Raw genomic sequence first — 57,671 nt, forward strand, 5'->3', positions numbered from 1 at the left:
GAGGCCGGTAATGCTGTCCAGTACCGACAACCAAGGGGTTCATAACGCTCGTCCGGCACCCTTATGAATGAGGCGGGATAATGGTGAAGCAAACTGTGTTCACGATAACGCTTGAGTCCGATCTGAATGATGAGTTCATGTATGAAGCCGAGGCGGCGCACCGCTCGGCCTCTGAGATTGTGCGCGAGCTGATGCGTGAGTATGTCCAGCAGCAGCGGGAAGCGCGGGAGTACGAAGCTTTCCTGCAAGGCAAGGTACACAGCGCCCGTCGCTCAAAGCAGGCTGGTGAGGGGCTGAGAAATGCTGAGGTAGAGGCAAGGTTCGCTGCTCGTCGGGCACGGGTTGAGGATTAAGCATGAGGGTGTTCTGGACATCCGAGGCGTTCGCTGACCGTATCGTTATCTGGGACTGCTTGGAAGAGTGCCACCCGCAAGCCGCCGTGAGGAGGGATGAGTTGCTCAGTGCTGCTGCTGACCGACTGGCAGATTTCCCTGAACAGGGTGGGGTAGGGTATGCCTCGCCTTATCCTTGTGGAGAGTATGGCGTGATGATTAATCTGGAGAATCCATAGGTGGTCACGCTTAAGAAATCTAACAAACGGGTTTGGAGGCATACCTCGACTTTCAGTTCGGTATTGCACGACGGGGGAAAGAGCTTCTGTAGGAGCTGACCAAACCATGCCTCTCCCAAACAGGCTGCGCAGGAGTGTGACGACCTAACATTTTCCATTCGACCCGTTGTTGGGTAACAGATCACACGCTGATAATAGCGTCCTCGACTTCTTCTGAGTCAGGCGCGATGCTGGGGAGGATCGGCCAAAACTCAAAAACTTACTCATTGAGGAACTGCTTTTCGCGATCAGCCATCGTGTCCGGAACGATACCGGCGAAGACGCAAGTGCAGCGGTTCCAGTATCCAACCCATTGTTCCTCATCACGGCCTACCTGAAGCCCTAATTTAGCCGCCACTGTGGCTCTCTGCAAGAGATCCTGGCAATGGTATCCCACATTTTTCAGGAGTTCAGAAACGCTGTAAACGCATCAATGGATCTGAGGTCAACAAGACCAACCTCCGCTATGTCGCGGCTGTCAACGCCCAGTCATCGGTGGCCATACGCGAGTCCAGGCATATACATACTAAGACACTAGCAACCTGGATAAATAGGTGAATAATTTGTAAGCGAGCGCTGCATGTCTTTGCTACAGTGAATCAGTGATGAGCTTCATTGCAGTGAAAAAACCGTTTATCTAAAAGACAAAAATAAGGGGAATTTTGAATGTCTATCATGCCACGAAGATTTTTTGGCGGCTTGGCGGTGGTTGCGATTCTCGCAGTAAACGTCGCGTATGCTGCCGATGAGAACGTGAAGCGCATAATGATTTACGGCGACTCCAATACTTGGGGGTATATGCCTGTCGAGAGTGGCCCGACCACCCGTTATCCAGCTGACGTTCGCTGGCCGGGCGTTCTAAAAGAAAGGTTAGGGTCTGACTATGAAGTGGTTGTAGAGGGTTTGAGCGCACGTACAACTGATATACCTGACCCCACGCTACCTCACATTTCAGGTGCCGGACTCGATGGATCCGCCTACCTCTCACCGGCACTTGCATCCCATCTGCCGCTTGACTTGGTTGTGATCATGCTGGGTACCAACGATGTGAAAGCGATGTTCGATCGCTCACCGTTTCGGATTTCGCTTGGCATCGGTAAGCTGATCGATATTGTGGATCAGACTGGAGGCGGTGTTGGAACATCTTATTCTGCACCAGAAGTCTTGGTTCTTTCTCCACCGCCACTTGGAGATCTCGCGCCTGAAGGACGTGCTGAAAGGTTTGCCGGTGGCGTCGAAAAAACAGAGGCACTTCCCGCACTCTATGAAGCTGTGGCGAAGGCTGCCGGAGCGGAGTTTTTCGATGTCGGCACCCTGACGACAACGGACGGGGTAGATGGCGTCCACTTCAGTGCAGAGGCGCACAAGGAAATTGGCGTCGGGGTTGCCGACAAAGTCAAGGAAGTCTTGGAGTAATGTGCGCTGTGTCCTCGGGACCACGCGGTTGGCTGATCCTCAGGTTAGCCAGCCGGCTACTGACGCCTGATTCTGCCATGACTTAAGCGCTTATCAAATAAAGGAGACGATACCAATGCAAGCACGTACAGTCAGCTTTATTGCTCTCACCAGCTTTGCTCTACTTCCTATCTGTGCGGCCGCCCAAACTCCGCCCCAGGTCGATACGCTCGAAACCCCCAACCCTGAGCAGTTGCTCTACATCTTTAATTAAAAGTCAATTTCGCCGCCGTGTCGTCAGCCTCACCGAACATCAGAAGATCTGGAAGGATTACAATGAATAATTGTAGAAACTGCCTCGCAACAATTGCCACTGCTTCCGCCGTCGTGATGGTATCTCTGACCCCTGCCGAGGCGAAGGTCACTCGTCTCGAGGTCCTGTCGTCCGAGTCCGTCTACGACGGTAAGACCTTCGGTGAAGCCGGAACCTACGAGCGCATCAATGCGGTCGCGCATTTCGCCTTGGATACTGCATCGGAGCGCGCAGCAGCGATCGTCGATATCGACGAGGCGCCCGTCAACGACAGAGGAGAAGTCGAGTTCAGCGCCGAAGTCGTGGTCCTGCGCCCCACGGGTGAAGGATCGGGGACGCTATTCTACGAGGTACCCAACAGAGGCCGAAACCTGAGTTTTCCACTGCTAAACCTATCCGTCGGCAGCGGCAGCTTCACCGTCGACGACCCCGGCGATGGCTTCATAATGGAGCAGGGCCATACGATGGTCTGGGGCGGTTGGCAGACCGGGCTTGCCGACGACCTGCTGACGGTGAGCCTGCCGGTTCTCGAAAACGTTACGGGCCCATCGCGCGAGGAGTTCATCTTCGACGACACTGAGTCCGTCAGCACCGAGGCACTGAGCTATCCGGCCGCCGACCTTGACCCGGCATCGGCGACGCTTACGGTACGCTCTACGCCGGAAGCGCCGCGCGAGACACCAGAAGGGCTGTCCTTCCAGTACATCGACGAGCGCACTGTCGAAATCACCCGGCCCGAGGGTTTCGACGCGGGCGCCATTTACGAGTTCATTTACCCGGCCAAGGACGCGCTGCCGACCGGGCTTGCCTTTGTCGCGACGAGCGACCTTGTCTCCTTCCTTCGTGGGAATTCGGGCCACGACGTCGAGAGCCCCATCACGGCTATCGAGCGCACCGTGGGGATGGGTATCTCGCAGTCCGGGCGGTTTCTGCGCGACCTTATCTACCAGGGGTTCAATGCGGATGAGGGCGGGGCGCGAGTGTTCGACGGCGCCATGCCGCACATCGCCGGGTCGCGGAAGACCTACACGAACTACCGGTTCGCACAGCCTGGCCGCTATTCGCGCCAGCATGAGGATCACGACTTCCCCGGGGACCAGTTTCCGTTCACCTATGTCGAGCTGACGGACCCGCTGACCGGGGAGACGGACAGTATCCTAGCCGCATGCGAGGCTACCAACACCTGTCCGTTGCTGATGCACAGCGATACCTCGACAGAGTTCTGGCAGGCGCGGGCGTCGCTGGTATCGACGACACCTGACGGCGAGGCACTGGAGATGCCTGATGGCGTCCGACTCTATTTCCTCGCCGGGGCGCCGCACTTCAACGGCTGGGACGGCGAATCGAGTGAAAGCCCAGTCTGTGTCTACCCGACCAATCCGGTCAGCGTGGCGCCGACAATGCGTGCTCTCGTCGTCGCTATGGAAGCGTGGGTGAAAGACGGAACCGAGCCACCCGCCAGCGTCTACCCCGGCCTCGAACCTGGCACTCTGGTCGAGCTGGATGCGCTGAAGCTGCCGCGCATCGACGGAACCGTTCCGGAGCCAGTGCCCAATGTTCTGCGGGTGATGGATCACGGCACGACGCCACCGACCGCCGGCGAGGCGTACCCGGTCCGCGTGCCGACGGTGGACGACGACGGCATTCCACAGGGCGGCGTGCACGAGCCCTTCATCGCGGCGCCGCTCGGGACATACTGGGGTTGGAATCTGCGGGACGAGGGGTTTGGTGAGGGGGGCCTCTGCGGCCTGACCGGCAGCTTCGTCGCGTTTCCAGCATCACAGACTGACGCGGATAGCCGTCGTCCGGTCAGCGTCCGCTATAACAGTCAGGAGGGCTACGTTGAGGCAGTGCGAGCTGCGGCAGAGGATCTTGTTGACGAAAACCTGATGTTAGCCGAGGACGTCGAGCTTGTTATCGACGGAGCACCTACATTCCCGACGGAGACCCCGACGGAGAAACAGTAGAGGCGTACGGGTCCGCTTCAACTGGTCGAGCATCGGTTGGGCGGTACGTGCGTTGGATTTGATTTCCCTGGGCGGCCGAGGCGTGCGCCCTATGATCTACTGCACTACTGGAAGTAAGCGAATAGGAGCTTCGACCCGAAACGAGATGGCGCTCTACGCAGCATGTGCCAATGGTCGTCTCCTGCGTCCAGCGGGGAGCATATATTTCCTTTTTTTGGGTCTGCTCGCTTACATAGCGGTTGGTCTATTGGAATCGCGTTCTTGCCGGAACTGATTGATTTTTTTAAAGATTGCCATCCGCTATCTTTTTTTCAGTCCTTTTTCATGACTATCCCGGGTTGATGTCGATGTGCACGTACCCCGGCTCATACGCCTTGAAGGGCTTGTGTCGGGACTTATCGTCATCGCCGGCATCCTGCCGAGCCAGCGCCGCCAGCGTCGGCACCTCACGCCGCTTGAGCATGCGATGCAGGCCGGAGCGTGACAACCGAGCGTCAGGAACTCGCGTGCCACGACGAGCAGGTCATCGAGGCCGAGGCGCAGGAAAGCCCGGGAGCGATCAGCACCTCCTCCTGCTCTGGCGTCAGCGTGGCCAGCAGGTTGTGTCGCGTGTGTGAGCGGTCATGAGCATCATCACGGTACCGCCAACGGCGAATGTTCGAATCTCCGACACCGTACTGGCGGGCCAGCGCGCTATCGCTGATGCCGGCGGATGCTGCCTGGATCTCGGCACGGATCTTCGGTGTCGCGGTGGTTTGTTTACGCAGCTGGATGGGAACGAACATGTACCCGAATTAATTGCTGAAGAAGCACTCTGCCTTCCATCAGTAAATAACTCCTATGGGTCATCTGATCATCCGGGACCCTACACTTAGCAAAGTCAATTTGTGACACAGTAGAACTAGGCAAGGCTTCACCAATGAAGAAGTGGAGGCGTATTTTGCCGCACAGCGCGCCCGAACTAAGGGACAGGCGTAAGGGTAGGTCGTTTATGAATGAGTATTTAGAAAGGATTTTGGTGGCGTCGACGCTGCTTATCATGGCAGTCGGCGTTGCTTTTGCAGAATACTGGATTACAGGGAAGAAGTGACGAGACCAGAAAGGAGGGGTGATGATTGAACTGGATGAAGTTTAGGTGGCGGCTCTTGAGAAATTCACAAAATGGGTTTCTGAAACGCACCCTGATGCCGAGTGCAGCGCTGCTCGACGCGGGAAGGGGCATTCCCTGGAGCTGGACGTTCTGATTGACCAGCTACGCATACCGGGCGCTGAGGCGATACAGTCGGCGGCAAATGATGTGCTCGTGACGGATGGAGTCTATATCGTGCCGCACGTATCGCCACGTGGTCCTGACCCGACCCAGACACCACTGAATCGGCTACGTGGGAGCGTAAAGTCATTTCACCGGCCGTTCGATCCAGCTGATGATTAGCGGTCTCACGCTGATGATGGGCTTTCCGACAACATCCTCATTTTCGGGGTCGACAGATGGCAGGATAGGCCCGAATTCAAAAATCAGTTCATTGATGAAGTGATTTTCGCGATCAACCATCGTATCCAGATCAATATCGTACCAATGCTCTGTGTACCATAGAAATGCATCGTTCCGCGTCATCTCTGTGTCGCTTAAATTATGGCGGAGTGCGCTTTTGTGTAATTGCGGGTAGTCTTCCACGGTTATTACAATGGAAGTGGTGAGCGGGGAGAGTTGAGTGATCGGGCGACCTGAGGTATAGGGCCGCTCATTGCTATAGCTTTGAAATGTGCGATACTGAGGAATGATCGGTCCAAATTCCTCTATCAAGCTATTTATGAAATGAATTTCGTGATCTTCAAGCGAGCGGATAAAGACATATTCCCACGTCGACGCGTAGCGCATATGTGCGTCTTCCCGAGAAATTTCTTTAACCCCTGGGAAGCTCCACATTATAAAGCGGAGTGAGTTATAGTTATCAACACGTATCATCTTTTCCATCTCGAAAGGGTAGTCCACTATGCCTCACTGGTCGATGCGCATGCGGCGTCAAATGGAGAAGCGACTTCTGCGCATCCTGGAGTCCCGCAGAAGTGATTTTGCGGGAGAGGGCGTCGACCTAGATCTCTGGAGCCGCGAGGCTTTTCTCTGGACATCAGATGCACAGGGGAACCGCTACAACATCACTATCTCGACAGCATTTTCAGACGCAGGGTTCTACATCAGCGTCGAGGGAATCGATCACCCATCAGGCCACCCCGAGATGCATCAGCTCCGCGATCCTGAGGAGATCCTGTCTTTCCTGCATTATCGAATCGATCAGATACACGGCAAGGATCCAGCGGAGAAAGTCATTTTGCCTCGTGTCGAGGTATGGGCGGGCTCTAGAGCAGAAGCGCTGCGCTGGTATAGGGAGACGCCAATTCCCGCACTGGAAGACCTCACGGTCCAGCAATTGGTCGCCCGGGGGAGGATGGCTGAGGTGCTGAGCTACATTGAGCACATCGACCAGGGCGGCTATGCCTGAGGACTACTCGGTGCGACCCTGGATGGTGCCGATATTGCGCTCGACCGTTCTGAATATGTGTAGCGACTTCAGCCTTCCCACCATTTTGTTGAACTCGACCTAAGTGCTTATTTGGACCTTGAGGGCCTCTAGGCGATCTTTTTCACCGTCGGCGTTTGACATCATGTTCGTGTACCCTGGCTCAGGCTGATACCTTAATGATCGAGAAGCAAGCTGATCAAGGGTCTCATTCATCGGACGGCCTGAAGGAAGCATCCGGGCCTAGCTGACCTTCTACATTCCTCAGCACATGCAGGGACTGTCCCAGCGTGCGCACGTTGTAGGCTTCTCGCAGCGTTGCATTAACCTCCTCGCCATTGCCAGACAAGCAGTAAAGTGAGTTTGCGGTCTTCACCAAGCCAGTGTCTTCATCAAAATGACTGATTTTGCTGGTAGACACGTACTCCCCTGGCATGAAACGGGCTTTGTAATCTGACACAACGTAGTCGGAAAACAGTATCTGCATAAATTCGCCAGCATCTACGACATTTATGATTTCCCAGTCTCTTACTATGCAAGCCTTTTTTTCGATTCCTTCTTCTGCCACAGCCCAAGTCGGATTGGCATGGACAACTCGGTACTCGCAAAGCTGTTTTATGAAAGCTTCCACCACATCAGGATGGAATTTATTCCTGTATCGCTCACGCAGGGCCTCTTCTTCATTTTTTCTGTCTTCTTCGCTGAGTATCATGTTTATCTCCTGTCTGGATTTGTTAATAATAGCTGCATTTACGAGGGGCGCAAGACGGATTGATCATTAATTGAAACGTCGAGTGTTGTTACTGTTATAAATTGACATAAAGCCTTATTTGTTGGGAATGGGACCCTATAGGTGTCATAAAGCCGTTTTGGACAAGGTGATTTCACTTCTTGTTTCGTGAGCCGCATTTTTACCAACAATAACAAACTGCCAATGATAAGGGCTTGATAAAGCATCAAGCGATGGACTGATACTATGAATAATACGCCCAATGTCTTGCCGCCTAGAGAATACTCCGACACAGCAAGTCAACGAAGGATAGTATTTTATCAGGCTCCGGGTCCCGGCATTGTCCACTAGTGGACAGTGTGATTGATGCCGAGCTGCCGCGCCAGACGCTGATACTGTCCATTAATGGACAAGGGCGTCGACCGTCGAGCGGTCGAGATAGCGCCCCACATGACATTGCCGATAGTAGGCATCTCTTTCGGTTCCGAGATCTGGCACTGTCCACTATTGGACAAAGTTCATGTTTTGTAAAAGAACGTTAAAGTTACTCTTTATTTTCTTGGCTGATGTGATACTATATTCACACAATCACATCAGAATATGTCTACAAGAAAAAAGTCTAAAGCCAACCAGGCGCTCACCAGTTTTTTCCATTTCCGACCTGAATCCTGGGATGCCTCTCTACATCAAGATTCTTATTTTTCATCACTCATGGAAAAAGAGCAACGTGGGTTAGCCTCATTTATGTGGGCAATGTTCGCAAACGCTATTCCCCACAAATCGCATCGTCCTGACCTGACACCTATCCACTGGAGAGCGAAGCAAGACATCTTCGTTTCGGCGGCACGGTTCGATGAAATAAATGACAAACTGGGATGGTTCGACAAGGAACTAGAAGGGGTGAAAGGACGGTACGCATCTGGCTGGGAGTTGACCAGTCATGGCCGGGAGGTTGCATCCGGATTCTTCTCAGAATTTATGTCTAACCTCGCAACCAAAAATAATAAATTAATAACTGGCATGATCGATGCCGCTGGTGCTCCGTATCGCACACCATCCGATGCATTTCGCAGTATCACAGCAACAGGATCGAAATGCCGATTTCCTCGCAGTGTGATGTCGTCACTAGTGGAAATCAATACTCAGAACCTCCAGCACCTAATTGAAGCGGCGGAGTGTTGGTTGAATGGTGATTTATTTTCAGCACGTTTAGGATGGCTAAAAAAGCATTGGGATGAGTATGAACGATGTTACGGTCATCATAAGGCAGATGGACGTGTCAGAATGGCTCGAGATCAAGCAAAAGTAATGTTGGTAATATCTCTTCAGTGCAAGGGAGAGGGTATGTTCGTTCCCACAATCTATTCTGAGAGCAAGGCGGGGCGACTGTACGCTATGGGGCATGTTAACCTCCAGCGCTGCGTAGGCGAGGTGCGTAGGTTAGCATTACAGGGATGTTATGACGTTGATATTGAGAACTGCCATTGGTCGCTACTTTCTCAGATGGCTATGCGGATCGGTATTGATACCCCAAATATTTCCTACTATCTGGATAACAAGAAACTGCTTAGAAATCAGATTGCAGGCTTTGCAGGTATCACGATCGATGATGCCAAATTTGTATTGATTTCATTGATTTATGGCGCTGTTTTGCGGTGTCGAGGCTCCCGTGAGTCTTTTGATGACAAAAAGAATGCGATTGAGGCCGAGCTTGGTAGGGATGTGGTGGAGAGGTTGGCTACTCATCCGATGTTGCAAGGATTACTTGAGGATCTGAGAAAGGCGAGCTGTGTAGTTGTTGAGTATTACACAAAACAGACCAAGAAAAAGGGAGGTGTCGTAGTGAATGATGCCGGTAGGGAAATTAGTATATCAAAGTCGGAGCCTAAGATTTTGTCTCATATTTTGCAGGGCGCTGAATCTGAAGCTTTGCGTGTGATGATTGAGGAGTTGAAGGGAAATCTTGTGTTGTTGCAGCATGATGGAGTGACCGTAAAATTTATGCCTGATCTTGTTGAGTTGGAGAAAAGGGTAAAAGAGAAGACTGGGTTTTCTTTGAGTTTGGAAGCTGATCTTCTTTAAATATATCATGTCCTGTGCCATTTAGCATTATTGTCACGACGTTAGCCTTGGTGCAGGGCTTCAGGGTTTGATCTTTCTGTTTTTCTTGGCTAATAGTATGAATAGGTGTGGCCCTTTGGTAGTGATGTGTATAGCATCTCTTTAATATGCCTTATATTGACCTGGTATATATTATATTCATTAGTATATCTATACTATGGTTTATTAATTAAATGATAATACCTGAGTAGTATGTATGTTAAACTATAAATACCTGACAGGTCTATTATATATTTCCATCCAGAGATATTGAATATAGAGTGTGTATGTCAGATATTTCTTTTGTTAGCTTGGTTTGTATTATACCTGATGGTGCCAGGTGGTGGTAGATTAAGAGAAATCCAGTTGCACTCCACTATATCTAGCCTGAGCTTGAAATACAGTGATTTAATGGATTTGGCCTAGGGAGAAGAGGGTAGGGCAGGGGTAAGGTAAGGAAACCAATTATTCCCCTTGTTTTGAGCTATTGTGAAGGCTTTTAAGATTTAATGGGAGGTCGGATAGGTGGAGAGCGCATACGTATAGCTAGTAAGGGCTGGACGCAAAGGTGCTGGCCCTTGCTGAGTCTGATTCGGCGTGCATTTCACCGTTTCCAGGGAACTGAATACGCAGCAGTCGCCGGTGGGGGCACAGCATCACCTTGCAGTTGTAACACTGGTAAAATAATTAGTATGTTTTCGATCGGCATGATGGCGTCCAGCTGTGTCAATTCAAATTTGGGGCGGGTCAACACGGACTCCAGGACAATGGGACTCACGGCTCACCTTTCTCGATGGCGCGAATATTCAGGCTTACCTTGCCCTTGCTGGCAAGCTTCGCAACTAGGTAGATTGCGGTTTCTTCCCTGATCTCCAGCTTCGTCGCCAAGGTCGCTGCATCTACCTCGCCCTGTTGGTTCAGAGCCGCGAGCGCCTCGTTTTCCAAGCCTTCCATCCATTTGGCGAATAGGGTGTGAAGCTTGGACGTAGCAATGGCCGCCATCAAGGATGTTCTGTGAATGGCGATCAACATCTCCGAACACATGCACATCCCCATCATCTGGGGCATCGGGTTTGCAGCCTCACTGCCGGGCTGGTTCCCCATCTGCCCCATCATCTTCTGCATCCTAGCCATGGGGCCTTGGCCTTCCTAGTCCATCTCAGCCATCATCTTCTTCATCATGTCGATCCCCATCATCGGGCTGGCAGCTCCCCCATCTTCGTGCTGCGATCCGTTTCCTGCATTGGCGTCTTCATTTTTGGATACCATGTTGAACCTCTTGGTGAGTATTTCTATCGGTAGGGCGGACGAGGGTCACTTCCGAATCAGTGTGTACGGATGAAAACTGCCCCGTAGTGGTAGGGAGGAAGCTCGACCTGCGTCTCCAGTTTAAAGCCGGCAGGCTCGACCACCTTGCGGGTTTGTTCCGTCGACATGCGCATTGCGGTCTTCGGGCCTCGTGGGTGCCCGAACACAGTCGTCTGTTCTCGTGGCAGGGGATGCCAATTGACGATAGCCAACCGGCCGTTGGGTTTCAGGGCCTTGGCGATTTCCTGTGCCATAGCTGTCTTGTCTGGCACTCCGTGAAAGGTGTTGGCGATCAGCACATAGTCTGCCGATGCATCTAGAAGACGGCTAAGCGCCATGGCGTCCCCCAGTAGCCAGCTGCAATTCGACATTCCTTCGTATGCCGCTTGCGCTTGCTCCAGCATGACTGGATCGAGGTCGACACCGACGACGTGTCCCGCGCCGACCTGCCGGGCGATAGCGGCGGTAAAATAACCATCCCCACAACCCAGGTCGACAACCATTATCCCTTGCCCTATGCGTAAAGCACTGACGACCTTGTCAGGGTCAGGCCACAGAGCATGCCACCATTCCCTGTCCGGCATGGCAGTGGCAGGAAACATACGGTCCTGAGTCGACATCATCGATCCCTTCGAAATCGGCCAGGCTATAGCTTAAACCCGTGTCTTGATTTCAGGGTCCACTATAGTGGAGTTGTGTATTCCGGCGATCGAAACCGATTTGCTTATCGGCCTCTCGCTGGCTCTGGTTTTGTAAGCCGACCTGTCCAGGATGTCGTCGGCCACCGTCACCGCGCCGATGGTGTCTTGCCAGTACTCGATGGACAACTGGCTGGCCATCAACGTCGAGCCCTGGCCATAGCGGGCCTCGGTCACTCCATTAGGTCCTGCTGCTACTCAGCCGGGTAGGGTGGATAGTGTTTGGTAGGCATAGGAGCAGATTCCCCGTCGGTGAGTGACGAGATCAGCGTAGGGCGTCAGGCCGCTTCGATAAATGACGCGCCGGAATGGCCGATACCGATCGCGAGGAAATGTAAAGGACACAGTCGCCGTCGCAGATGCCACGGCGTCTGGGTCTGGCTGAGGGATGCGTCAGCGAAGGATGTCGGTCAACATTCGGTAGATGATCTCGTTGGTGGCGTCCACGAGGATGGCATCCGACCCCGCATGGCGCCATTCATAGCCTGGGTAGCGTGGCAGCTCATGTACCAGGCGGTCGTCGAAGCGCTTGGCGATGCCAGGAGGCAATGGCTTGCCACGAACCAGGTTCTTGCGGATACCCGGCGGAAGACGCTCGATCTCTTTACGGGATAGCCGATCGGGCCTCTGCTCGAAGATCCGGCGGATTTCGCGCTCCTCGATGACAGGCCCGTCGCGGCGATCCCGATAGTCGCGCCGCTCGCGATCCGCCCGGTAATCATAGTCGCGGTTATCCTCGCGATAGCGGCGGTCGTCTTCCACCGGGCGAGACTGCCGCTGGTGCTGGCTATTGCCCTTCCCTTGCCCCTTGCCAGGCGAGACTGCATCGCCACGTTCATGCCCGTGTCGCTGAGCAGCCCCGTGGCCACGGCCGGGGTTATCCGGCGGCTGTGCCAGCGCGGCGCCGCCAAGGGTCAGCAAAACCGTCAGTGGGACCAGCACCAGGGGACGCAAGAACCTTGTCCTGAACATCGTAAGCCCCTTTCCACAATGGTTTTCATGATTAAGTACCATGAGTATAGAGGCGAACGTGTCGATTCGAGTGCAAGAATCAGGGAGTTATCGTGATTCGGAATAAATCGGAAATTCTGCTGCATTGCAGCAGACAAGGGGCTGAAGTAGGTGTGAGGCTCCAAGCAGGAGACCCGTCTAGAAGCAATCACCCGCCCATATCCACCCGCTGGATACCGACGTTCTGACGTTCTAACAACTGGAGTATTGGCACCTTTACGCTATGGCGATACCGGCGGTTATGCAGGCCGGCCGGCTGATTACGAGCTATGGTGACTTCTGGTATACGGGAGGAGGTAGGAAAGGTGGCGTGCCCTGTTGATTGATCTCGCCAGCTCACAATCAACACGGAATGGATACGCCATGACCGATTCTACCCTCCGGGCTCTTTCACAACCAGAATACCAGGTCACTGACCCGCTGCACGAGCTGCTGCGCCAGGGCCCGTGACCTGATCACCAATGCCGTCGAGGCTGAGCTATCCAGCTTCCTGTCGCAGACTGCCGACCAGCGACTCGACGATGGCCGCCAGGCCGTGGTTCGCAACGGCTACATGCCCGAGCGCACGGTACAGACCGGGCGGGATCGGGGACGTCAGCGTGCAGGTGCCCAAGGTGCGTGACCGCATTGGCGGTGGCGCTCGCTTCAACAGCAGCCTGCTACCGCCCTACCTGAAGCGGGCCCGCAGCATCGAGGCGCTGATCCCCTGGCTCTACTTGAAGGGGATCTCAACCGGCGACTACCAGGAGGCCCTGGCGGCGCTGATGGGCGACCAGGCCAAAGGGCTGTCGGCCAACACGGTGTCACGGCTCAAGAAGCAGTGGGAAGACGAGCATACCGAGTGGCGGCAGCGGGACCTGGCAGATCGACGCTACTTTTACTGTTGGGCCGACGGTGCGTACAGCAACGTGCGCATGGATGACCGCCTGTGCCTGCTAGTAATCATCGGAGTTAACGAGCCGGGCCGCAAAGAACTGTTGGCCGTCGAAGACGGCTTCCGCGAGTCGGCAGACAGCTGGGAGACCTTGCTGACAGGCCTGCGAGAGCGCGGCCTGACCCAGGCGGCCCCAAGCTGGCGGTGGGCGACGGTGCCATGGGGTTCTGGTTAGCTCTGTGCAAGATTTACCCGGAGACTAACCATCAGCGTTGATGGGTTTACAAGACGGCTAACGAGCTGAACAAGCTGCCGAAGTCCGTGCAGCCCAAGGCCAAGGCCGACCTCCATGACATCTGGATGGCCGAGACCCGCGACAGGGTGCACAAGGCTTTCGATCGCACCCTGAAACGCTTCGAGGCCAAGTACCCCAAGGCGATGGCGTGCATGGCCAAGGATCGGGAGGAGCTGCTGGCGTTCTACGACTACCCGGCAGAGTACTGGACGCGTATCCGCACCACCAACGCGGTCGTGTCGATCGAGGCGGCCATCCGCTTCGTCACGGTTCGCCTGTGGAGCAAGCGCAGTAAGAACTGCGAGTCCCGTGCGACGGCCATGGCAATGGTCTTCACGCTGTTTCAGAGCGCCGAGGCACATAGGAGAGGAATCAGGCATTTCCAGAAGCTGGTTCTGGTCTTCAGCAACATCAAGTTCAAGGACGGGGAGCAGGTAACCGAACAGTCAAACAGGGATGCTGCCTGACTGATGGATACCAGATTTGTCATTAACTCAGTTCTGACAGATAACAGCGTGCGTTGACTTGATAGTCAATCCACTCATCAATCTCTGATTCAAGCCATGCTACGGCTCTGCCTGTCAGTGGTACAGGGGGAGGGAATTTGCCTGCCTTGATCAGACGATACAAGCTAGATTTGCTTAAAGAAGTCTTATCGAGAACAATTTCTTTCTTTATAAGTCGCTTTGACATTTTGCACCAAGGGCGCCTTGCGAGGCTTTGCCTGCAAAGCTTTCTTGCGGCTGATGATATGTACAGTTCCTCTGTTTGTCAATACCCTTTTGTCATTTATGCAGGCGCTACTGATCTTGCCCAGCTACTGCGGATATCTTGACCAGCTAAGTACACCTAGCCAATGGGAGGGTCTCTTCCTCAACCACTCTGGCGTGGAGGTGACACACTAATAGGATTGGGTTTCATAGTCTGAGGATGAGGGGCACCAGATGAGCATTACCCTGGGCGGCGTCTAAATAGAATTTCGGTGCCTCCAGTGTATGGGTGAATCGAGCACGCCCTAGCGACCAGTTGCCCTGCCTCACGCTGCCCCACGTGCATGGGTTGATTCGCCATGAACAGGTCAAATAGAAAGAAGGGTACTCCCGTGCCAAATGCCTGATGCTTCGGTAAAGTATATGTAGGACGTGGGATAGTCGAGGCCCTGGACGAACCAATCGTTTCAGGGGGTTCCGACGATGCGGTGGGAAAGCAGGACGTCGGCATCGAGACGCGGGCAAGAAAATTCAGTCTTCAGCTTCGCCGCCTTCTTGTCTGTGTGGCGTTGATCCCCTGACAGCAGGTGGCTATGGACATCAAATTTGTTCAAGGACCCATGATCTGGTGATATCATCTGCTCAGCTTGTAAGCAGGAGTGTTGCCAAGGTAGAGGTTATACTTTGGTCTTATGTGGCGCGTTGGCGTGTTGAGTAACTGTAATTTCCCTAGATGTCCCACATAGATCCCTGGCATCCCAGGTGTGTGGGGGTACATATGGGGGTATTAATAAAGTTCTGATAAAAAAACATGTTACAAAACAATCTTATATACTGCCAATCCGATGGGTACACGACCCACCAGTCATGCAAGCGCCCTCGCTTCTCAGGAAGCGAGGGCGTTTTTGTTTGGCCGTCCAATGGTGGGCCGCCTAGTGGTGGATCGGGACGATGGGTGGAAATGTTGGTTTCTACTCGGCGGGCGTGCGCGGCGAACCAGGGGCCTGGCCATTCGCCACTTGATGATGCTGCCAAGTTGGCCAAGCGGGGTCGAGTAACGCCCGGATGTCTGTTGCCGATAGTGGCTCACTGAACAGGAAGCCCTGGGCGCCATCGCAACCTAGTGACATAAGGAGTTCAAACTGGGCTTGGGTCTCGACGCCCTTGGCGACGACGCGCAGTGCCAGATTCTGGCCAAGATTGATGATGCTTTTGATGAAACTGGCATCGTCCGGGTTGTCGATCATGTCGTGAACGAAGCAGGGGGCGATATTGAGAGTGTCGATAGGAAGGCGTTTCAAGTGCTTCAGGCTGGCACTCCCGGCCCCGAAGTCGTCGATGGCAATACGTATCCCCAAGCCGCTCAACTCAAACAGCGTCGATGCCGAGGCGTCGGTGAGATGCATGAGGTCGGTTTCGGTCACTTCCAGTTCGAGAAACCGTGCTTCCAGCTCCGTCTCGGTCAGGATGTCGGTAATACGGGCAGGCAGTGTCTTGTCGCGCAATTCAAAGGCCGACATATTCACCGCCATGGGCACGATCTTGACGCCTTCCTCGTACCATGCCTGTAATTGTCGGCAGGCTTCACGCAGGACCCAGTGGCCGATCGGAACGATCAGTCCACAGGTCTCAGCAATGGGTAGGAACGACGAGGGCGTCATGAGACCCAGATTCGGGTCGCGCCAGCGGACCAAGGCCTCGACGCTACCCAGATAGCCGGTAGCGATGTCTATCTTGGGTTGGAAATCGAGGAAGATGGCGTCTTCCTTGAGCGCCCTATGCAATTGGGTTTCGACATAGCTACGTTGCATCATCAAGGCATTCATCTCGGCCTTGAAGAACTGGTAGTGGTTGCGACCGCATTTCTTCGCGTGATACATGGCTGTGTCGGCATTATGTAGCAAGGTATGGTCATCGGTTCCGTCATCGGGGTAGAGGCTGATGCCGATACTCGTGGTAATGCGCAACTCATGGCTGCCTATTCGATACGGCTCCGCTAATGCGGCAAGTATTTTCTCTGCAATCTTGGCGGCATCCTGGGGTTTTTCGATTTCACTCAGCAGCACCACGAACTCATCGCCCCCCTGACGGCATACCGTGTCCGTGTCGCGGACGCACTCGCTCAGCCGGCCTGCGACCGACTGCAGCAAACTGTCACCCAAGGCGTGGCCAAGCGAGTCGTTGATGGGCTTGAAGGCATCGAGATCCATGTATATCAGGGCGACCTGATGCTGGTGTCGGTGTGCCAGTCCGATGGCGCGGGTGAGGCGTTCTGCCAGCAGGATGCGATTGGGCAGCCCAGTGAGGGCATCATGTTGTGCCTGATAAGCCAGCTTCGCCGATTGGGTGGGTGACTGGCGGGCATCATGAAACACGATCACTGCGCCGATGACGCGACCATTACGATCATGGATGGGCGCCGCCGAGTCTTCGATCTCCAGTTGGCTACCATCCTGGCGAATCAGCACGCGGTCCATCGCGAGCCCGACGGTGCGGTTATCTTGCATGGCTCGCCGTGCCGGACTGGTCGCCGTCTCATGCGTCTGGCAATTAATGAGCGGAAAGACCTGAGCTAGAGGCTTGCCGATCGCTTCGGTACTCGACCAGCCGGTCAGCGTTTCAGCCACCCGGTTCAGATAGGTGACCCGACAATCCAGGTCAGTGGTCATCACGGCATCGCCGATCGAATTCAATGTCACCTGAGCCCAATTCGTCGCGGCATGCAAGGCGTCTTCGGCGTCACGCAACCGCGCGTCAATGTTTTTCTGCTCGGTAATAACCTCGATCGTCTGAACGTCACCTTCGTGGCTCGTGCTGCCTTGAATGGCGTCTTTGGTGATGCGCACCCAGACTGTGGTCTGATCAGGCCGCACAATGCGCGCTTCAGCGTGGAAAGGCTGCTGATGACATCGTGCCTGTGCCCATGCTTGCTGTAGCCGAGGCCGGTCGTCAGGATGGATTGGCAGACTCCAGTGAGTTCCCGGGCCATGCAGCACTGATGGCCCGACTATTCTGCGGTAAGCGGCGTTGCTGTAAGTGCATGAGCCCTTGCTGTCAGTAATCATGGTCCCGTGGGGTAACGCATCGATCATTCGGCGAAAGCGTTCCTCGCCTCGACGCAGCGCTGCCAGGGTGGCTTGGTGGCTAAAGGGAGCTTTCAAGACGCGAGGCAGCCAGTAGCCATCCAGATGGCACTTGAAGAAGACGTCGTGCATGCCGCGCTGCATGATCTCATGCTGGATTGGCGGGTCCTGAGTATCACTCAGGCCGATGATCATGGCGTGAGGCACCGCTGTGACCAGCCGATCAAGGGCGTGCGCCCAGAATGTATCGGGCAGCGTCAGATCGAGCAGGATAATGTCGGGCGCATGTTGGTGAAGTGCCGCCTCGGCGTCATCCAGGGCCTGTCGCCATACGAGACGGAAGCGCCCCAGGGGGGACGCGAGGGCTGATATGACATGGCGTGCCTGTTGAGGTTCGTCCTCAATGAGCAATACTTGCAGCGTTGCGTCTTTCCTCTCGACATTGTTCCAGATATCAAAAGGCATTGATCTGGTTTGAAAGATCGTTTCCAATGCCATGGGTCCGCTCCTTGTTCCTCTACTCCTTAAGCATCCGAGAGGAGTTCGTCCTTTGTGCATAAAGACGCTACATTAGAGTTAATTGATTCTAAGGTCGCCCTTGCCCGCTTCTGTGCGCTACCGAACGCATAGTTTATTTCCCGATGTTTTGCATAACAATAATGAATAAAACCATAAAAAAGCATGGCGGGAATTTCCTTAATTATAATTGTTCATTGAAAAATTGATTTATTGAGCATTGGTCAGCTAAATACGGCTAGTCATGCGGATGTCTTAACGGATCATCAAGCGCCACGATCCAGTGTCGTATTGAGAGACAAGTGACAGGAGGACTCATGCGTAGTTTTTCTAAATTAGAATTATTTTACAATTAGTGAACTGATTGCAAGGGAGGAATTCACCATGTCGATAAAGGCCTTCAGGGATGATGACTTTTTACTCCATGCGTCGAAGAACGATATGCTCGATGGGTTGCCGATCCAAGAGATTGAAAGACTGCTGCCCCATCTTGAGCAGGTCGAGTTGGCGTTGGGCGATTCATTGGGTGAACCGGGTGAATCAATGTCCCATGCGTATTTTCCCATGGATGCTGTCGTGTCGCTACTCTGCACGACGGATGACGGGGTTTCTACCGAAGTTGCCATGGTGGGGAGCGAGGGAATGGTAGGCATATCGCTTGTCCTGAATGAGGCGGGGATGCCGGGTCGTGCCGTCGTGCAGCGTGCGGGTAGCGCCTATCGCCTCAAGCGCAAATGGTTGAAGGAGGCATTTGAGCAAGTGGGAGATTTTCAGAAGCGCTTGCTCGGCTACCTGCAGGTATTGATGATCCAGATGTCACAAATAGCGGTTTGCAATCGTCATCACACCCTCGATCAGCAACTGTGCCGCTGGTTGTTATCGAACCTTGACCGCTTGCCTACCCATGAATTGGTAGTCACCCAGGAGTTCATGGCCAACATGCTTGGCGTGCGTCGAGAGGGGGTCACGGAAGCAGCGGGTAAACTTCAAGGGGCAGGGCTGATTTCCTACCATCGTGGGCGTATTAGTATTCTCGACAGGAGCGGACTCGAGGCACGTGCCTGCGAATGCTATCGCGTCATCAAGAGAGTGTGTGGTCATTCCTTATAGTCAAGCTGGGAATAAAGCCTGAGACTTCGATAAGCTATCCCTTGAAAAAAAGCTGAGAGTCGTCGTTATCGGTCATTGTTAACGATGGTATCTATAGGAAAAAATACTATCTTAATGAAATGATGTTAAAGAGCCTGATCTCATAACCTGGTGATGTCATCAGCAGGCTTTGTCAACAGTAAGATACCCCCCCAACGGTAGTGTGTCGCATTGAGGTGTGTAAGCGCTTTGCCGTGTCAACGCTCTCGTTACGGATGCCGTCCGCTATCGAGAACATCGATATAAGGGCGGCGCTGCGTTCCTTGCAGCGCATAGTGCAACATCCTGTTTAAGCATTTCCCTTGCCACACTCGGGGCCGATAATGGCCGGAATGGCTCGCGCGCTCTGTGCGGTGACGAACATAGCATCACGAAATTACGGCGTTTTTTGGTTCCAGTAGTCAGCGTCGGCGTTGCGAATCACTCGCTTGGCATACGGTTGGCCCAGCCTTCGCAGCATCTGTGCGGTAGCGTACAGATATTGCCGTAAAGCACCTTATACTTCAAGAAAGTGTATTTGATGTTTAAAAGGACCCCCGCAGGCGCGGTGGAAATCAGCGCTCCTGCGGGGGGAGGGGTTTGGTGCTGGGTAAGAGACAGCGCAACAGCGAGTGTTAGGAGGAAAGCTCAATGCATGAACCGCATGACTTCCAGAAAAATTCCTTGCTTGGTTCGCTTGAGGAAGACGAGCTATCGCGGATATTGCCTGATCTGGAAAAAGTGAACTTGACGCTGGGTGAAGCGCTCAGCGAATCAGGCGGAGTCATGAGCCACGTTTATTTTCCGCTTGATAGCATCGTCTCACTGCTTTGTGTGATGGAGGATGGGGCGTCGACAGAAATCGCCGTGGTAGGCCATGAAGGCGTCGTCGGCGTGTCGCTGTTCATGGGCGGGGAGACTACGCCCAGTCGAGCGATCGTCCAGAGCGCCGGGGAGGCCTACCGTCTCAAGGGCCGGCTGATGAAGAACGAATTCTATCGTGCCGGCGCGATGCAACGAATGCTGCTGCGCTATACCCAAGCTTTGTTGACACAGATGGCGCAGACGGCCGTCTGCAATCGTCATCACAGCGTCGACCAGCAGCTATGCCGTTGGCTGTTGCTCAGCCTCGACCGCATCCCGGGTGACGAGCTGAAAATGACTCAAGAGTTGATCGCCAACATGCTGGGCGTGCGTCGCGAGGGCGTGACGGAGTCGGCGGGGAAGCTTCAGAAGGCCGGGTTGATCGACTATCGGCGTGGCCGTATCACCGTGACCGATAGACAGGGCCTGGAAGCGCGCGTCTGTGAGTGTTACGAGGTGGTCAAGCGCGAGTACGATCGCCTGTTGGAGCATGACGCCGTCATGTAAATGAACCAGGCCGATGCAGTGATATTCCCGAGTTATGTACGCTAGCGTGCCGACGGGCGTTGTGTCTGATGGTAATTTATTGATATGCCATCGAAAGATCAACGATGGCGTCTCAATCTGCAGCCGACATCGAAATGAGTTTGACTTTCATTGTGCCGTTTGCCAGGTTCCTTCAACCGGAGCGAAACATGACGGCTCTCACTAAGATTTCCGTTAACAATCAACTGCTTGACAAGCTACCGGCCAGCGAGCGGTACGCCTTCATGACGGCTTGTGAAACCGTTGAGCTCACCTTCGACGAGGTGTTGGTCGAGCCCGCCGAGCGGATCACCCACGTCTATTTTCCCCTCGAAGGTTTCATTTCATTGATCGTCATTCTCGATGATGGCAATCGGCTGGAAGTGGCGATGGCGGGACGCGAGGGCATGATGGGGATCTCGCTGGTGCTCGATCTCGAAATAGAGGAAGCGCCGCTGTCAGCGTTGGTTCAAGGCGCGGGATCGGCGCTGCGCATGGAAGCTGCCAGCTTCCAGCAACTGCTGCTGAACAGCCCCGTATTACACCACCGCATGAAACGTTATCTCTATGTGATGATGAACCAATTTGCGCGGTCGGCCGCCTGTAACCATTTCCATCAGGTTGAGGCACGCCTGTCCCGCTGGCTGCTGATGACCCAGGACCGCGCCAATTCCGACCGATTGCAGCTGACCCATGAATTTCTTGCCATGATGCTGGGGGTTAGGCGTGCGGGAATTACCCTGGCGGCGATCGCCTTGCAGACGCGCGGTCTGATCCGCTATTCCCGTGGCGAGATTATGGTGCTTGACCGCCCGGGCCTGATCGAGGCGTCTTGTGGATGCTATGCCGCCGATCGTGCGCTCTACGCCAAGATGCTGACGGCATCCTGAGGGAGCAATTGCAGACGATTGTGGTCTAGAATAGATGATGGGTTGGCCGTCGCGAGAGACGCAAGGGCCGGCCCTATGGTGTATCGCCTCGCACGGAGCGTGCATGCGCGATACCTGGTGAAACGCAGGGGGAGCCCCTGCCAGTCACGGTGATAGACACATGACAATCATGACTTCCCGCCTTGAGGTGCGCGAGCACCTGGCACGCGCCTACTGCCCCGCTCGGATTCCCGCTGAGGATGAGGCGCGCATCGATGAAATCAAACGCCTTCTAAAAGTGCACAATGCCGTACTGGTGGCGCACTACTATACCGATGACGCCATCCAGCAACTGGCCGAGGAAACCGGCGGCTGTGTCGCCGATTCCCTCGAGATGGCGCGCTTTGGCGCGCGCCATGAGGCCGACACCCTGGTCGTTGCCGGCGTTCGTTTCATGGGCGAGACTGCCAAGATCCTCTCCCCGGAAAAACGTGTGCTCATGCCCACCCTGGAAGCGACATGTTCGCTGGATATCGGCTGTCCGGCAGACGAGTTCTCGGCTTTCTGCGATGCACATCCCGACCGTACCGTGGTCGTCTATGCCAACACGTCCGCCGCCGTCAAGGCGCGCGCCGATTGGGTCGTGACCTCGTCTATCGCGGTGGAGGTCATCGAGCACCTTCAGGCGCGTGGCGAGAAGATCCTCTGGGCTCCCGACAAGCACCTGGGCGGCTACATCCAGCAAAAGACCGGCGCCGACATGGTCCTGTGGGATGGTGCCTGCATCGTCCACGAGGAGTTCAAGGCCAAGGGTCTCGAGGATCTCATGGCGCTCTACCCGGAAGCAGCAGTGCTGGTACATCCCGAGTCGCCGGCGTCGGTAGTAGCGCTCGCCGATGTGGTGGGTTCCACCTCCCAGCTGATCAAGTCGGCCAAGGAACTGGCGAGCAACAAGCTGATCGTGGCCACCGACCGAGGGATCTTTTTCAAGATGCAGCAGGCGGTGCCGGAGAAGACGCTGTTCGAGGCACCCACTGCCGGCACCGGCGCGACCTGCAAGAGCTGCGCTCACTGTCCGTGGATGGCAATGAACGCGCTGGATAACCTGGCGGGGGCACTGCGCGATGGCAGCGGCGAGATCTTCGTCGACGACGCGCTGCGCATGAAGGCACTCAAGCCGCTGGAGCGGATGCTCAACTTCCAGCGTTGAGTCCGATGGGCTCCTAGAACCTCTCCAGCGCTTCTCGGTAGCCCAGGAACGCCTCACGACGCTGCGCAATGCGAGTGGTGGCACGCGTGTTGCCTTCTCGCTCGGCGACTCGTTTCGCCACGCCCAACTGGCGGATGGCAGCGTCGATGTGCCCGGTGAGCTGGAGCTGTTCGGCACGTGCCAGATGCCCCAATGCCTCGCGGCCGCTGCGCCCGGCGGCCTCCGCCAGTAACGTGAACACCTGCGGATCTTCAGGGCGGCGGTTGGCTAATTCGTCGAGGACTCGCCAGGCCTCGTCAGGGTCGCGCTGCAGCAGCGCTTCGCCAAGCAGCCGCGTGGCGGGGACATAGCCCGGCATGAACCGCAACTGACGTCGGCTGCGCTCGATGGCCTCGTCGATGCGCCCGGCGTCGAACGCCAAATAGGCGGCGGAGACGGGTAGCATGGCAAGATCGGGATGTTCGCGGGCGAGCGCATCGAGCTCGCGCAGGGCACTATCGGCCTTGCCCGCGTCGGCGTCGATCAATGCCGCCAGGTAACGCTGTGACGCTTGCGGGGCGCCATCCTCAGTGAGGCGCGTGGCAGCCTGGCCCGGATCACGATCGTGGATTGCCAAAAGAGCTCGAGCGCGGATCAGGTGATACGCGAGGGCATCCCTGGGGCTCGCCTCGACGCTCAACCGCCTGGCACGATCTAGCGTGTCACTGAGACGCGATTCCGTGACGGGATGGGAAAGCAGAAATTCCGGTGGATTGCCGCCTTGTAGACTGGCCATGCGTTGCATGGCGCGAAACATCTCGACCATGGCCATGGGATCGAAGCCGGCCTCGGTCATGGCTTGCAGCCCGATGCGATCCGCCTCTTGCTCGAATCGCCGCGAGTAGGCGAGCTGGTCCTGCAAGAGGGCCGCTTGGGACCCCATGGCGACCCCGATGCCGGCGTCGCCCCCGCCGCCCGCGGCGATCAGCATGCCGGCGAGCATGGCCGCCATAGCGGGAATCTGAGTCTGTTCGGCGCGTGCCACGCCGCGGGCATAATGACGCTGGGAAAGGTGACCAAGCTCGTGGGCAAGTACGGAGGCCAGCGCCGCTTCGCCCTCGGCGAAGGCAAAGAGGCCGGCATTGACGCCGACCACGCCGCCGGGGACGGCGAAGGCGTTGAGCGTGGGGCTCTCGACCAGAGTGACGAGGATCTTGGCGTTTCCGAGGCCACTGTGAGGCAACAACCTGGCGATCAGGGATTCCAGATAGTCCTGGGTGACAGGGTCGTCCCATAGCGGCGCATGGGCGCGGAACTGGCGCAACCAGGCGCGCCCCAGCTGGACTTCCTCGTTGCTTGCCGCCTGACCAACGCTGCTGGTAAGGCTCGGCAACGCCGGTCCGCTAGAATCCTCGGCACCGATGTCATGGCCGGCGGAATCTCGCACACTGAAATCGAGAGGCCTGTTGTTCCACTGGGGCTGGCCTGAAACGGGCGAGGCGAGCGCCAGGCTCAGCGTGCAGACGATGAGGCAGCGGGTGATTCGGCGCGGCATGGTCATCCTTGGTTGTCGGGTGGGCGGCGGAGTTCTCTTCCGACATTGATTCGACCCGCAAAGTGCCTTTAAATCAGAAAGTGCCTTTAAATCTCAAGGGGTTTCATGCCGGCCGAGACCAAGACGGTCATGTGGCATGTCCTTCACTACATTCTCATGGGAGACAACATGGCGCTGCAACCTGACGATGTGCTCGATGCCCGAGGTCTTCCCTGTCCGTTGCCGTTGCTCAAGGCCAAGCAGGCGCTGTCTCGACTGGCGCCAGGCCAGGTGCTGGAGGTCATCGCGACCGATGCCGGCTCCTGGCGCGATCTTGAAACCTTCATCGAACAGAGCGACCACCAGATGCCGGAACGGGAGGAGCGCGGCGACGTCTATTATTACTGGATCCGCAAGGCCTTGGAGCCGTCGCCATGACCTTGCGATCGGTTTTCCGGGGCTGGGTAGACCATTACTTTTCGGATGAAGAGGCGGTGATCCTGCTGGTGGTGCTGATTCTCGGCTTCGCCACCGTGATTTGGCTGGGGCGGATGCTGGCGCCGTTTTTCACGGCGCTAGTGCTGGCGTTTCTGCTGCAGGGCGCCGTGAGCTGGCTGGAGCGGCGTAGTGTGCCCCACTTCCTGGCGGTGATCCTGGTGTTTCTGGGGTTTATCGGCATATTGATGTCGATGGCGTTCATTCTGATGCCCTTGATCTGGAATCAGCTGGTGGGGCTCGTCCAGGAAACGCCGCGCATGTTCGCCAGCGGCCAACAACTGCTGGATGACTTGCAGGAACACTACCCCAACTTGATCACCCCCGACCAGATCCAGAACTGGATCGATGTGGCCGGGCGCGAAATGACGCAGTTCGGCCAGCGGGCGCTCACCATGTCGTTGGCGTCGCTGGGTAATGTGATGGGGCTGATCATCTATCTGGTGCTGGTGCCGATTTTGGTGTTCTTCATGCTCAAGGATCGCGACAAGCTGGTGGGTTTCACCCTGTCGCTGCTGCCTCAGAATCGCGACCTGATGAACCGCATCTGGCAGGAAATGGACGTCCAGATCGCCAACTACGTGCGCGGCAAGTTCATCGAGATCACCATCGTGGGCAGCGTGGCCTTCGTGACCTTCGCCTATTTCGGTCTGCCCTATTCGGCACTGCTGGCGGTGCTGGTGGGGTTCTCGGTGCTGGTGCCCTACATCGGGGCCGCGGTGGCGACCCTGCCGGTCGCGGCGGTGGCGGGGTTTCATTTCGGCCTTACCGATGAGTTCGTCTATGTGCTCATCGCCTATGGTGTCATCCAGGCACTGGATGGCAATGTCCTGGTCCCGGTGTTGTTTTCCGAAGCCGTCAATCTTCATCCGGTATCGATCATCCTGGCGGTGCTGTTCTTCGGTGGTATCTGGGGGTTCTGGGGGATCTTCTTCGCCATTCCACTGGCGACCCTGCTCAAGGCGCTCGTCTATGCCTGGCCGCGCGGCATCAAGCGCCGCCGGAAGAACGGGATGACCGCGACGGCGTTGATCGAGGAATGAGCCATCAGCGCATTGAGGAATAAGCCTTTAGCGTTTCGGCGAATGCAACTTCAGCGTTTCGAGAATTGGGCTTTCGACACGTCGAAATGCCGGGACGTATGGGAAGACGTCCTTCTTCTCGCGAAAACGAGGGTCGATGACACCTAGGCACTAGGCTGCTGTCAAAGTCGCGCCCACCCGTGCTGTACAGGCTCTGATCGGCTGAGTACCATCTACCCCCTGATTATTACGTGCCATCGCTTGCGATGTCTTCCGGCGAGCGATGAATCGGCAGATGTCGCCGAGGAAGCGAGCAGCAGTTGTATCGAGAGGAATGTGAGGATGATCACTGGCAGCATTGTCGCTCTGGCGACGCCGATGAAGGTCAATGGCGACATCGATTGGGAGGCGCTGCGCCGCCTGGTGAACTTTCACCTCGAAAGCGGCACCGATGCCATCGTGGCGGCCGGCACCACCGGAGAGCCCACGACCATGTCCTTTGCCGAGCACTTCGACGTGATTCGGACGGTGGTGGAAGAGGTCGCCGGTCGCATTCCGGTCATCGCCGGCACCGGCGCCAACGCCACCTCCGAGGCGGTAGAGCTAGCCCGTTACGCCGGCGAAGTGGGGGCCGATTATTGCCTGTCGGTGTGTCCCTACTACAACAAGCCCACCCAGGACGGCCTTTATCTGCACTTCAAGGCCGTGGCCGAAGGCAGCAAGCTGCCGGTCATTCTTTACAATGTGCCGGGGCGGACCTGCTCGGATCTCTATAATGAGACGGTGCTGCGCCTCGCCGAGATCGACAACATCATTGGCCTCAAGGATGCCACCGGCAACCTTGAGCGCGCCGAGGACCTGATCGCACGCCTCGAGGGCAGCGGCTTCATGCTTTACTCCGGCGACGACGGCACCGCCTGTGACTTCATGCTGATGGGTGGCCACGGCGATATCTCGGTTACCGCCAACGTCGCCCCGCAGGCGATGCACGAGCTCTGTGCCGCTGCCGTGGCCGGCGACAGCGACCACGCCCACCAGATCAACACCCGCTTGATGCCGCTGCATACCAACCTCGGGATCGAGGCCAACCCGATCCCCGTGAAATGGTCGTTGCATCGCATGGGCCTGATCGAGCCCGGTATCCGCCTGCCGATGACCTGGCTCTCCGAGAAGTATCACTCCACCATCAATGAAGCCCTGCAGCTGGCCGGCGTGATCGATGACTGACCGGCGCTTGGCGCCGGAACCTCAACAAGATGCAAGGTGGACGCATGAACTCTGCGCTGAAATGGATGCCGCTGGTGGCGGCCCTCGCCCTGGTCACGGCTGGCTGTGCCCGCGAAGGTTACTATGACGATCGCAACATCGATTACGTCGAGGCTCGCGAAGGCACGCCCCTGACGCTTCCCGAGACGCGCAATCCCGATCGTTACCGCGACGCCATGCCGATACCCGAGGCGAATCGCGAGTTTCGTGCCGGCGAGGAGGGTTTCGAGGCGCCGAGTCCCCAGGCACTGGGAGGCGGCCGCTCTGTCGAGCGTGAATTCGTCGAGCGGCGTAGTGTGGGGCGCGATAGCTGGCTGATCGTTGCCGCCGACCCCGGCACCGTCTGGCCGCAGCTCGAGAGTTTCGCCAACACGCGCGGCCTCGGCGTAACCTCTGCCGATTCCGCCAATGGCGTGATCGAGACCCGCCAGGCACGTCTCAGCTTGCGTCAGGGCCTGCGCGCTGGCGACAGCGAGATCCGTTGTGACCAGGGCGGCACGACGGTGGTCGAGTGTCTCGACGCATTGGAGCAGTACTTCAGTGCGCGCAGTGCAACCGCCAGTGCCTCGTCGCTGGCCGCTCAGCGCCTGGCCGGTGAGGAGCGCGTGAGCCTCGAGCAGCAGGGCGACGAGTGGGTGGTAGCGATTCCGCTGGATATCGACCGCACCTGGGCCGAACTCAGCCACCAGCTCGAGCAGGAGTTCACCGTTGAGGAGCGTCGTGAACTGCTGGAAAGCGATCCCCAGGCGCATGATTTCCTGATCAGCTATATGACGCTTACCGAGCGTAACCGCAACCCGCTTCAGATCGTCTTCAGTCCTGACGTTCGGCAGATGTCTCAGCAGATCCGCCTGGTGCTGGAATCGACCGGCCCCGAGCAGACCGTCCTGCGCGCCGTGAACGCCAGCGAGCGGGACTTCAGCCCCGGCGACCAGCGCGAGTTGCTGGAGCGGGTGGCGGGTCTGCTGCGCTGATGGCGAGTCGGGTGGGTGACGACGCCCGGCTGCGGTTCGGATCGCTCGGCAGCGGCAGCAAGGGCAACGCCACCCTGGTCAGCGATGGCGACACCCATGTGTTGGTCGATTGTGGTTTCGGCTTGCGCCAGACGGAGCGCCGGCTGGCCGGCTTCGGCTTGCATCCACGCCAGCTCGATGCACTGCTGGTCAGCCATGAGCACGGCGATCACATCCGCGGCGTCGGTGCGCTGGCGCGGCGTTACAACCTGCCGGTCTATCTGACGCCCGGTACCTGGCGTTCTGGCCGGCTCAATGACCTGCCGGTGCGTCACTGGATCACGCCCCAGGCGCGTTTCGCCATCAAGGGGCTGGTGATCGATCCGGTGACGGTGCCCCACGATGCGCGTGAGCCGGTGCAGTTTCGCATCCATGCCCGGGGCAGGAGCCTGGGCGTGTTGACCGACCTGGGCTACCCCAGCGATCACGTGGTGGAGGCCTTCGCCGGTTGTGACGCCCTGGTGCTGGAGTGCAATCACGATGTCCGCATGCTCGCCGAGGGCCCCTATCCGCCGCGGCTCAAGCGTCGCGTCGGCGGTAACTGGGGGCACCTGGCCAATATCCAGGCGAGCGCGCTGCTGCGCGGCCTGGGGCTGGATGGCCTGCAACGCATCGTCTGCTCGCACTTGTCTGAACACAACAATCGCCCCGAACTGGTGGTCGAAACCCTGACCCCGCTGCTCGATGGCGATGCGTCACGGTTGATGGTGGCCGCCCAGGACGACAGCCTGGCGTGGCAGGCCATCGCCTGATGCCTGTCCGCTTTCCCTTATCTGCGCCTGCGGAGGCTGCCATGGAAAAACGCCACGAACTTTATGCCGGCAAGGCCAAGTCGGTCCATGCCACCGACGACCCCGACCTGCTGGTCCTGACGTTCCGCGACGACACCAGCGCCTTCGACGGCGAGCGCATGGAGTCGCTGGCCCGCAAGGGCATGGTCAACAACACCTTCAACGCCTACATCATGGAGAAGCTGCAGGCGGCCGGCATTCCCACGCATTTCGAGAAGCGACTCTCCGGCACCGAGAGCCTGGTCAAGAAGCTCGAGATGATCCCGGTGGAGTGCGTGGTGCGCAACATCGCCGCCGGTGGCCTGGTCAAGCGCCTGGGGGTCGAGGAAGGCAAGGCGCTCTCGCCTCCGACCTTCGAGCTGTTTCTCAAGGATGATGCCAAGCACGACCCGATGATCAACGAATCGCTGGCCGAGACCTTCGGTTGGGCGACGCCCGGGCAGCTAGCCGAGATGAAGTCGCTGACCTTCCAGGTCAACGAGGTGCTCAAGGCGTTGTTCGAAGAAGGCGACCTGCTGCTGGTCGACTACAAGCTGGAATTCGGGCTATTCAAGGGCCAGATCGTCCTCGGCGACGAGTTCTCCCCGGACGGCTGCCGTCTCTGGGATGCCAAGACCCGCGAGAAACTCGACAAGGATCGTTTCCGCCAGGGCCTCGGCGGTGTAATCGAGGCCTATGAGGAAGTGGGGCGGCGCATCGGGGTGCGCTTCGATTGAGCGGCGATCACCAATGAAGGACGAGCCAAAGAAAGACTACAGGGGCCCTGCGGGGCCTCTGTTGTTTGTGGAAGCGAGTGGCGGACGTGGAAGCGAGGGATCATTGTGATGGTGAGCGGGCGTGAAAAGCGTCAAGCGGGCACGATCGCGATGACTCGCAGGATCGTCGGCTCGCCGGGGGCTTGCTCGGCACGAAAGCGCACGTCCAGATCGCGAAGCCTTACCCCGTAGCGCCTGTCCTCGTTGCCATGGCGGCGGTGCTGGTGGTAGCCCGGACGCGGGTCCTGAGCCAGCACCTGGCAAATCAGCTCGCGCAAGGTGCCGCCATCGGTGCGACTTGCTAGTGTGGCCTCGGCTTCCGGCGAGAAGCTCACGGGCAGGATCGCCGGGGCCTCGGGCGCGAAGCCGGCGCGCGCCTCTGGCAGCGCTTCCGCCCAGGGCAGGTAGGGCTTGATGTCGAGCACCGGGGTGCCGCTGACCAGATCGCCGCCGACGAGATGCAACGTGACGCCACCGCCGGTGTCGATGCCCGTGAGCTCGACGAGCGACAGCCCCAGGCGGTTGGGTCGATGCGTGCTGCGCGTGGCGAAGACACCCAGCTTGGCGTTGCCGCCGAGGCGTGGCGGGCGCACCAGGGGCGACCAGCGCTCGGAATCGCGCGTTTCGGGGCTGAGGTGAAAGACAAAGGTCAACCACAGGTGGCTGAAGGCCTCCAGGCCACGAACCGCCAGCGGATCGTCGAAAGGCGCGGTGAGAATCAGGCGGGCCCGCGCGGCCGGGGCGAGCCCTGGCTGGCGGGGGACGCCGAACTTGTCGGGGTAGTCGCTTTCGATGCGGCCGATCGGCGTCATCGAAAAGTCAGCGGTGGCGGTCACAGGAGGTGTAGAGTTCATGGAGGCAGTATGCCGACTCCTCAACGCTGGGGCGAGGGATTGGCCGGTGGCAATGGCTTGTGTAGGCTGCAACCAGAGGCGCCGCAAGAGGCCTCACGTCTTTTTCCGTCCCCATCGCAGGGCATACCATATGAAACACCATCCCTCCGAGCAGGGGGCGGCGGGCAGGATGCCGAGGCCGCCGCGCATCGTTTACCGGTCGGTCCTGGCACGCGATGCCGTCGAACAGGCGGAAGTCTTCCATCATGCAGTCATGCAGGGGGCCATGGCGCATTATAGCGTGGCCGAGCGGGAGGCCTGGGCGTCAGCGCTGCCACGCAATGCGAGTGCCTGGGCCGCTCGCCACGTGCTATTCACTACCCTGGTGGCGTCTTGCGACGGCCGCTGTATCGGCTTTCTCGAATTGTCGCTGGATAGCGGAGACATCGAAACCCTGTACGTCTGGCCGTCGCTCGCCAGGCGCGGCATCGGCGCGACGCTACTGGTCCATGCCGAGCGGATGCTGCTGGAGCATGGCGTGTCTCGGGCCCGCATCAACGCCAGCCTGGTACTGGCCGATAGCCTGGTGCGCCGGGGCTGGCGTGAACTCGGCGAGGAGTGGGTCGAGCGCGGCGGGCAACGCCTGAAGCGCAAGCGCCTGGAGAAGGCGCTGCGCCTCGTGGAAACCTGATGCCCCGCTCGCGGAAGCGCCGCTTCAGTACTGGATCAGGCGCATGGAGAGGTCGATGGCCTTGACGTCCTTGGTCAGGGCACCGCTGGAGATGCAGTCGACGCCGGTCTCGGCGATGGTGCGCAGCGTGGTTTCATCGACGTTGCCCGAGGCTTCCAGCGTTGCTCGGCTGGCGTTACGCCTTACCGCCTCGCGCATGTCGTCGAGGCTGAAATTGTCCAGCATCACCACATCGGCCCCGGCGCTGAGCGCCTGATCGAGCTCGTCGAAGGTTTCCACTTCCACCTCCACCGACAGTTCGCGGGCGATATCGCGCGCTTCCTTCACGGCAGCCTCGATGCTCCCGCAGGCGGCAATATGATTTTCCTTGATCAGAAAGGCGTCATAGAGGCCAATGCGGTGATTATGGCCGCCGCCGCAGGTCACGGCGTATTTTTGTGCGAGGCGCAACCCGGGCAGCGTCTTGCGGGTGTCGAGGAGGCGAACGCCGGTACCGTCGAGCAGATCCACGTAATGGCGGGTGCGGGTCGCGGTGCCGGAGAGCGTCTGGAGCAGGTTGAGGGCGGCCCGCTCACCGGTCAGCAGGCTGCGCGCCGGCCCTTCCAGTTCGAGGAAGGCCTGGCCGGCATCGAGCCTGTCGCCGTCGGCTGAATGCCAGCGCAGGCTGACGCTGGCATCGAGACGCCGGAACAGTTCATCGACCCAGGCCACGCCGCAGAGGACGGCGGCTTCCCGCGTGATGACGCGAGCCGTTGCCATGGTGGAAGCGTCAATCAGCTGGGCGGTGATGTCACCGGGGCCAACATCTTCAGCCAGCAACCGGGCGGCGCTGTCGCGGATTTCTTCAGCAAGGGCGTCCTGATAATGCATGGTGGGCGGGTCACTCTCAAAAATGGACAAAGCGCTGGGCGATCGCCAACAGGATAGCCATTATAGGGGCTCAGCGGCGAGGCGTCAGGGGAACTCGAATGTCGATCAATCAGGGGTGGTGGAAAGCGGCACGCTGCGTGCCGTCACCCAATCGGGACGACCGTCCCGACCGCGAAGTCTCGCTACTGGTGCTGCATGCGATCTGCCTGCCACCGGGCCAGTTTGGTGGGCCGGATATCGAAAAGCTGTTCACCAACCGGCTTGATCCCGACGCCCATCCTTATTTCAACGCCATCGCCACGCTGAAGGTATCGGCCCACCTGTTGATCCGGCGCGACGGAGAAAGCGTGCAGTTCGTGCCCTTCGAGGCTCGTGCCTGGCACGCCGGCCGTTCGCGCTGGTGCGACGATGGTTGGCCGCGCTCGGCCCTCAATGACTTTTCTATCGGTATCGAGCTCGAAGGTGACGAGAATACGCCGTTCACCGATGCCCAGTATCGCGCGCTGGCCGAGGTGACCCTGCGGCTGATGGAGCACTACCCGGCAATCAACGAGCGGCGCATCACCAGTCATGCGCGCGTCGCCCCGCTGCGCAAGATCGACCCCGGTCCGACTTTCGACTGGGCCTACTTTCGCCAGCGGCTGCGCAGGCCGTCCCATTAGGCAAGTCGTCAGGCGTGATAAGTCCGGTAGTGCCCTGCTCGGTTACACGTTCGATTCATATGCTAGTTGGCCTACAACCCCTTGTCCTGGTCGGCTGGGTCATAGCGATGCCTACGTAAGGCCTTGTGTTGCATTGCAATATTTTATTTACAGAAAATATTTCCAAATCCAATCGAATTGGCAGGGGCGCCGGTTTGAGGTATCTTCGGAAACATTAATAGCCGCCATGCTGGACGACCTGTAAATCACTACATGACGCGACGTAAGGCGATAACAATAATCCTCATCCCCGAGAGAGCGTCTGGCGCCCTGGCAGTGACGGGGTGACCGACACCCATCGTTATTCGGAGACACGTCTATGAGTCTGGAATCAAGAGAAGATATCGATCCGATCGAAACCACGGAATGGTTGGATTCCCTGGAATCGGTGCTGGATCGTGAGGGAGAGGACCGTGCCCGGTATCTGATGACCCGCCTGGTGGATCGCGTACGTCGTGACGGCATGCAGGTGCCTTTCTCGGTGACCACGCCGCATCGCAATTCCATCCCAGTGCACCGCGAGGCCCCTCTACCCGGCGATATCTTTATGGAACGGCGGATTCGGTCGCTGGTCCGTTACAACGCCATCGCCCAGGTGATTCGCAACAATCGCGCCAACCCGGGGCTTGGCGGGCACATCGCCAGCTTCATGTCGGCGGCGACTCTTTATGATGTGGGCTTCAACCACTTCTTCCGCGCCCCCAATGGCGACTTCGAAGGCGATCTGGTCTACATACAAGGGCATGTGGCGCCTGGCGTCTACGCACGCTCCTACTTGCTTGGCCGTCTCACCGAAGATCAGATGGACAAGTTCCGTCAGGAGGTCGATGGCGATGGCCTGTCATCCTATCCCCACCCCTGGCTGATGCCGGAGTTCTGGCAGTTCCCCACCGTCTCCATGGGTCTCGGGCCGATCCAGGCCATCTACCAGGCCCACGTGATGAAGTACCTGGATTCCCGCGAGCTCAAGGCGATGTACGATCGCAAGATCTGGTGTTTCTTGGGCGACGGCGAGTGCGATGAGCCGGAATCACTGGGTGCCATCCACCTGGCCAGTCGCGAGAAGCTCGATAACCTGATTTTCGTCGTCAACTGCAACCTGCAACGTCTGGATGGTCCGGTGCGCGGCAATGGCCGCATCATGGACGAGCTTGAGGGCGTCTTCCGCGGTGCCGGCTGGAACGTGCTCAAGGTGGTCTGGGGCCGCCTGTGGGACCCGCTGTTCGAGAAGGACAAGAAGGGCATCCTGCAGAAACGCATGGACGAGGCGGTCGACGGCGAGTACCAGAACTACAAGGCCAATGGCGGGGCCTATACCCGTGAGCATTTCTTCGGCAAGTACCCCGAAACCGAGGAGATGGTCAAGGACCTCTCGGACGAGGATATCTGGAAGCTCAACCGTGGCGGCCACGATCCCTTCAAGGTGTATGCGGCCTACCATCAGGCCGTGAACAATGCCAACGGCCGGCCCACCGTGATCCTGGCGCACACCGTCAAGGGCTATGGCATGGGTAGCGGCGACGGTGAGGCCGCCAACGAGGCCCACCAGGTCAAGACCATGGAATACGAGGCGCTCAAGACGTTCCGCGACCGTTTTGGTATTCCGTTGAACGACGAACAGCTCAAGGAAGTGCCGTACTACAAGCCCGAGGAAGACTCACCCGAGCTCAAGTACATGCATCTTCAGCGCGAGCGACTGGGTGGCTTCGTACCGAGCCGGCGCAGCGACTTCGAGGCGCTGGACATCCCGTCGCTGGATGACAAGATCTTTGCCTCCCAGACCGGTGGCTCCAAGGGCCGCGAAGTGTCGACCACCATGGCCTTCGTGCGCGTGCTGACGGGCCTGGTCAAGCACAAGCAGCTCGGTCCGAGAGTCGTGCCGATCGTCCCCGATGAGGCCCGCACCTTCGGCATGGAGGGTATGTTCCGCCAGCTCGGGATCTACACCTCGGAAGGCCAGAAATACGAGCCGGTCGATAAGGGCCAGATCATGTTCTATCGCGAGGATCAGAAGGGCCAGATCCTCGAGGAAGGCATCACCGAGGCCGGGGCGATGTCGGCCTGGATCGCCGCGGCGACCTCGTACTCTAACAACAACATCACGCTGCTGCCGTTCTACGTCTACTACTCGATGTTCGGCTTCCAGCGCATCGGCGATCTGGCCTGGTCAGCCGGCGACATGCAGGCGCGTGGCTTCTTGATCGGCGGCACCGCCGGGCGGACCACGCTCAACGGCGAAGGCCTCCAGCACCAGGACGGGCACTCGCACATCCTGGCCTCCACTATTCCCAACTGCCGCAGCTACGACCCTACCTATGGCCACGAGGTGGCGGTGATCGTGCAGGATGGCCTGAAGCGGATGTTCACCGACAAGGAGAACTGCTTCTATTACCTAACGGTGATGAACGAGAACTACGAACATCCCGAGCTCGAAACGGTCCCTGCCGATGACATCATCAAGGGCATGTACCTGCTGCGCGAGACCCAGGGCAAGAAGGGCCGTGTCCAGCTGCTCGGCTCTGGCACGATCCTTCGCGAGGTCGAGGCGGCGGCCGACATGCTGGCCGACGAGTGGGACATCGGCGCCGATATCTGGAGCGTGACCAGCTTCAACGAGCTGCGTCGCGAGGCTCTCGAGATCGATCGCCAGGCCTTCCTCAAGCCCGATGCCGAGCCGGGCAAGCCACACGTCACGGCGTGCCTCGAGGGTCGCGAAGGGCCGGCCATCGTCTCCACCGATTACATGAAGCTGTTCGCCGATCAGGTCCGCGCCTGGGTGCCGACCGACTACTATGTACTGGGGACGGATGGCTTCGGGCGCTCGGATACCCGCGAGAAACTGCGTCGCTTCTTTGAAGTCGATCGCTACTTCGTCACCGTGGCCGCGCTCAGGGCGCTTGCCGATCGGGGGGAGGTCGATCGCAAGGTCGTCACCGACGCCATCGCCAAGTACGGCATTGATTCGAACAAGCCCAACCCCTTGTCGGTATGAGGCGTCGACCGGCTAATCCGGAGGAACGGCGGGCTTTCCGGCCCGCCCCTGACAAGATTCTGAAGGAGCGCGACCTTGAGTAGCGAAATCATCAAAGTTCCCGATATCGGTGGTGACACCGACGTGGAAATCATCGAGATCGCGGTGTCCGAAGGCGATGTGATCGAGGCCGAGGATACCCTGATCACCCTGGAATCCGACAAGGCCAGCATGGACGTGCCCGCGCCCAAGGGCGGCAAGGTGCTGAAGGTGCTGGTCAAGGAGGGTGATACCGTCTCGGCGGGTGACGATATCCTCGAGCTTGAGGCCGAAGGTGACGGCGATGCCGACGCTGAGGGTGACGACAAGGGCGACGACAAGGGCGACGAGACGCCCGAGAAGGAGCCCAGCAAGGCGCCCGAGTCGTCGTCGCAGCCCGCCGCGGAGAAGCCGCAGGAAAAGCCCGCTGCCAAGTCCTCGGGTGGCAAGCGCACCGTGGAAATCAAGGTGCCCGACCTATCGGGCTCGAGCGATGTGCCGATCATCGAGATGGCGGTGGCCGTCGGTGACGAGGTGAGTGAGGAAGATCCTCTGATCACCCTGGAATCGGACAAGGCTTCCATGGATGTGCCGAGCCCCTATGCCGGCAAGGTGGCTAGCCTGGCGGTGAAGGAGGGCGATACCGTCTCCGAAGGGGACGTCATCGGCACCATGGAAATCGCCGGAGAAGGTGGCGACGAGGCGCCCGCTGAGTCAGAGCCAGCCGACGACTCACCGTCCGATGCTGAATCGACCGACTCGGCGCCCGCCGAGGACGACAGTGCTGGCGGGGGAGAGCCGGAGCGCAAGGAAATCCGCGTGCCGGACCTGTCAGGTTCGAGTGATGTGCCGATCATCGAGATGGCGGTTGCCGTCGGTGACGAGGTGAACGAGGAAGATCCTCTGATCACCCTGGAGTCCGACAAGGCCTCCATGGACGTGCCGAGCCCCTACAAGGGCAAGCTGGTCGAACTGACCGTCAAGGAGGGCGATACCGTCTCCGAAGGCGATCTGATCGGCTACATCGAGACGGCCGGTGCCAAGCCGGCTGCCGCCAAAAAATCCTCCGCAAAAGCTGATAAACCGGCGTCGGCCAAGGCCGAGACATCTTCCTCCACCACGTCGTCGCCGAGCCCCGAAGCGCAGATGGCCGACCACAAGCCGCGTGATGGCAAGCTGGTTCATGCCGGGCCGGCGGTGCGTATGCTGGCGCGTGAGCTGGGCGTTGATCTGGGTCTGGTCAAGCCGAGCGGTCCCAAGGATCGGGTCCTCAAGGAGGATGTCCACGCCTACGTCAAGCAGGTAATGGCCGGCAAGGCCGAGACGCCCTCCGCCCAGGCCCCGGCGGCGGCAGGAGGCGGCATTCCGCCGATTCCCGATCAGGACTTCAGCCAGTTCGGTGAAGTGGAAGAGAAGCCGATGGGCCGGCTGATGAAGATGGGGGCGACCAATCTGCATCGCAGCTGGGTCAACCTGCCCCACGTCACCCAGTTCGACGAGGCAGACATCACCGAGCTGGAAGCCTTCCGCAAGTCGATGAAGGCCGAAGCCGAGGCCCAGGGCGCCAAGCTCACTCCACTGCCTTTCCTGATCAAGGCCTGTGCCTTCGCCCTTCGCCAGTACCCGCAGTTTAACGTCAGCCTCAAGGCCGATGGCGCGACGGTGGTGCACAAGAAGTATGTGCATATCGGCCTCGCCGTGGACACGCCGGACGGACTGATGGTGCCGGTGATTCGTGATGCCGATCAGAAATCGCTGATCGAACTTGCCAAGGAGTCCGTGGATCTGGCCAAGAAGGCGCAGTCGAAGAAGCTCAAGCGCGAGGAGATGACCGGTGGTTGTTTCACCATCTCGAGCCTGGGCTCCATCGGCGGCACTGCCTTCACACCGATCGTCAACGCCCCGGAGGTTGCCATCCTCGGCATCTCCAAGGCGCAGATGAAGCCGGTGTGGGACGGTGGCAACTTTGCGCCACGCCTGATGATGCCGTTGTGTCTCTCCTACGATCACCGTGCGGTCAACGGTGCTGATGCAGCGCGCTTCACTGCCTTCCTGGCTCAGGCGCTGACCGACATCCGTCGCCTGTTGCTCTGATTCAAGCGACGGCGCCCCAGGCGCCGTCGCTTGCCTGTCAACTAGGCAGGGCAGACCAAAGTGTTATTTCTTGTTAAATCCTTGATCACGAGGATTTTTTGTTTCAGAGCGGACTGTCTGGTGACACACTCGCTTGTCTGTGATCGGGCCCACGGGTAAGGTTCATTTCATTCGTTTCACCCATTACAACATTTTGACAATTCAAGATAATTACCAAAAATGAGGAGTCGCTAATGCGTTTGATCCTGTTGGGTGCCCCAGGCGCCGGCAAGGGTACACAGGCCCAGTTCATCTGTGAGCGTTTTAAGATCCCGCAGATCTCCACCGGTGACATGCTGCGCACGGCGGTCAAGGAAGGCAGTGAGCTGGGGCTCAAGGTCAAGGAGATCATGAACAGCGGTGGTCTGGTGTCCGACGAGGTCATCATCGCCCTGGTCAAGGAGCGTATCAGCCAACCGGACTGCGAGAACGGTTTCCTCTTTGACGGCTTCCCCCGCACGATTCCCCAGGCGGAAGCGATGAAGGATGCGGATGTGAAGATTGATCATGTGTTGGAGATCGCCGTTGCCGACGAGGAAATCGTCAATCGCCTGGCGGGCCGTCGTGTCCATCCAGGGTCCGGCCGGGTCTACCATGTCGAGCATCAGCCGCCAAAAGAAGAGGGCAAGGACGACGTCACTGGCGAGCCACTGATCCAGCGCGACGACGATCGTGAATCCACGGTACGCAATCGCCTGGCGGTCTATCATGAGCAAACCGCACCGCTGGTCAACTACTACCAGCAGTGGGCCAAGGACGATCCACAGACCGCACCGAGCTACCATCGCATCGAGGGCATCGGTAGCATCGATGACATCACCGCTCAGGTGATCGAAGCCCTGGAAGGCTGAGATCGTCTCTTCAGACGAATTCATCGGCCCGCATCCCGCGGGCCGTTGTCGTATAATGTTCCGATATTTCCCTCCGATACGTTTTGCCCATGCCGATCCTGCTCGCCCTGGACGCTTCCTCGAGTGCCTGTTCCGCCGCCTTGCTGCAGCGGCGCGAGGGCGCCGATGACCAAGTTATTTCCCGTTTTGCTCTCACGCCTCGCGAGCATACCCGCCGGCTGCTGCCGATGGTCGATGAGGTGCTGGCGGAGGCCGGCCTCCCAGCCTCGGCCCTCGACGCGGTGGCCTATGGCCGGGGACCCGGCTCCTTCACCGGGCTGCGCATTGCCGCCGGCGCGGCCCAGGGGCTCGCCTTCGGTCTGGACCGTCCGTTGCTCGGGGTCTCGACCCTGGCTGCCCTGGCGCTCGGTGGGCATTGCCGTTATCACTATCGTTATCTGATCACGGCCCTGGATGCACGCATGGGGGAGATCTACGTGGCGACCTGGCAGTGCCGTGATGGCGTACCCGAGGCACTCACCCCCGAAGCCGTGATGCCGCCGGATCGGTTGTGCCTCCCGCACGGTCACGAAGACCATGATTGGGTGGGTGTCGGTTCCGGCTGGGGGCTGTGGGATAGCATGCCGGCCGAGGTGCAAGTCGGTATCAGCCAGCACCTTCCGGAGTGGGAAGCCGAAGCCTGCGATATGGTGTTGCTGGCGGCCCGGGCTTTCGAGGCCGGCGAGGGGAGTCCGGCCCATGAGGTGCAGCCGGTCTACCTGCGCGACCAGGTCGCCTGGAAAAAGTCGCGATGACGGCAGGCGGTGGTCTGAGGGAGGGCGACGAGGCAGTGGCCGATCTCACGCTGGCCTATCGCGAGGGGCGTCTCAGCCTGGTCGGCGACCCCGCACGTTACGGCTATCCGCTAGCAGTCGACTTCGTCGCGGGCCGTTCGGCCCATCGGCGACGCTTCGGCGGAGGCCGTGGCCAGTTGATTGCCCGTGCCTGTGGCCTGGGCAAAGGGGTGACGCCTGCAGTGGTCGACGCCACGGCGGGTCTGGGACGGGATGCCTTCGTGCTGGCGAGTCTGGGGGCCAGGGTATTGATGGTCGAGCGAGTCCCAGCGATCTTCGCTCTACTCGAGGATGGCCTGATGCGGGCGCTGGCCGAACCGGCGACCCGCGACATCGCTAGCCGGATGTCACTGGTTCATGGTGACGGCGCCCGGGAGCTGGCTGCGCTGGTCGCTGGCACCGGTGTGGCGCCTCAGGTGATTCACCTGGATCCGATGTTTCCCCACCGCGACAAGTCGGCACTGGTCAAGAAGGAGATGCGCCTGTTTCGTGCCCTGGCGGGTGACGACGCTGACGCCTCGCGACTCCTGGAAGCCGCCCTGGACGTGGCGACCCATCGCGTGGTGGTCAAGCGGCCACGCAAGGCGCCACCCATCGAGGGCCCTGCGCCGCGCCACGTCATCGAAGGCAAGACCAGCCGCTATGATTTGTACGTCCATCGCTCGTTAAAGCCCGATTGATTCGCCGTTGCGATGACGGGTAATCAACTGCAGGCGATGACGTAGTGCCGGATCGAATAACTCGGCGGACAGCCTGGCTGCTGCCGGCAACCGCTCATCGAAGACCAGCTTATCCTCCTCCCGCCATAGCCAGCCATGTACTTCAAGACTCTCCACCAGGCTCACGAAGACACGGGTATCGAAGAACTCGGGGGCATCCAACCCCGAGAGTACCGCGAGACGTTCTGCCAATTGACGGCTGAGGTTCGCCAACTCCTCGCGCTCCAGCCGGCCTGATCCCGCCTCGAGCAGCAGGACGAGGAGCAGGTAGCCGCGCTCCAGAACCGGCTGCATCAGCTGGCCAAGCAGGCGCAAATGCTCACCGGCTTCCACCGGCGTGTCGGGGCGCCACCAGGTGTCACCGTCACGTCGCAACAAGCCCTGCTCGACCAGCAAATCGAGCATCTTCGCCAGTGCCGCTCGCAGCGACGCCGGTGGGGCGATGACCAGCTCACGGGTGAGTATCGGCCAGCTTGGCGCGAGCATCGCTTCCAACTCGTCGAGCGTGTGACGCGGGCGATGTCGGTAGGCGAAGGCGGTCAGCCCGGCCAGGGCGAAGAGATGCAGCACATTGTTGCGGTACCAAGCCAAGAGACTGACTTGGGTGGGGTCGGCAAGCAGCATGTCGCCCAGAGGGTGGGAGCGTCGCTCGATCATGCCCAGCGCCAAGACCTTTTCGATCCACTCGGCAGGCTCGCCTTCCGGCAGACTCGCGTGATCACCGCCGGGGCAATAGCGCTGGAGCGTGACGAGCAGCGCCAGCTGCCGTTCGAGCAGGCTGGCCTCTAAGGCATTATGCGGGGAGGCCAGCAGCACCAGCGCCACCAAGTTGACGGGATTGAGCGCGGCGGCGGCGTTGATGCGCCGCGAAAGTTCCTCTCCCAGCTGCGGTATCAGCGGTGTCAGCCACTCCGGGTGCGTGTCGCTGATTCCACTTCGCCAGTCACCCACCTTGCGGTCGAGATAGTCGGACAAGATCAGTGGATCACCGATGTTCACCGCCACGCGACCGAAGGGCTGGCGCAGTTGGCCGATCACCCGCAGCAGCGACAGTGGAGTTTCCTTGCGTTTGCGCCCGCCGCGTAGCTCGCGCTGATAGCTGGCATTCTCGAGTATCCGCTCATAGCCGATGTAGATCGGGATGAAGGCTAGGCGCTGTGGGCCGCCGCCCTTGGCGCTGCGCAGGTAGGAGCGCAGGGTCATGGCGAGCATGCCCGGGCGCGCCGGCAGCAGGCGTCCGCTTCGCGAGCGCCCGCCCTCCATGAAGTACTCCAGGGGGTGTCCGCGCGAGAGCAGGCGGTGCAGGTATTCATTGAAGACCGCGGCGTAGAGGGGATTGTCGCGGAAGCTGCGCCGCATGAAGAAGGCACCGCAGCGGCGCAGCAGCGGGCCGATCAGAGGCATGTCGAGGTTGCGGCCGGCGGCGATGTGGGGTGGCATCAGGCCCTCGTGGTAGAGCACGTAGGAGAGCAGCAAGTAATCGATGTGGCTGCGATGGCAAGGCACATAGACCAAGGTGTGATCCCCCGCCAGTGGCTTGAGGTCATCCAGCCCACGCACGTCGACACCATCGTAGAGGCGATTCCAGAGCCTTCGCAGCAGCCCGTCCATGAAACGCAGCACCGGATAGGCCATGTTCGAGGCGATCTCGCGCCCGTAGCGTCGGGCGCGCTGTTGAAGGCGGGCCGGGGAAGCTCGCCCGTCACCGGCGAGCTCGTCGATGACCCGACGCACCTCGGGGCTCGCGGCCACGCCCTCGATCAGGGTACGGCGGTGGGACAGATCGGGACCCAGCACGCGAGTGCGCAGGCGGCGGAAATGCACTCTCAGCAGCCTGGCGGTCTTGCGATTGGTGATGGCCGGGTCACGATCATCGAGTATCTCGCCGAGCCTGAACGGTGCACCGAAGTGTACTTCCACGTTCCTGGCGTTGACCATGACCGAAAGTGCCCGGCGTAATCGTCCGGTCAGTTGCCAGCTGTCGGCCGCGAGCATCTTCCAGAAGCCGAAACGCTTGCCAGGCGCACGTCCCCAGAAAACGCTCACGGGCACTAACTGCACCTCGTGTTCAGGATGAGCGCGGCGTTGTGCCAGAAGGTCGAGGAAGGGCGCCTCGGGGGGTGACGCTCGGCGCCAGAGCCGGCGCCGTGAAGCGGGCAGGGCCAGGCAGGCGGGGAGGCGCAGCGATCCCACCTGGCGGTGGCCATTTGCCGGGGGCAGGCCATGTTGGCGTGCCAGCGATGCCAGCAGCAGGGCATCGGACAGTGCCGGACGTGGCAGGACGTACAACACCGGTAGCGCAGCATCGAGCCCCAGCGACTCTGGACCGGGTTCAATGAGGCGCACCTCCCCGCAGGTCGCGAGCAGGCGGCCGAGCAGCGCATGAAGGGGAGCGAGAAGTGCTCGCCGGGGCGTCAGGCGCGAGAGAGAAAAGGCCATCCGGTCGTCCTTGCCGTGGGGAAGGAGGGCCAGTATAGCCACCCTGGCATGTCGCGGTCAGGCCTGCGGCTTTTCCTCACCCCGGCAATTATGCGTCAATGCGGTTGGGTCTCGCGGGGGAACGCTGTTATGCATGGGGTGTGGAAAGACGGCAATCATTTTCAGTTGTTGCCGGAAGCGGCTCGTTTCCTGCCGGCCATGTTCGAGGCGGTTGGCGAGGCGCGTGAGTCGGTGATGATCGAGCTGTACCTGATGGAATCGGGACGGTTGGCCTCGGCGATGATCGGGGCCCTGTGCAAGGCAGTCGATCGTGGTGTGACAGTGATGCTGATGCTTGACGGCTACGGGGCCATGGGGCTTGACGATGAGGATCGCCAGCGTCTGGAAACCGGTGGCGTAGCGCTGCGGTTCTTCAATCCACTGGGCTTTCATTCGCTGGCCCGCAATCTGAGTCGTGATCATCGCAAGTTGCTGGTGGTGGACGGGCGCATCGCGTTCACCGGCGGCTTCGGCGCCGTGGACGAATTCCTGGATGCCTGGTACGAGGTGGCAGTGCGCTTGGAGGGCCCCGTGGTGGCGGACTGGGTGCGTCTGTTCAGCCGCCTGTGGGACTCGTCCCTGACACAGGGCAATGGCGACCCGGCGCTGGTGCGCCATCTGCGCCTGGCGGTATCGCCTCTGGCGGACTATCGCGGCATGCGCGGCCGGGTCGTCTGGGGCCAGGGCTACCGCTATCAGGCGATTCGTGACTCGTTGCAATACCGCGTGTCCTCGGCGGAGAAGCGTATCTGGATATGCACGCCGTATTTCGTGCCGACGCTGGATCTGCGCCGACGCCTGGCGAGGGCCGCCCGACGTGGCGTGGATGTGCGGCTGTTGTTGCCCGGCGAGCATCACGACCACCCCGGAGTACGCTATGCAGGACAGCGCTTCTACGGCCGCCTGTTGCGAGCCGGAGTGCGCATCTTCGAGTTCCAGCCGACCTTCATCCACGCAAAATGCACGCTGGCTGATAATTGGACCAGCGTTGGTTCATGCAATTTCGATCACTGGAGCCTGCACTGGAACCTAGAAGCCAACCAGGAAGTGGAAGACGGCCGCTTCACCGGGGACGTGTCGGAACTCTTCGAGCGTAACTTTGTGACCAGCCACGAAATCGATTATCGGGACTGGTCGCGTCGCTCGCGGCTGCAACGCCTACGCGAGTGGCTCTTCGGCTCGCTGGATGGCCTGCTGACGCGGCTTCGCTAGCGCCGCTTGCCCCGACCAGCGGGAGGCTTGCGACGCGGCTTGGGCTTGGGTGTCTCGGGCGGTACACGATAGTGCAGGTAGAGGTCGAGCACTAGATCGGGGAGCTGGCCGGCGAGGCTTTCCAGACGCCCGGGATCGGCGGTGAAATCGGCCATGTCCGGCTCCTCGTCGAAAAGCCCCGATAGCGCCATGAACGGCAGCAGAAGAGTCGCGACGGTTTCTTCATCGGTCTCGAACCAGGCCGTCTCGTCGAGGAACACGCCTTCCATGAATCCGGCACACCAATCGCCGATGGGAGTCTCTTCCGGTGGCAAGCCATCGAGCGTTAGCTCGAATGGCAGTTCGGGAAGCAGACCTTGTTCTAGCGTAGTGATAGCGTTGTGCTTGAGCTGCTCCAGGAGGCCAAGGACGATGTCACGCTCGGCGGTGTCGGCGAACCTGGGCTCACCCTGAAACAGCTCGGCTATCCAGGTGGCGGCCTCGACGTCGCGAGGTGCCACGGCGAGCGCAACCAGCAAGCCATGCGCGCCGATCAGGTCCAGCGCATCCGGGCCGACCTGCTCGGAATCGAGAAAATCGTCGAGCCTGTCGAGGTCTTCGTCGTTGAGCAGCGGATGGGGAGGGAGCGTCTCGGCATCTGACATGGCGGCTCTCGCTGATTAACATTGGCTTGACATCGTCGAGGACGTTGTCGGGGATCTATACGCATTTTCACTAAGGCGGCATTCTACCACTCCATGGCCATTCCCGTGCTTCCCTCTCCGGATGCCGACCGTCTCGACGGTCTCGATACCCGGGCCTTGCATGCCTCGCTTCACGAACGGGCAGAGGCTGCCTGGCAGTTGTGTCAGGAGATCCATCCTGGCTTGCCGCAACCTCGTGTCTGGCTGGACCTGCGTGGGAAGTCTGCCGGACAGGCACACCTGGGCCGTGGGGGGCTGCGCTTCAACCCGGTGCTGCTGGAAGAGAACCGTCTTGCCTTCATGGTTGAGGTGATACCGCACGAAATGGCTCACTGGCTGGTCTTCCACCTCGACGAGGGGCATCTGGCTCGCCCCCATGGTCGCGAGTGGCAGACCGTCATGCGCCGCCTCTTCGGCCTCGAACCACGCACCACGCATCGTTTCGACGTCAGTCGGGCCAGCCCCGCGCCGCATCGCTACGCTTGCGGTTGTCGCGAGCATGCCTTCACCCCTCGGCGTCACGCCCTCGTTCGCCAGGACCGACCCTATCGCTGCCGCCACTGTGCTCAGACCTTGGTATATCTTGGTGCGGTCGCTGGTAAAAACCCTACATAAAATGCTGTTATAAAAAGAAAAAATATTTCTACCAATGTCTAAAGGGAAGGTCGCCTTCTAGCGTATATGCTGAGGGGAGAATGGTAGTGCCGGCTTGTCGCCAAGAAAAAGTCGGTAACGTCAATCAAGGACGCATTTCCTGGAAGAGGCCGATTCATGACCGAACAGCAGAAAGTCCACCCGGTAAGCGACGATTTCGCCGCCAATGCCCACGCCGACAAGGCTACGTATCAGGCCATGTATCAGCGGTCGCTGGACGACCCGAAAGGATTCTGGGCCGAACAGGCGAAGCGTCTTGATTGGTTCAAGGCGCCAACGAAGATCAAGCATACGACCTTCGATTCGCACAACGTGGACATCCGCTGGTTCGAGGACGGCAGCCTCAACGCCAGCGTCAACTGCCTCGATCGCCACCTCGAGACACGCGGCGACCAGACCGCGATTATCTGGGAGGGCGATGATCCCGGCAAATCCAAGCTTATTTCCTATCGCGAGCTGCATGCCGAAACCGGCAAGCTCGCCAACGCGCTCAAGGAACTGGGTATCGGCAAGGGCGATGTCGTGACCCTGTACATGCCGATGATTCCCGAGGCGGCGGTGGCCATGTTGGCCTGTGCGCGCATCGGCGCAATCCACTCGGTAGTGTTCGGTGGCTTTTCACCGGATGCCGTAGCGCAGCGCGTGATCGGCGCCGATTCCAAACTCGTTATCACCGCTGATGAATCCGTGCGTGGCGGCAAACAGGTGCCACTGAAGGATAATGTCGATGCGGCCCTGACCCGTCCCGGCACCGATGTTGCGAAGAACGTGCTGGTCGTCAAGCGCACGGGTGGCGAGGTGGAATGGAAAGAAGGACGCGACGTCTGGTATCACGACCTGGTCGACAAGCAGTCCAGCGACTGCCCGGCCGAGGAAATGAATGCCGAGGATCCGCTTTTCATCCTCTATACCTCCGGCTCCACCGGTGCGCCAAAGGGGCTCAAGCACACCACCGGCGGCTATCTGCTGCATGCCGCCCTGACTCACCAGTACGTCTTCGACTATCAAGACGACGAAGTCTATTGGTGTACCGCCGATGTGGGTTGGGTCACCGGTCATAGCTACATCGTCTATGGGCCCCTGGCCAACGGCGCCACCACCCTGATGTTCGAGGGGGTCCCCAGTTACCCGACGCATGGTCGCATGGGCGAGATTGTCGACAAGCACGATGTCAATATTCTTTACACCGCGCCAACGGCAGTGCGCGCGCTGATGGCGCACGGCGATGATGTCATGGCGTCAAGCCAGCGCAACAGCCTGCGCGTACTGGGTTCGGTGGGCGAGCCCATCAATCCCGAAGCCTGGGAGTGGTTTCATCGGGTCATCGGCAATTCCAAGTGTCCTATCGTCGACACCTGGTGGCAGACCGAGACTGGCGGCATCATGATCGCACCCTTGCCCGGCGCCACCGATCTCAAGCCGGGTTCCGCCACCTTGCCCTTCTTCGGCGTGGTGCCGGCGGTCGTCGATAATGAAGGCAACCTGCTCGAGGGCGCCACCGACGGCAACCTGGTGATTCTGGACTCCTGGCCGGGCCAGGCCCGCTCCATCTGGGGCGATCACGAACGCTTCGTCCAGACCTACTTCTCCACCTATCAGGGCATGTACTTCACCGGTGACGGCTGTCGTCGCGACGAAGACGGCTATTACTGGATCACCGGTCGCGTCGATGACGTTCTCAACGTCTCCGGTCACCGCATGGGCACCGCCGAGATCGAATCCTCGCTGGTGGCCCACGATGCCGTGGCCGAGGCCGCCGTGGTCGGCTTCCCGCACGACATCAAGGGGCAGGGCATTTACATCTATGTCACCCTGACCGATGGCGTGGACCCGAGCGATGAGCTCAAGAAAGAGTTGACCCAATGGGTGCGTAAGGATATCGGCCCGATTGCCTCGCCGGACGTTATTCAATGGGCGCCGGGATTGCCGAAGACCCGCTCCGGCAAGATCATGCGTCGAATCCTGCGCAAGATCGCCGCTAACGAGTGCGAGGGCCTGGGTGACACCAGTACGCTGGCTGACCCGTCGGTGGTCGATGAGTTGATTGAGCATCGCGCCAACCGCTGAGGTTCCTCTTCAGGGGGAAGGACACTCCCGCGCATGTCGGCTCGCCTTGCGAGCTACCGGAGGGCGCGCCAGCTTGTCCTTCCTCCTTCCTGTCGCCGGCCCGTGTGGCCGGTTTTTTGTGCCCGGCGTTGCCGCGCAGCGGTAATCCAGACGTTGACATGGATCACGGCCGTTGCCGCCGCGCTTTCAAGCGCTTGGGTATCGCTTTGTGCATGGGGTAACATGCCAGACCAACAGCACTATCCCAGTGGCGGCCACCCGCCCGCTGCTTGAGGAACCGGAGGACAATCCATGGCCTATGCCCAGAAATTCATCGTTGCCGATGATCATCCGCTGTTCCGTGCAGCCCTGACCCAGGCTCTCCGACAGCTGGCACCCCAGGCCGAGATCGTGGAATCCGACACCATGGCAGCCACGACCGAGGTGGTGACGCGACATCCGGATGCCGACCTGATCCTGCTCGATCTCCACATGCCCGGTGCCCATGGGTTTTCCGGCTTGATCCAATTGCGCGGCCAGACGCCAGATATTCCCGTGGCGGTGGTGTCGGGTAGCGATGAGCCATACGTGGTTCGCCGCGCCATCGATTACGGCGCCTCGGGTTTCATCCCCAAATCATCGTCGCTTCAGCTGATCGCCGAGGCAGTGGGTGAGATTCTTGACGGCGAGGTATGGCTGCCGGCAGAGCTCGCCGCGACGCTGGGTGAATCCAACGAGGAAGAGTCCCGCTTCGCCGAGTCGATTGCCTCGCTGACGCCTCAGCAATTCCGCGTTCTCAATATGTTGACCGAGGGCCTGCTCAACAAGCAGATTGCCTACGAGCTCAACGTCTCCGAGGCGACCATCAAGGCTCACGTGACGGCCATCCTGCGCAAGCTCGGTGTGCATTCCCGCACCCAGGCGGTCATTGCCGCGCAGAAGCTCGAGGTCGAGCCGCCAAAGGTGGAATCCTGAGTCGGCTCAGGCGCTGTAAGCCATAAGCTTTAAGCCATAAGCAAAGAGCCCCACTGACCAGGCGTCCGTGGGGCTTTGCTTTTCATGGCGTCGTGCTTTGTTGCTTGAGCTTAGAGCTTCCAGTTAAGCCCTAGTCGCCCGACTCGCCTGCAGAGTGCGGGTGAGCAGTGCGCGCAGGGCTGCCGGCCGTACCGGCTTGAGCAGCAGATGATAGCCGCTGCGCTTGACTTCCTCGGCGACCTCCTCGGTGCGGTCAGCGGTAATCACGATGCCCGGTACCGCACCGCTGAGCCGTTCGGCCAAGGCGTCGAGGGCCATCAGCCCGGTGACTTCGTTGTCTAGATGGTAGTCGGCGAGGATGGCATCGGGGTCTACCTCAAGATGGCGAAGCTCGGACTTGGCGCCGCCGATGGAGGTGGCGGTAAAGACCTCGCAGCCCCAGCCGGAAAGCATAGCCTTCATGCCTTCGAGAATTAGTGTCTCGTTATCGATACACAGAATCCGGGTGCCAGCGAGCTTGTTGCCGGCTCGCCTCGGGGTCGCCTCCTCGCTCTGCTGAGCCGCGCTGCGTGGTGCGACCACCGGCACGGTGACCGAAAACATGGTGCCTTGCCCCTCGCGTGAGCGAATACGGATCGGGTGATCGAGTACTCGGCTCATGCGATCGGCAATCGAGAGTCCGAGCCCCAGCCCTTTTTCGCTCTCCTTGTGTCGCGAGGCCTGATCGAGGCGGCGAAATTCCTGGAAGATTTCGCTCTGCTTGGAGGCCGGGATGCCCGGGCCGCTATCCCACACCTCGATGGAAAGTCGCTCGCCGAGGCGTCGGCAACCGAGCAGTACGCGGCCCTCCTGAGTGTAGCGAATGGCGTTGGACAGGAAGTTCTGAACGATCCGGCGCAGCATTTGCGGATCGCTGTCGACCCAGGCGCGAGTGGGGACTACCACCAGGTCGAGCCCTCGGTCCTCGGCCATCACTTCGAATTCGGCGCGCAGCGGGTGGAAGATATCGGCGAGGGCGAAATGGTTGCGTCGAGGCGTCAAGGCGCCGGCATCGAGCTTGGAGATGTCGAGCAGGGTGCCGAGCAGTTCTTCAGCCGCCTGAAGCGAATTGTCGATATGGCCGATGGTGCGTTTCATATCGACGGCAGCGCTTTCATAAGCCAGGGCCGAGGTAAACAGCCTGGCGGCATTGAGGGGTTGCAGCAGATCGTGGCTGGCGGCTGCCAGGAAACGAGTCTTGGACGCATTGGCGTCCTCGGCCAACTGCTTTGCCTGGCGTAGCGCGAGTTCGGCTTCGGCGCGAACGCGGTTTTCCTGTCGCAAGGCAGCGTTGGCCTCCGAGAGTGCCTGGGTGCGTTCGCGCACGCGCTCCTCGAGTGTCTCGTTGGTCTCCTTGAGGGCTATCTCCGCCGACCGGCGCTCGGTGATGTCCTGGTAGAGGGCAAAGAAGCCCAGGATGGCACCGTTGTCGCCGAAGTGGGGCGTATAGGTTACCAGCATGTAGTGGGTTTTGTCGGCGAGAGGCAGCGACACCTCGAAGCTGACACGTTCCCCGGCCAGCGCACGATCGATCCAGGGCGCACGATGGCGCAACATCTCGTCAGAGATCACCTCATCGATCTGCTTGCCGATCACTACGTTGCGGTCGATACCGAAAGCCTGTTCATAGGCCCGGTTGGTAAAGAGATAACGGCACTCCTTGTCGAAGTAGGCGATCAGTGCCGGTACGTTATCGGTGTAGATGCGGATGTTGTTTTCTGAGCGGATCAGCGCTTCCTCGATGCGCTTCTGCTGGGTGATGTCCTGATAGGTGTAGACGAAGCCACCGCCGGGCATGGGATTGCCCTGCACTTCCAGCACGCTGCCGTCTTGGCGATAGCGCACGTAGCGGTGAGGGTGCCCCGCGCGAATGTTGTCGATCAACAGCTGCACATGCTCCTCGGGGTCGCCGGGCCCGTATTCGCCGTTGTGGGCGTTGTAGCGGAAGATGCGATCGATGGGCGCGCCGACCCGGATCAGGTGGTCGGGAAAGCGGAACAGCTCCAGATAGCGCTGGTTCCAGACCACCAAGCGCAGGTTCTGGTCGACGACACTGATGCCTTGGTTGATATTTTCGATGGTTGCTTGAAGCAGGGCACGGTTGAATTCGAGTACCTGGGAAGCCTCGTCGACGATGGAAATGACGTCGGAGATGCCGATGCCTCGCCCTTGCAGGGCCGAGTTGACAACGATGCGTGCCGAAGAGGCCCCAAGTACCGAGGCGAGAAAGCGCTCGGTGAACTGGATGATGTCGATGGAGGCTCGGGTGCCGTTCTCGAGGGGCTTCGCCGTGCGCCGGGCATAGTCCTCAAAGGCTCGGTTGACCTGCTCTGCTCCAAGGAAGCGCTCACAGAGTACCTTGAGGTCACCCACGGTAGTGGCACCGGTCCAGGGGCGGTTTACCGAGGTCTGGCGGGTCTCGACGCTGTCGACGAACAACGAGGCCTGAATGCGCTCTACGACCCGCTGTGGGGTCATCTGGGAGACAAAGATGTAGCAGAACAGGTTGACCCCCAACGATAACATCACGCCATGGGTGAAGCTGTCGCCGACGTTGAGACCGAACAGCGAAGTCGGGGCCAGCCAGGCGAGTCCCAGCGGACCGCCATTGGCCCAGGTCTCGGGCAAAACACCGGCCCCGATCATCGCAGGCATCAACAGGCTGTAGGCCCAGATGGCGAAGCCGGCATTCATGCCTACGACCACCCCCAGCCGGTTGCCGCGCTTCCAGTAGAGGCCCCCGATCAGCGCCGGGGCGAACTGGGCCGCAGCGGCGAAGGAGAGCATGCCGATGGAGGCAAGCGACGCGAATTCTCCGATTAACTGGTAGAACCCATAGGCCATGGCGAGGACAGCGGCGATGGTGACTCGCCGTGCACGCAGCACCAGCCGCCCGTAGTCGCGCGCCTTGGTATCGAACCAGCGCAGCCGGAACAGTGCCGGAATGACGATTTCGTTAGAGATCATGATTGAAACCGCTACGGCAGCCACGATAACCATGCCGGTGGCTGCCGAGAAGCCGCCGATGAAGGTCAGCAGGGTCAGCCATTGATTGTTAGCTGCCATGGGCAGCGCCAGTACGTAGGTGTCTGGCTCGACATTACTGCCGGCGAACACCGTCAGGCCCGCGGCGGCCAGCGGCAGCACGAAGAACGCGAATGCCAGCAAATAAAGCGGGAAAAGCCAGCGCGCCTTGGTAGCGTCATCTCGGTGGGTGTTTTCCACGACCGCGATATGAAACTGTCGCGGCAAGCAGAGGATCGCCAGCATGGCGAGCAGTGTCTGGGCCCAGAAGCTCTGACCGAAGTCCTGGTGGGCCAGCTGGTTCTGGAGTTCCAGCAGTGCCTCGGCGCGGCCCAGTAGGTCGCCCAGGCCATCGAACATGCCCCAGGTGACATACGCGCCGAGCGCCAGGAAAGCGATCAGCTTGACCAGCGATTCGAAGGCCACGGCTTGAATCAAGCCTTCATGGTGTTCGGTGGCGTCGGCATGACGGGTACCGAAGAGAATGGCGAAGGCCGCCATGACCAGCGCCACGAAGAAGGCGGTATCGCCGAATAGCGGCGCCCGGATCATGTCGGCATCGTCGGTGAGTACGCTGAACGATGTCGAGACCGCTTTCAGTTGCAGGGCGATGTAGGGCAGCGTGCCGATCAGGGCGACCAGGCTGGCGAAGGCTGCCAGCGACTGGGTCTTACCGTATCGCGAGGCGATGAAGTCGGCGATCGAGGTAACGTTCTGGTGCTTGGCCACGCGGATCATCTTGGTCAGCACGGGCCAGAACAGCAAAAAGGTGAGAATCGGCCCCACGTAGATGCTCGCGAAGGACCAGCCCGCAGTCGCGGCTTGCCCCACTGCGCCATAGAACGTCCATGACGTGCAGTAGATCGCCAGTGCCAGGCTGTAGATCACCGGACGCCGGCGGCTGGCGCCATGCTCGCGGGCTTGACGGTCGCCACGCCAGGCGATGCCGAACAGCACGGCAATGTAGGTCAGCGAGACGAGGATCAATAACCAGCCAGCGAACATGCAATTCTCCTTTTGGGTGCCTGCATTCTAGGGGAATGCGAGCGGAGAGGGCAGTAGCGGCCGGCGATGGTGTCGTGCTATTTCTGCTGACAGACGACCTGAAAGAGGTGATCCGTTTCCGTGAACGTCTGCATTGCCTCGGTTCGCGGACGTGGTGGTTCGCCGGCAAGTGGGACGGTTTCACGAGAGGTGCAGTTCATCAGATAGGCCTGGTGGGTGACCTGATCCACGTATTCCTTCTTGAAACGATAGCGTCGGTATTGGACCAGTCGCTGGCCGTCTGCCTGGCCAGTTATCAGATCGTCCTGGTCGACGACGCTGAAGGCGATGGTCATCGGAAAGGCATATGTCCAGGGACGCCAGAAGGCCTGTCCCTTTTCGACATCTACCACCTTAGCTGAATCGGGTAGCTGGGCCTGCTTGTGGTTGAACCAGGAATATTCATGGTTGATCTGGTAGGCCAGCATGCCCAGCCCGGCGCACACCGGGACAATCCAGCGCGGTAGTCGCTTGCCACTAACGAGACGGAGCACAAGCCCGACCCCTGCCGCGCCCAGTCCAGCAAATACTGCGGCGATGAGGTGCCATATCATAAATCATTCTTCCTGAAAGCAATCGGGCTTCCTGATGGAAGCCCGATTGGATGTTGATTCCACAACGCAGACGGTCTGTGTCAGGAATCCATTATCGCTTAATGATCAAGCGCAGTACCAGCACCTTTCGGGTAGCGCACGCTTTCCACCAGATCCTGAATTTCCTGCGGAGGCTCCTCGGTAACGCTGGAAACGGCGAAGGCAACGGCGAAGTTGATCATCGCACCTACCGCACCGAAGGAGAGCGGGGAAATACCCAGTATCCAGTTTTCCTGGGTATTGGCGAGCATCTCGGTGCCCGGAACGAAGAACCAGCCCAGGTAGGTGAAGATGTAGAGCAGGGTGGCGAGCAGGCCAGAGAGCATGCCGGCAACCGCGCCCTTGTTGTTCACCCGCTTGGAGAAGATCCCCATCATCAATACCGGGAACAGTGATGCACCGGCGATACCGAAGGCCAGGGCTACCGTTTGAGCCGCGAACCCGGGTGGGTTCAGGCCTAGATAGGTCGCCAGCAGGATGGCGCCCCCCATGGAGATACGGGCGGCCAACATCTCGCCTTTTTCGGAAATCTTCGGGTTGATCATCGTCTTGATCAAGTCATGACTGATTGCCGAGGAGATCGCCAACAGCAGACCAGCTGCCGTGGACAGGGCTGCCGCGATACCGCCTGCGGCAATCAGACCGATGACCCAGGGTGGCAGGTTGGCGATTTCCGGGTTGGCAAGCACCAGGATGTCGTTATTAACGTCCAGTTCGCTGCCCTCCCATCCCTGTGCTTCGGCGGTATCGGCGAAGTCGTCACTAGCGTCGTTATAGACCTGGATGCGGCCATCGTTATTCAGGTCGGTATAGGTGATAAGCCCGGTCTCTTCCCAGGTCCTGACCCACTCGGGGCGCTCTTCGTAAAGAATCGGATTGTCGATGGCCTCGTCATAGTTTTCGACCTGGCCGGCCATATCCGGATAGACCGTGGTCAGCAGGTTCAGGCGCGCCATGGAACCGACGGCGGGAGCGGTCAGATACAGCAGGGCAATGAACACCAGTGCCCAGCCGGCAGACCAACGTGCATCGGCCACCTTGGGAACGGTAAAGAAACGGATGATGACGTGCGGCAGGCCTGCGGTACCGACCATCAGCGACATGGTAAACAGCACCATGTTCAGCTTGTTGTCGACATCGGCCGTGTAGTCTCTGAAGCCTAGCGCATTGACCACTTCATCCAGTTTTGTCAGCAGTGGCACACCCGATTCGGTGTGGGTGCTGAACATACCGAACATCGGGATGGGGTTGCCGGTCAGCTCCAAGGCGATGAAGACCGCTGGAATGGTGTAGGCAATGATCAGCACCACATACTGGGCCACTTGGGTATAGGTAATGCCCTTCATGCCGCCGAATACCGCATAGAGGAACACGATGAAGGCTGCAATCCAGATGCCCCAGGTGTTGCTGACCTCCAGAAAGCGCGAGAAAGCCACCCCGGCACCGGTCATTTGACCGATGACGTAGGTGACCGACGCCACAACCAGGCAGATAACCGCGACCAGACGCGCGGTATTGCTGTAGAAGCGGTCACCGATGAAGTCGGGCACAGTAAACTTGCCGAACTTGCGCAGGTAGGGCGCAAGCAGCATCGCCAGGATGACGTAGCCACCGGTCCAGCCCATCAGGAAGGTCGAGTTGGCATAACCACCCGAGGCCAGCAGGCCTGCCATGGAGATGAAGGAGGCAGCAGACATCCAGTCGGCCGCTGTCGCCATGCCGTTGGTAATCGGATGCACACCGCCACCAGCGACATAAAAATCCTTGGTCGATCCGGCTCGCGCCCAGATCGCGATGCCGATATACAAGGCGAACGAGGCGCCCACGAACAATAGGTTGATCGCAAATTGACTCATGCTGGCTTACTCCCCCAGGCCGAACTTTTTATCGAGCCGATTCATTTTCCATGCGTAAAAGAAAATGATGCAGATGAAGGTCAGGATCGAGCCCTGCTGGGCGAACCAGAAGCCCAGATCCGTTCCTCCAACGGGGATACCCGCCAGCAGCGGGCGCAGCAGGATGGCAAAGCCGTAGGACACCAGCGCCCAGACGGCTAGGCAACCTCCTATCAGGCGCTTATTCGCCTTCCAGTATGCATCAGCATTAGATGTGTCTTCAGCCATCGTGTTGCTCTCCATTTTTTTTCGGGATGATTACTTGAACCGTTAATCGGCGGACTCACCAGGGCAATTGCGCGTATACATGGTCATTTCTTCTCGCCGACATGGTGCCCGCGTATCGGGCTGCTTATCGGGTGACGAGACGTCTTGTCGACGTGCGATTGCCCCTGAGTTTCACACTGCTGAATAGTGGGCAATGAGTGCCCAAAATAAATCCCAGACTTTGGTATCATGAGAAAAAGGTTAATCGTCTTCGCTCCTGGTAACTCCTTTTTAATCAATAGGATAAAATTTTATTGTATCGTTATGCCCGGTTTTTTTGTGAGGAGACATTGGACGATTGTCTAGGCACCAGACGCGCCGGTGAGTGTTACCTTTCGTGAGGCTTCAGCCAATGGTCTAACACCAACAAATAGGACGATCGTCTAGCTTCTTTCCTGAAACACGACTTTGCTATCGTGAAATCTTCGCGGCTGTGATCTCCCGCTATCCCCTTGGGGTCCTGACGGCCGCCTAACGAGGACACCCCCATGGTCGAGGTCGATCTCTCCCAGCCGCCTTTCACCTTTCTCGACGAGGAGGGGCGCGAGCGTATCCGTAGTGGCATTGACTTGGCCTATTTCGATCGCGACGAGATCATTCTCGAAACGGGCCAGCCCGGGGAGTACGTCTTCATTATTCACAAGGGTGAAGTCGCGGAGCTGGATCCTACCCTGCCCAGCAACCAGTCACGCATTGGCCACTACACTGCCGGCGATCTTTTCGGTGCCATCAGCATCATCAACGGTAAAAGCCGCTACCGTTTTCGTGCCGAGCAGGAGAGTCTCTGTTACCTCTTGCCCAAGGGGCTATTCCTGCAATTATGTGATGACTATCCTCCTTTCAATGAATTCTTCCGTCAGACGCTATCCCACAAGGCGCGTCTGCTGACCGAGCAGCGTGCCGAGGGTGGCGTGACCATGGCAGGTTTCATGCTTGCCAAGGTGAGTGAATGCATGCGTGAGCCGCTTTGTGTTGGCGAGACGGCCACTATTACCGAGGCGGTGACTACCTTGCACGAGAGTCATGCCGACAGTCTGCTGGTGGAAAGCCAGCGGGGGGCCGGTATGATCACCAAGACCGACCTGCTCAACGCCCTCGTGCTGCAAGGGTTGGCGCAGGACAGTCCGGTTCAGAGCATTGCCCATTTCGAGCTGGTCAGCGTGGCGCCAGAACAGTATCTGTTCGAAGTGCTGGTCCTGATGACTCGCTTCAAGGTGGAACGGGTGGTGGTCATCGACCGGAAGCGTCCGGTGGGCGTCGTGGAAATCACTGATGTACTCAGTTTCTTTTCCAGTCGTAGTTATGTCGTTACTCTGCAGGTCGAGCAGGCCAACAGCCTCGAGGCATTGGCCGCCGCCAGTCGGCGAACCCCCGAGCTGGTGAAGGCGCTAATGGCCCAGGGGGTCAACCTGCGCTTCGCCATGGGCCTGCTCTCGGCACTGAACGGTCGCATCATGAGCAAGGCGTGGAGCTTTGTGATCGATGAGCGCTACCACGCTGACAGCTGCCTGATGGTGATGGGTAGCGAAGGGCGCGGTGAGCAGATCCTCAAGACTGACCAGGATAATGGCCTGGTTCTCGCCGATGATGTGGATTGGCCCGACTGCGCCGAGCAAATGCAGCAGCTGACCGAAACGCTGATCAAGCTGGGGTATCCGCCCTGTCCCGGCAATATCATGGTTTCCAACCCCGAGTGGGTTGCCACCGAGAGCGAATGGCGAGCCCGCATCGCTCACTGGGCGGCGACACGCGATGGCGATAGCCTGATGAAACTCGCCATCATGCTCGATTCGCATGCCGTCGCCGGCAATCCGATACTGCTTGACCGGGTGCGCGAGGAGCTCTTCGAGCGCTGCTCGCGAGACGAGATTCTGCTGTCTTATTTCGCGCGTACTACCCTGCGGTTCTCGACGCCTTTGACGCTGTTCGGCTCCCTGAAGAAGCAGCAGCACGGTATCGATATCAAGAAAGGGGGAATTTTTCCTATTGTTCACGGCGTGCGCACGCTGGCGATGGAGCGCCGTATTCACGTCACCTCGACGCTGGAACGCCTCGACGCCCTAGCGGAAGACGGGCGCCTGAAGCGTGACTTTGCCGACGATCTAGGTGAGGCCCTGTCGTTATTCACGGAGCTCAGGCTCAGGCAACAGCTGGCCCGTATCGACGATGCCCAGGGCGACAGTAACAACCCCGATCGTGTCGTGGTGCAAGAACTGTCGTCCCTGGAGCGCGACCTGCTTCGCGAAGCTCTGCATATCGTCAAGGATTTCAAGCAGCGTCTCTCGCACCGCTATCACCTGGAATATTCATGAGACGTCACTATCGGCCGTCAGAAGGCGATCACTGGCCGGCGATTAGGACGACAAGGAGCGCGTAGATGCTGAAGATACTGCGTCGGGCTGCCGACCGACGCCGCCAGGCGGGTGGAGATTACGCCTGGCTGTTTCACCCCTATACCGGTGATGAGCTGGTGGTCATCGATTGCGAGACGACCGGAATCGATACGCGTCGCGCCGAGTTGGTATCGCTTGCGGCGGTCA

The 57,671-nt window shown here is 59.1% G+C and carries 46 protein-coding genes and 2 pseudogenes (1 of these 48 running past the window's edge); 30 read left to right on the top strand and 18 right to left on the bottom strand.

Going from position 1 to position 57,671, the window contains the following annotated elements:
- Positions 1–80 precede the first annotated feature (80 nt).
- From KG088_RS14275 to KG088_RS14290, 4 genes are all read left to right on the top strand, one after another.
- Positions 81–353, top strand: coding sequence for a ribbon-helix-helix protein, CopG family (locus KG088_RS14275; protein WP_213826439.1), 273 nt, complete (start codon positions 81–83; stop codon positions 351–353).
- 923 nt (positions 354–1,276) lie between these two features.
- Positions 1,277–2,026 carry an SGNH/GDSL hydrolase family protein gene (locus KG088_RS14280; RefSeq protein WP_213826441.1) on the top strand — a complete coding sequence of 250 codons (750 nt, stop codon included), beginning with the start codon at positions 1,277–1,279 and terminating at the stop codon, positions 2,024–2,026.
- Positions 2,027–2,141: 115 nt separating this feature from the next.
- Positions 2,142–2,279, top strand: coding sequence for a hypothetical protein (locus tag KG088_RS14285; RefSeq protein ID WP_213826443.1), 138 nt, complete (start codon positions 2,142–2,144; stop codon positions 2,277–2,279).
- A gap of 62 nt (positions 2,280–2,341) precedes the next feature.
- Positions 2,342–4,285 carry an alpha/beta hydrolase domain-containing protein gene (locus tag KG088_RS14290; protein WP_213826445.1) on the top strand — a complete coding sequence of 648 codons (1,944 nt, stop codon included), beginning with the start codon at positions 2,342–2,344 and terminating at the stop codon, positions 4,283–4,285.
- A gap of 340 nt (positions 4,286–4,625) precedes the next feature.
- Here the strand turns inward: KG088_RS14290 and KG088_RS14295 are convergent.
- Together KG088_RS14295 and KG088_RS14300 are read right to left on the bottom strand one after the other, a co-directional pair.
- Positions 4,626–5,070 (bottom strand): annotated as a pseudogene (locus KG088_RS14295) (IS481 family transposase); the annotation flags it as partial.
- Between the two features lie 611 nt (positions 5,071–5,681).
- Positions 5,682–6,251, bottom strand: coding sequence for a hypothetical protein (locus KG088_RS14300; protein ID WP_213826446.1), 570 nt, complete (start codon positions 6,249–6,251; stop codon positions 5,682–5,684).
- 61 nt (positions 6,252–6,312) lie between these two features.
- Between KG088_RS14300 and KG088_RS14305 the strand changes: the two genes are divergently transcribed.
- Positions 6,313–6,786 carry a hypothetical protein gene (locus KG088_RS14305; protein WP_213826448.1) on the top strand — a complete coding sequence of 158 codons (474 nt, stop codon included), beginning with the start codon at positions 6,313–6,315 and terminating at the stop codon, positions 6,784–6,786.
- 226 nt (positions 6,787–7,012) lie between these two features.
- Here KG088_RS14305 and KG088_RS14310 read toward each other — a convergent pair whose 3' ends face one another.
- The gene (locus tag KG088_RS14310; RefSeq protein WP_213826450.1) at positions 7,013–7,516 is read right to left on the bottom strand and encodes a DUF6957 family protein; all 504 of its coding nucleotides are present in this window, start codon (positions 7,514–7,516) and stop codon (positions 7,013–7,015) included.
- A 618-nt stretch (positions 7,517–8,134) separates the two neighbouring features.
- Between KG088_RS14310 and KG088_RS14315 the strand changes: the two genes are divergently transcribed.
- Positions 8,135–9,616 carry a hypothetical protein gene (locus KG088_RS14315; RefSeq protein WP_213826452.1) on the top strand — a complete coding sequence of 494 codons (1,482 nt, stop codon included), beginning with the start codon at positions 8,135–8,137 and terminating at the stop codon, positions 9,614–9,616.
- Positions 9,617–10,408: 792 nt separating this feature from the next.
- Here the strand turns inward: KG088_RS14315 and KG088_RS14320 are convergent.
- From KG088_RS14320 to KG088_RS14335, 4 genes are all read right to left on the bottom strand, one after another.
- Entirely contained in the window at positions 10,409–10,750 is a 342-nt protein-coding gene (locus KG088_RS14320) for a hypothetical protein (RefSeq protein WP_213826454.1), read from the bottom strand.
- A 209-nt stretch (positions 10,751–10,959) separates the two neighbouring features.
- Positions 10,960–11,565 carry a class I SAM-dependent methyltransferase gene (locus tag KG088_RS14325; RefSeq protein ID WP_213826456.1) on the bottom strand — a complete coding sequence of 202 codons (606 nt, stop codon included), beginning with the start codon at positions 11,563–11,565 and terminating at the stop codon, positions 10,960–10,962.
- Positions 11,566–11,595: 30 nt separating this feature from the next.
- On the bottom strand, positions 11,596–11,817 hold the full coding sequence (locus KG088_RS14330) for an ATP-binding protein (RefSeq protein WP_213826458.1): 222 nt from the start codon (positions 11,815–11,817) through the stop codon (positions 11,596–11,598).
- A 216-nt stretch (positions 11,818–12,033) separates the two neighbouring features.
- Complete coding sequence (locus KG088_RS14335; RefSeq protein WP_213826460.1) at positions 12,034–12,594, bottom strand: anti-virulence regulator CigR family protein; 561 nt, start codon at positions 12,592–12,594, stop codon at positions 12,034–12,036.
- A 420-nt stretch (positions 12,595–13,014) separates the two neighbouring features.
- Between KG088_RS14335 and KG088_RS14340 the strand changes: the two are divergent.
- A pseudogene (locus KG088_RS14340) lies at positions 13,015–14,287 on the top strand (IS256 family transposase).
- A gap of 22 nt (positions 14,288–14,309) precedes the next feature.
- Here KG088_RS14340 and KG088_RS14345 read toward each other — a convergent pair.
- Together KG088_RS14345 and KG088_RS14350 are read right to left on the bottom strand one after the other, a co-directional pair.
- On the bottom strand, positions 14,310–14,513 hold the full coding sequence (locus KG088_RS14345) for a helix-turn-helix transcriptional regulator (protein ID WP_213826462.1): 204 nt from the start codon (positions 14,511–14,513) through the stop codon (positions 14,310–14,312).
- A gap of 988 nt (positions 14,514–15,501) precedes the next feature.
- Positions 15,502–18,171: a two-component system response regulator gene (locus KG088_RS14350; RefSeq protein ID WP_406565610.1), complete on the bottom strand. Its 2,670-nt coding sequence runs from the start codon at positions 18,169–18,171 to the stop codon at positions 15,502–15,504.
- 342 nt (positions 18,172–18,513) lie between these two features.
- On the opposite strand from KG088_RS14350, the gene KG088_RS14355 reads away from it, so the two are divergent.
- The 4 genes from KG088_RS14355 to nadA all read left to right on the top strand — a co-directional run bounded on the left by KG088_RS14355 (position 18,514) and on the right by nadA (position 22,725).
- Positions 18,514–19,239 (top strand): Crp/Fnr family transcriptional regulator, encoded by a 726-nt coding sequence (locus tag KG088_RS14355; protein ID WP_213826465.1) that lies wholly within the window; start codon positions 18,514–18,516, stop codon positions 19,237–19,239.
- 669 nt (positions 19,240–19,908) lie between these two features.
- On the top strand, positions 19,909–20,628 hold the full coding sequence (locus KG088_RS14360) for a Crp/Fnr family transcriptional regulator (protein WP_213826467.1): 720 nt from the start codon (positions 19,909–19,911) through the stop codon (positions 20,626–20,628).
- Between the two features lie 188 nt (positions 20,629–20,816).
- Positions 20,817–21,536 carry a Crp/Fnr family transcriptional regulator gene (locus KG088_RS14365; protein ID WP_213826469.1) on the top strand — a complete coding sequence of 240 codons (720 nt, stop codon included), beginning with the start codon at positions 20,817–20,819 and terminating at the stop codon, positions 21,534–21,536.
- A gap of 160 nt (positions 21,537–21,696) precedes the next feature.
- Positions 21,697–22,725, top strand: coding sequence for a quinolinate synthase NadA (gene nadA / locus KG088_RS14370; protein WP_213826471.1), 1,029 nt, complete (start codon positions 21,697–21,699; stop codon positions 22,723–22,725).
- 13 nt (positions 22,726–22,738) lie between these two features.
- Here nadA and KG088_RS14375 read toward each other — a convergent pair whose 3' ends face one another.
- Positions 22,739–24,265 carry a M48 family metalloprotease gene (locus KG088_RS14375; RefSeq protein ID WP_406565611.1) on the bottom strand — a complete coding sequence of 509 codons (1,527 nt, stop codon included), beginning with the start codon at positions 24,263–24,265 and terminating at the stop codon, positions 22,739–22,741.
- A 162-nt stretch (positions 24,266–24,427) separates the two neighbouring features.
- On the opposite strand from KG088_RS14375, the gene KG088_RS14380 reads away from it, so the two are divergent.
- The 6 genes from KG088_RS14380 (at position 24,428) to purC (ending at position 29,541) form a co-directional block, all read left to right on the top strand.
- The gene (locus KG088_RS14380) at positions 24,428–24,676 is read left to right on the top strand and encodes a sulfurtransferase TusA family protein (protein WP_213826475.1); all 249 of its coding nucleotides are present in this window, start codon (positions 24,428–24,430) and stop codon (positions 24,674–24,676) included.
- Positions 24,673–25,776 carry an AI-2E family transporter gene (locus tag KG088_RS14385; RefSeq protein WP_213826477.1) on the top strand — a complete coding sequence of 368 codons (1,104 nt, stop codon included), beginning with the start codon at positions 24,673–24,675 and terminating at the stop codon, positions 25,774–25,776. Before KG088_RS14380 ends, KG088_RS14385 begins: the two co-directional genes overlap by 4 nt.
- Positions 25,777–26,097: 321 nt before the next feature.
- Entirely contained in the window at positions 26,098–26,982 is an 885-nt protein-coding gene (gene dapA, locus KG088_RS14390; protein WP_213826479.1) for a 4-hydroxy-tetrahydrodipicolinate synthase, read from the top strand.
- Between the two features lie 44 nt (positions 26,983–27,026).
- A complete protein-coding gene (locus KG088_RS14395; protein WP_250148282.1) occupies positions 27,027–27,995 on the top strand; it encodes a lipoprotein, NlpB in 969 nt (322 codons plus the stop codon).
- Positions 27,995–28,786, top strand: coding sequence for an MBL fold metallo-hydrolase (locus KG088_RS14400; protein ID WP_213826481.1), 792 nt, complete (start codon positions 27,995–27,997; stop codon positions 28,784–28,786). Before KG088_RS14395 ends, KG088_RS14400 begins: the two co-directional genes overlap by 1 nt.
- A gap of 41 nt (positions 28,787–28,827) precedes the next feature.
- Positions 28,828–29,541, top strand: a complete 714-nt coding sequence (purC, locus tag KG088_RS14405) for a phosphoribosylaminoimidazolesuccinocarboxamide synthase (protein ID WP_213826483.1) — start codon at positions 28,828–28,830, stop codon at positions 29,539–29,541.
- Between the two features lie 131 nt (positions 29,542–29,672).
- Here the strand turns inward: purC and tsaA are convergent, their stop codons facing one another.
- Positions 29,673–30,392, bottom strand: coding sequence for a tRNA (N6-threonylcarbamoyladenosine(37)-N6)-methyltransferase TrmO (gene tsaA / locus KG088_RS14410; RefSeq protein WP_406565612.1), 720 nt, complete (start codon positions 30,390–30,392; stop codon positions 29,673–29,675).
- A 172-nt stretch (positions 30,393–30,564) separates the two neighbouring features.
- Here tsaA and KG088_RS14415 point away from each other — a divergent pair, with 172 nt between their 5' ends.
- A complete protein-coding gene (locus KG088_RS14415) occupies positions 30,565–31,104 on the top strand; it encodes a GNAT family N-acetyltransferase (protein ID WP_250148283.1) in 540 nt (179 codons plus the stop codon).
- Between the two features lie 24 nt (positions 31,105–31,128).
- On the opposite strand, the gene nadC is transcribed toward KG088_RS14415, so the two are convergent.
- Positions 31,129–31,974, bottom strand: coding sequence for a carboxylating nicotinate-nucleotide diphosphorylase (gene nadC, locus KG088_RS14420; RefSeq protein WP_213826487.1), 846 nt, complete (start codon positions 31,972–31,974; stop codon positions 31,129–31,131).
- A 98-nt stretch (positions 31,975–32,072) separates the two neighbouring features.
- On the opposite strand from nadC, the gene ampD reads away from it, so the two are divergent.
- The 6 genes from ampD to KG088_RS14450 all read left to right on the top strand — a co-directional run bounded on the left by ampD (position 32,073) and on the right by KG088_RS14450 (position 40,182).
- On the top strand, positions 32,073–32,636 hold the full coding sequence (gene ampD / locus KG088_RS14425; RefSeq protein ID WP_213826494.1) for a 1,6-anhydro-N-acetylmuramyl-L-alanine amidase AmpD: 564 nt from the start codon (positions 32,073–32,075) through the stop codon (positions 32,634–32,636).
- A gap of 358 nt (positions 32,637–32,994) precedes the next feature.
- Positions 32,995–35,667: a pyruvate dehydrogenase (acetyl-transferring), homodimeric type gene (gene aceE / locus KG088_RS14430; RefSeq protein ID WP_213826496.1), complete on the top strand. Its 2,673-nt coding sequence runs from the start codon at positions 32,995–32,997 to the stop codon at positions 35,665–35,667.
- Positions 35,668–35,742: 75 nt separating this feature from the next.
- Positions 35,743–37,779, top strand: coding sequence for a pyruvate dehydrogenase complex dihydrolipoyllysine-residue acetyltransferase (aceF, locus tag KG088_RS14435; protein ID WP_213826498.1), 2,037 nt, complete (start codon positions 35,743–35,745; stop codon positions 37,777–37,779).
- Positions 37,780–38,012: 233 nt separating this feature from the next.
- Complete coding sequence (gene adk / locus KG088_RS14440) at positions 38,013–38,669, top strand: adenylate kinase (RefSeq protein ID WP_213826500.1); 657 nt, start codon at positions 38,013–38,015, stop codon at positions 38,667–38,669.
- Positions 38,670–38,758: 89 nt separating this feature from the next.
- A complete protein-coding gene (tsaB, locus tag KG088_RS14445; protein ID WP_213826503.1) occupies positions 38,759–39,463 on the top strand; it encodes a tRNA (adenosine(37)-N6)-threonylcarbamoyltransferase complex dimerization subunit type 1 TsaB in 705 nt (234 codons plus the stop codon).
- Complete coding sequence (locus tag KG088_RS14450; RefSeq protein ID WP_213826505.1) at positions 39,460–40,182, top strand: class I SAM-dependent methyltransferase; 723 nt, start codon at positions 39,460–39,462, stop codon at positions 40,180–40,182. Before tsaB ends, KG088_RS14450 begins: the two co-directional genes overlap by 4 nt.
- Here the strand turns inward: KG088_RS14450 and plsB are convergent.
- Entirely contained in the window at positions 40,168–42,660 is a 2,493-nt protein-coding gene (plsB, locus tag KG088_RS14455; RefSeq protein WP_213826507.1) for a glycerol-3-phosphate 1-O-acyltransferase PlsB, read from the bottom strand. The two genes, KG088_RS14450 and plsB, sit on opposite strands and share 15 nt — an antisense overlap.
- A 129-nt stretch (positions 42,661–42,789) precedes the next feature.
- On the opposite strand from plsB, the gene KG088_RS14460 reads away from it, so the two are divergent.
- On the top strand, positions 42,790–43,911 hold the full coding sequence (locus KG088_RS14460; protein ID WP_213826509.1) for a phospholipase D-like domain-containing protein: 1,122 nt from the start codon (positions 42,790–42,792) through the stop codon (positions 43,909–43,911).
- On the opposite strand, the gene KG088_RS14465 is transcribed toward KG088_RS14460, so the two are convergent.
- On the bottom strand, positions 43,908–44,555 hold the full coding sequence (locus KG088_RS14465) for a YecA/YgfB family protein (protein WP_213826511.1): 648 nt from the start codon (positions 44,553–44,555) through the stop codon (positions 43,908–43,910). The two genes, KG088_RS14460 and KG088_RS14465, sit on opposite strands and share 4 nt — an antisense overlap.
- A gap of 93 nt (positions 44,556–44,648) precedes the next feature.
- Here KG088_RS14465 and KG088_RS14470 point away from each other — a divergent pair, with 93 nt between their 5' ends.
- From KG088_RS14470 to KG088_RS14480, 3 genes are all read left to right on the top strand, one after another.
- Entirely contained in the window at positions 44,649–45,209 is a 561-nt protein-coding gene (locus KG088_RS14470; protein ID WP_213826513.1) for a SprT family zinc-dependent metalloprotease, read from the top strand.
- Positions 45,210–45,365: 156 nt separating this feature from the next.
- Positions 45,366–47,315: an acetate--CoA ligase gene (gene acs, locus KG088_RS14475; protein WP_213826514.1), complete on the top strand. Its 1,950-nt coding sequence runs from the start codon at positions 45,366–45,368 to the stop codon at positions 47,313–47,315.
- Between the two features lie 291 nt (positions 47,316–47,606).
- A complete protein-coding gene (locus KG088_RS14480; protein ID WP_213826516.1) occupies positions 47,607–48,269 on the top strand; it encodes a LuxR C-terminal-related transcriptional regulator in 663 nt (220 codons plus the stop codon).
- 123 nt (positions 48,270–48,392) lie between these two features.
- Here the strand turns inward: KG088_RS14480 and KG088_RS14485 are convergent, their stop codons facing one another.
- The 4 genes from KG088_RS14485 to KG088_RS14500 form a co-directional block, all read right to left on the bottom strand.
- Positions 48,393–52,337: a hybrid sensor histidine kinase/response regulator gene (locus KG088_RS14485; protein WP_213826518.1), complete on the bottom strand. Its 3,945-nt coding sequence runs from the start codon at positions 52,335–52,337 to the stop codon at positions 48,393–48,395.
- Between the two features lie 77 nt (positions 52,338–52,414).
- Positions 52,415–52,930 carry a hypothetical protein gene (locus KG088_RS14490; RefSeq protein ID WP_213826520.1) on the bottom strand — a complete coding sequence of 172 codons (516 nt, stop codon included), beginning with the start codon at positions 52,928–52,930 and terminating at the stop codon, positions 52,415–52,417.
- 98 nt (positions 52,931–53,028) lie between these two features.
- Entirely contained in the window at positions 53,029–54,825 is a 1,797-nt protein-coding gene (locus KG088_RS14495; RefSeq protein WP_213826522.1) for a sodium:solute symporter family protein, read from the bottom strand.
- Positions 54,826–54,831: 6 nt separating this feature from the next.
- Positions 54,832–55,092, bottom strand: a complete 261-nt coding sequence (locus tag KG088_RS14500; protein ID WP_089796666.1) for a DUF4212 domain-containing protein — start codon at positions 55,090–55,092, stop codon at positions 54,832–54,834.
- A gap of 527 nt (positions 55,093–55,619) precedes the next feature.
- On the opposite strand from KG088_RS14500, the gene KG088_RS14505 reads away from it, so the two are divergent.
- Positions 55,620–57,443 (top strand): DUF294 nucleotidyltransferase-like domain-containing protein, encoded by a 1,824-nt coding sequence (locus KG088_RS14505; protein WP_213826529.1) that lies wholly within the window; start codon positions 55,620–55,622, stop codon positions 57,441–57,443.
- A 65-nt stretch (positions 57,444–57,508) separates the two neighbouring features.
- On the top strand, positions 57,509–57,671 hold the start of the coding sequence (locus KG088_RS14510; RefSeq protein ID WP_213826531.1) for a 3'-5' exonuclease. The gene runs 464 nt beyond the window's last position; only the first 163 of its 627 coding nucleotides appear in the window; it begins with the start codon at positions 57,509–57,511; its stop codon lies beyond the right edge, outside the window.

The organism is Halomonas jincaotanensis (genome assembly GCF_018448785.1).
Taxonomy (GTDB): Bacteria; Pseudomonadota; Gammaproteobacteria; order Pseudomonadales; family Halomonadaceae; genus Halomonas; species Halomonas jincaotanensis.

What these genes read in the sequence shown, in the direction of transcription:
- KG088_RS14275 (WP_213826439.1), top strand. Translation starts at nt 81, where the DNA reads ATGGTGAAGCAAACTGTGTTCACGATAACGCTTGAGTCCGATCTGAAT.
- KG088_RS14280 (WP_213826441.1), top strand. Translation starts at nt 1,277, where the DNA reads ATGTCTATCATGCCACGAAGATTTTTTGGCGGCTTGGCGGTGGTTGCG.
- KG088_RS14285 (WP_213826443.1), top strand. Translation starts at nt 2,142, where the DNA reads ATGCAAGCACGTACAGTCAGCTTTATTGCTCTCACCAGCTTTGCTCTA.
- KG088_RS14290 (WP_213826445.1), top strand. Translation starts at nt 2,342, where the DNA reads ATGAATAATTGTAGAAACTGCCTCGCAACAATTGCCACTGCTTCCGCC.
- KG088_RS14300 (WP_213826446.1), bottom strand. Translation starts at nt 6,251, where the DNA reads ATGATACGTGTTGATAACTATAACTCACTCCGCTTTATAATGTGGAGC.
- KG088_RS14305 (WP_213826448.1), top strand. Translation starts at nt 6,313, where the DNA reads ATGGAGAAGCGACTTCTGCGCATCCTGGAGTCCCGCAGAAGTGATTTT.
- KG088_RS14310 (WP_213826450.1), bottom strand. Translation starts at nt 7,516, where the DNA reads ATGATACTCAGCGAAGAAGACAGAAAAAATGAAGAAGAGGCCCTGCGT.
- KG088_RS14315 (WP_213826452.1), top strand. Translation starts at nt 8,135, where the DNA reads ATGTCTACAAGAAAAAAGTCTAAAGCCAACCAGGCGCTCACCAGTTTT.
- KG088_RS14320 (WP_213826454.1), bottom strand. Translation starts at nt 10,750, where the DNA reads ATGATGGGGCAGATGGGGAACCAGCCCGGCAGTGAGGCTGCAAACCCG.
- KG088_RS14325 (WP_213826456.1), bottom strand. Translation starts at nt 11,565, where the DNA reads ATGATGTCGACTCAGGACCGTATGTTTCCTGCCACTGCCATGCCGGAC.
- KG088_RS14345 (WP_213826462.1), bottom strand. Translation starts at nt 14,513, where the DNA reads ATGTCAAAGCGACTTATAAAGAAAGAAATTGTTCTCGATAAGACTTCT.
- KG088_RS14350 (WP_406565610.1), bottom strand. Translation starts at nt 18,171, where the DNA reads ATGCACAAAGGACGAACTCCTCTCGGATGCTTAAGGAGTAGAGGAACA.
- KG088_RS14355 (WP_213826465.1), top strand. Translation starts at nt 18,514, where the DNA reads ATGTCGATAAAGGCCTTCAGGGATGATGACTTTTTACTCCATGCGTCG.
- KG088_RS14360 (WP_213826467.1), top strand. Translation starts at nt 19,909, where the DNA reads ATGCATGAACCGCATGACTTCCAGAAAAATTCCTTGCTTGGTTCGCTT.
- KG088_RS14365 (WP_213826469.1), top strand. Translation starts at nt 20,817, where the DNA reads ATGACGGCTCTCACTAAGATTTCCGTTAACAATCAACTGCTTGACAAG.
- nadA (WP_213826471.1), top strand. Translation starts at nt 21,697, where the DNA reads ATGACAATCATGACTTCCCGCCTTGAGGTGCGCGAGCACCTGGCACGC.
- KG088_RS14375 (WP_406565611.1), bottom strand. Translation starts at nt 24,265, where the DNA reads ATGACCATGCCGCGCCGAATCACCCGCTGCCTCATCGTCTGCACGCTG.
- KG088_RS14380 (WP_213826475.1), top strand. Translation starts at nt 24,428, where the DNA reads ATGGCGCTGCAACCTGACGATGTGCTCGATGCCCGAGGTCTTCCCTGT.
- KG088_RS14385 (WP_213826477.1), top strand. Translation starts at nt 24,673, where the DNA reads ATGACCTTGCGATCGGTTTTCCGGGGCTGGGTAGACCATTACTTTTCG.
- dapA (WP_213826479.1), top strand. Translation starts at nt 26,098, where the DNA reads ATGATCACTGGCAGCATTGTCGCTCTGGCGACGCCGATGAAGGTCAAT.
- KG088_RS14395 (WP_250148282.1), top strand. Translation starts at nt 27,027, where the DNA reads ATGAACTCTGCGCTGAAATGGATGCCGCTGGTGGCGGCCCTCGCCCTG.
- KG088_RS14400 (WP_213826481.1), top strand. Translation starts at nt 27,995, where the DNA reads ATGGCGAGTCGGGTGGGTGACGACGCCCGGCTGCGGTTCGGATCGCTC.
- purC (WP_213826483.1), top strand. Translation starts at nt 28,828, where the DNA reads ATGGAAAAACGCCACGAACTTTATGCCGGCAAGGCCAAGTCGGTCCAT.
- tsaA (WP_406565612.1), bottom strand. Translation starts at nt 30,392, where the DNA reads ATGACGCCGATCGGCCGCATCGAAAGCGACTACCCCGACAAGTTCGGC.
- KG088_RS14415 (WP_250148283.1), top strand. Translation starts at nt 30,565, where the DNA reads ATGAAACACCATCCCTCCGAGCAGGGGGCGGCGGGCAGGATGCCGAGG.
- nadC (WP_213826487.1), bottom strand. Translation starts at nt 31,974, where the DNA reads ATGCATTATCAGGACGCCCTTGCTGAAGAAATCCGCGACAGCGCCGCC.
- ampD (WP_213826494.1), top strand. Translation starts at nt 32,073, where the DNA reads ATGTCGATCAATCAGGGGTGGTGGAAAGCGGCACGCTGCGTGCCGTCA.
- aceE (WP_213826496.1), top strand. Translation starts at nt 32,995, where the DNA reads ATGAGTCTGGAATCAAGAGAAGATATCGATCCGATCGAAACCACGGAA.
- adk (WP_213826500.1), top strand. Translation starts at nt 38,013, where the DNA reads ATGCGTTTGATCCTGTTGGGTGCCCCAGGCGCCGGCAAGGGTACACAG.
- tsaB (WP_213826503.1), top strand. Translation starts at nt 38,759, where the DNA reads ATGCCGATCCTGCTCGCCCTGGACGCTTCCTCGAGTGCCTGTTCCGCC.
- KG088_RS14450 (WP_213826505.1), top strand. Translation starts at nt 39,460, where the DNA reads ATGACGGCAGGCGGTGGTCTGAGGGAGGGCGACGAGGCAGTGGCCGAT.
- plsB (WP_213826507.1), bottom strand. Translation starts at nt 42,660, where the DNA reads ATGGCCTTTTCTCTCTCGCGCCTGACGCCCCGGCGAGCACTTCTCGCT.
- KG088_RS14460 (WP_213826509.1), top strand. Translation starts at nt 42,790, where the DNA reads ATGCATGGGGTGTGGAAAGACGGCAATCATTTTCAGTTGTTGCCGGAA.
- KG088_RS14465 (WP_213826511.1), bottom strand. Translation starts at nt 44,555, where the DNA reads ATGTCAGATGCCGAGACGCTCCCTCCCCATCCGCTGCTCAACGACGAA.
- KG088_RS14470 (WP_213826513.1), top strand. Translation starts at nt 44,649, where the DNA reads ATGGCCATTCCCGTGCTTCCCTCTCCGGATGCCGACCGTCTCGACGGT.
- acs (WP_213826514.1), top strand. Translation starts at nt 45,366, where the DNA reads ATGACCGAACAGCAGAAAGTCCACCCGGTAAGCGACGATTTCGCCGCC.
- KG088_RS14480 (WP_213826516.1), top strand. Translation starts at nt 47,607, where the DNA reads ATGGCCTATGCCCAGAAATTCATCGTTGCCGATGATCATCCGCTGTTC.
- KG088_RS14485 (WP_213826518.1), bottom strand. Translation starts at nt 52,337, where the DNA reads ATGTTCGCTGGCTGGTTATTGATCCTCGTCTCGCTGACCTACATTGCC.
- KG088_RS14490 (WP_213826520.1), bottom strand. Translation starts at nt 52,930, where the DNA reads ATGATATGGCACCTCATCGCCGCAGTATTTGCTGGACTGGGCGCGGCA.
- KG088_RS14495 (WP_213826522.1), bottom strand. Translation starts at nt 54,825, where the DNA reads ATGAGTCAATTTGCGATCAACCTATTGTTCGTGGGCGCCTCGTTCGCC.
- KG088_RS14500 (WP_089796666.1), bottom strand. Translation starts at nt 55,092, where the DNA reads ATGGCTGAAGACACATCTAATGCTGATGCATACTGGAAGGCGAATAAG.
- KG088_RS14505 (WP_213826529.1), top strand. Translation starts at nt 55,620, where the DNA reads ATGGTCGAGGTCGATCTCTCCCAGCCGCCTTTCACCTTTCTCGACGAG.